The sequence below is a fragment of the Cupriavidus sp. LA-1 genome (assembly GCF_055385985.1).
This window is the reverse complement of record NZ_AP031389.1, coordinates 113496-170772: the sequence shown is the minus strand read 5'-3', so window position 1 is coordinate 170772 and position 57277 is coordinate 113496. Positions and strand designations below refer to the sequence as shown.

The 57277-nt window shown below is 59.6% G+C and carries 47 protein-coding genes and 5 pseudogenes (1 of these 52 running past the window's edge); 30 read left to right on the top strand and 22 right to left on the bottom strand.

Features of this window, described 5'->3' with window-relative positions:
- The first annotated feature begins 2 nt into the window (after window positions 1-2).
- Genes ACZ5MJ_RS33155 through ACZ5MJ_RS33145 form a run of 3 tightly spaced genes read left to right on the top strand, consistent with a single transcriptional unit; the run spans window position 3 to window position 2037 of the window.
- Window positions 3-380 carry a hypothetical protein gene (locus tag ACZ5MJ_RS33155; protein ID WP_464227026.1) on the top strand — a complete coding sequence of 126 codons (378 nt, stop codon included), beginning with the start codon at window positions 3-5 and terminating at the stop codon, window positions 378-380.
- Window positions 377-1495 carry an ImmA/IrrE family metallo-endopeptidase gene (locus tag ACZ5MJ_RS33150; RefSeq protein WP_464227025.1) on the top strand — a complete coding sequence of 373 codons (1119 nt, stop codon included), beginning with the start codon at window positions 377-379 and terminating at the stop codon, window positions 1493-1495. Before ACZ5MJ_RS33155 ends, ACZ5MJ_RS33150 begins: the two co-directional genes overlap by 4 nt.
- On the top strand, window positions 1492-2037 hold the full coding sequence (locus ACZ5MJ_RS33145; RefSeq protein ID WP_464227024.1) for a PIN domain-containing protein: 546 nt from the start codon (window positions 1492-1494) through the stop codon (window positions 2035-2037). Before ACZ5MJ_RS33150 ends, ACZ5MJ_RS33145 begins: the two co-directional genes overlap by 4 nt.
- Here ACZ5MJ_RS33145 and ACZ5MJ_RS33140 read toward each other — a convergent pair.
- Complete coding sequence (locus ACZ5MJ_RS33140) at window positions 1979-3073, bottom strand: hypothetical protein (RefSeq protein WP_464227023.1); 1095 nt, start codon at window positions 3071-3073, stop codon at window positions 1979-1981. The two genes, ACZ5MJ_RS33145 and ACZ5MJ_RS33140, sit on opposite strands and share 59 nt — an antisense overlap.
- A gap of 615 nt (window positions 3074-3688) precedes the next feature.
- Between ACZ5MJ_RS33140 and ACZ5MJ_RS33135 the strand changes: the two genes are divergently transcribed.
- The 13 genes from ACZ5MJ_RS33135 (at window position 3689) to tnpC (ending at window position 14751) form a co-directional block, all read left to right on the top strand.
- The gene (locus tag ACZ5MJ_RS33135) at window positions 3689-4348 is read left to right on the top strand and encodes a tyrosine-type recombinase/integrase (protein WP_464227022.1); all 660 of its coding nucleotides are present in this window, start codon (window positions 3689-3691) and stop codon (window positions 4346-4348) included.
- Window positions 4348-4926 (top strand): hypothetical protein, encoded by a 579-nt coding sequence (locus tag ACZ5MJ_RS33130; protein WP_464227021.1) that lies wholly within the window; start codon window positions 4348-4350, stop codon window positions 4924-4926. Before ACZ5MJ_RS33135 ends, ACZ5MJ_RS33130 begins: the two co-directional genes overlap by 1 nt.
- Before the next feature lie 14 nt (window positions 4927-4940).
- Window positions 4941-5297 carry a hypothetical protein gene (locus tag ACZ5MJ_RS33125; protein ID WP_464227020.1) on the top strand — a complete coding sequence of 119 codons (357 nt, stop codon included), beginning with the start codon at window positions 4941-4943 and terminating at the stop codon, window positions 5295-5297.
- Between the two features lie 141 nt (window positions 5298-5438).
- Window positions 5439-6455, top strand: coding sequence for a protein kinase domain-containing protein (locus tag ACZ5MJ_RS33120; RefSeq protein ID WP_464227019.1), 1017 nt, complete (start codon window positions 5439-5441; stop codon window positions 6453-6455).
- Between the two features lie 550 nt (window positions 6456-7005).
- Window positions 7006-7449 (top strand): hypothetical protein, encoded by a 444-nt coding sequence (locus tag ACZ5MJ_RS33115; RefSeq protein WP_464227018.1) that lies wholly within the window; start codon window positions 7006-7008, stop codon window positions 7447-7449.
- Between the two features lie 622 nt (window positions 7450-8071).
- Entirely contained in the window at window positions 8072-8377 is a 306-nt protein-coding gene (locus ACZ5MJ_RS33110; protein WP_464227016.1) for a hypothetical protein, read from the top strand.
- Window positions 8378-8439: 62 nt separating this feature from the next.
- Window positions 8440-8727 (top strand): hypothetical protein, encoded by a 288-nt coding sequence (locus ACZ5MJ_RS33105; protein WP_464227015.1) that lies wholly within the window; start codon window positions 8440-8442, stop codon window positions 8725-8727.
- 29 nt (window positions 8728-8756) lie between these two features.
- Window positions 8757-9068: a hypothetical protein gene (locus tag ACZ5MJ_RS33100; protein WP_464227014.1), complete on the top strand. Its 312-nt coding sequence runs from the start codon at window positions 8757-8759 to the stop codon at window positions 9066-9068.
- Between the two features lie 116 nt (window positions 9069-9184).
- Window positions 9185-9883, top strand: a complete 699-nt coding sequence (locus ACZ5MJ_RS33095) for an HNH endonuclease (RefSeq protein ID WP_464227013.1) — start codon at window positions 9185-9187, stop codon at window positions 9881-9883.
- A gap of 416 nt (window positions 9884-10299) precedes the next feature.
- Window positions 10300-10476, top strand: coding sequence for a hypothetical protein (locus ACZ5MJ_RS33090; protein WP_464227012.1), 177 nt, complete (start codon window positions 10300-10302; stop codon window positions 10474-10476).
- 12 nt (window positions 10477-10488) lie between these two features.
- Entirely contained in the window at window positions 10489-11061 is a 573-nt protein-coding gene (locus ACZ5MJ_RS33085; RefSeq protein ID WP_115214423.1) for a DUF4337 domain-containing protein, read from the top strand.
- Window positions 11062-11420: 359 nt separating this feature from the next.
- The gene (locus tag ACZ5MJ_RS33080) at window positions 11421-14420 is read left to right on the top strand and encodes a Tn3 family transposase (RefSeq protein WP_464227011.1); all 3000 of its coding nucleotides are present in this window, start codon (window positions 11421-11423) and stop codon (window positions 14418-14420) included.
- Entirely contained in the window at window positions 14413-14751 is a 339-nt protein-coding gene (gene tnpC / locus ACZ5MJ_RS33075; protein WP_432263192.1) for a Tn3 family transposase post-transcriptional regulator TnpC, read from the top strand. Before ACZ5MJ_RS33080 ends, tnpC begins: the two co-directional genes overlap by 8 nt.
- Window positions 14752-14888: 137 nt before the next feature.
- On the opposite strand, the pseudogene ACZ5MJ_RS33070 reads toward tnpC, so the two are convergent.
- From ACZ5MJ_RS33070 to ACZ5MJ_RS33025, 10 genes and pseudogenes are all read right to left on the bottom strand, one after another.
- A pseudogene (locus ACZ5MJ_RS33070) lies at window positions 14889-15257 on the bottom strand (DUF6496 domain-containing protein); the annotation flags it as partial.
- A gap of 366 nt (window positions 15258-15623) precedes the next feature.
- A complete protein-coding gene (locus ACZ5MJ_RS33065) occupies window positions 15624-16187 on the bottom strand; it encodes an Hsp20/alpha crystallin family protein (protein ID WP_432260193.1) in 564 nt (187 codons plus the stop codon).
- Between the two features lie 413 nt (window positions 16188-16600).
- On the bottom strand, window positions 16601-18538 hold the full coding sequence (dnaK, locus tag ACZ5MJ_RS33060) for a molecular chaperone DnaK (RefSeq protein ID WP_464227009.1): 1938 nt from the start codon (window positions 18536-18538) through the stop codon (window positions 16601-16603).
- Between the two features lie 87 nt (window positions 18539-18625).
- Complete coding sequence (gene groL, locus ACZ5MJ_RS33055) at window positions 18626-20248, bottom strand: chaperonin GroEL (protein WP_464227007.1); 1623 nt, start codon at window positions 20246-20248, stop codon at window positions 18626-18628.
- Between the two features lie 41 nt (window positions 20249-20289).
- Window positions 20290-20577: a co-chaperone GroES gene (locus tag ACZ5MJ_RS33050; RefSeq protein WP_464227006.1), complete on the bottom strand. Its 288-nt coding sequence runs from the start codon at window positions 20575-20577 to the stop codon at window positions 20290-20292.
- Between the two features lie 148 nt (window positions 20578-20725).
- Window positions 20726-21106, bottom strand: a complete 381-nt coding sequence (locus tag ACZ5MJ_RS33045) for a hypothetical protein (RefSeq protein ID WP_116322964.1) — start codon at window positions 21104-21106, stop codon at window positions 20726-20728.
- A gap of 238 nt (window positions 21107-21344) precedes the next feature.
- Entirely contained in the window at window positions 21345-21911 is a 567-nt protein-coding gene (locus ACZ5MJ_RS33040; protein ID WP_464227004.1) for an Hsp20/alpha crystallin family protein, read from the bottom strand.
- Between the two features lie 88 nt (window positions 21912-21999).
- Complete coding sequence (locus tag ACZ5MJ_RS33035; protein ID WP_022540321.1) at window positions 22000-22407, bottom strand: Hsp20/alpha crystallin family protein; 408 nt, start codon at window positions 22405-22407, stop codon at window positions 22000-22002.
- A 15-nt stretch (window positions 22408-22422) separates the two neighbouring features.
- Window positions 22423-22863 (bottom strand): Hsp20/alpha crystallin family protein, encoded by a 441-nt coding sequence (locus ACZ5MJ_RS33030; protein ID WP_224082962.1) that lies wholly within the window; start codon window positions 22861-22863, stop codon window positions 22423-22425.
- Between the two features lie 761 nt (window positions 22864-23624).
- Window positions 23625-24026 (bottom strand): annotated as a pseudogene (locus tag ACZ5MJ_RS33025) (transposase); the annotation flags it as partial.
- 198 nt (window positions 24027-24224) lie between these two features.
- On the opposite strand from ACZ5MJ_RS33025, the gene ACZ5MJ_RS33020 reads away from it, so the two are divergent.
- The 5 genes from ACZ5MJ_RS33020 (at window position 24225) to ACZ5MJ_RS33000 (ending at window position 33143) form a co-directional block, all read left to right on the top strand.
- Window positions 24225-26348, top strand: a complete 2124-nt coding sequence (locus ACZ5MJ_RS33020) for a bifunctional DedA family/phosphatase PAP2 family protein (RefSeq protein ID WP_464227002.1) — start codon at window positions 24225-24227, stop codon at window positions 26346-26348.
- 134 nt (window positions 26349-26482) lie between these two features.
- Window positions 26483-28183: a phage integrase family protein gene (locus ACZ5MJ_RS33015; RefSeq protein ID WP_464227001.1), complete on the top strand. Its 1701-nt coding sequence runs from the start codon at window positions 26483-26485 to the stop codon at window positions 28181-28183.
- Window positions 28184-28547: 364 nt separating this feature from the next.
- Entirely contained in the window at window positions 28548-30515 is a 1968-nt protein-coding gene (locus ACZ5MJ_RS33010; RefSeq protein WP_464227000.1) for a transposase, read from the top strand.
- Window positions 30516-30529: 14 nt separating this feature from the next.
- Complete coding sequence (locus ACZ5MJ_RS33005) at window positions 30530-31519, top strand: TniB family NTP-binding protein (RefSeq protein WP_464226999.1); 990 nt, start codon at window positions 30530-30532, stop codon at window positions 31517-31519.
- A 1291-nt stretch (window positions 31520-32810) separates the two neighbouring features.
- Window positions 32811-33143 (top strand): hypothetical protein, encoded by a 333-nt coding sequence (locus ACZ5MJ_RS33000; RefSeq protein WP_464226998.1) that lies wholly within the window; start codon window positions 32811-32813, stop codon window positions 33141-33143.
- A gap of 449 nt (window positions 33144-33592) precedes the next feature.
- Here the strand turns inward: ACZ5MJ_RS33000 and ACZ5MJ_RS32995 are convergent.
- Both ACZ5MJ_RS32995 and ACZ5MJ_RS32990 read right to left on the bottom strand, forming a co-directional pair.
- Window positions 33593-33805 (bottom strand): annotated as a pseudogene (locus ACZ5MJ_RS32995) (pyridoxamine 5'-phosphate oxidase family protein); the annotation flags it as partial.
- Between the two features lie 85 nt (window positions 33806-33890).
- Window positions 33891-34199 (bottom strand): annotated as a pseudogene (locus tag ACZ5MJ_RS32990) (acylphosphatase).
- Between the two features lie 141 nt (window positions 34200-34340).
- Here ACZ5MJ_RS32990 and ACZ5MJ_RS32985 point away from each other — a divergent pair.
- Window positions 34341-34664, top strand: a complete 324-nt coding sequence (locus ACZ5MJ_RS32985; RefSeq protein WP_464226997.1) for an H-NS histone family protein — start codon at window positions 34341-34343, stop codon at window positions 34662-34664.
- Window positions 34665-35846: 1182 nt separating this feature from the next.
- Here ACZ5MJ_RS32985 and ACZ5MJ_RS32980 read toward each other — a convergent pair.
- Together ACZ5MJ_RS32980 and ACZ5MJ_RS32975 are read right to left on the bottom strand one after the other, a co-directional pair.
- Window positions 35847-36182, bottom strand: a complete 336-nt coding sequence (locus tag ACZ5MJ_RS32980; RefSeq protein WP_464226996.1) for a GNAT family N-acetyltransferase — start codon at window positions 36180-36182, stop codon at window positions 35847-35849.
- Between the two features lie 177 nt (window positions 36183-36359).
- Complete coding sequence (locus tag ACZ5MJ_RS32975; protein ID WP_464226995.1) at window positions 36360-36677, bottom strand: hypothetical protein; 318 nt, start codon at window positions 36675-36677, stop codon at window positions 36360-36362.
- Window positions 36678-37043: 366 nt separating this feature from the next.
- Between ACZ5MJ_RS32975 and ACZ5MJ_RS32970 the strand changes: the two genes are divergently transcribed.
- Together ACZ5MJ_RS32970 and ACZ5MJ_RS32965 are read left to right on the top strand one after the other, a co-directional pair.
- Entirely contained in the window at window positions 37044-37427 is a 384-nt protein-coding gene (locus tag ACZ5MJ_RS32970; protein ID WP_464226994.1) for a hypothetical protein, read from the top strand.
- Between the two features lie 145 nt (window positions 37428-37572).
- Window positions 37573-37728 (top strand): hypothetical protein, encoded by a 156-nt coding sequence (locus ACZ5MJ_RS32965; RefSeq protein WP_464226993.1) that lies wholly within the window; start codon window positions 37573-37575, stop codon window positions 37726-37728.
- Window positions 37729-38864: 1136 nt separating this feature from the next.
- Here ACZ5MJ_RS32965 and ACZ5MJ_RS32960 read toward each other — a convergent pair.
- From ACZ5MJ_RS32960 to ACZ5MJ_RS32945, 4 genes are all read right to left on the bottom strand, one after another.
- A complete protein-coding gene (locus ACZ5MJ_RS32960; RefSeq protein WP_464226992.1) occupies window positions 38865-39203 on the bottom strand; it encodes a hypothetical protein in 339 nt (112 codons plus the stop codon).
- 179 nt (window positions 39204-39382) lie between these two features.
- The gene (locus ACZ5MJ_RS32955; protein WP_464226991.1) at window positions 39383-42490 is read right to left on the bottom strand and encodes an efflux RND transporter permease subunit; all 3108 of its coding nucleotides are present in this window, start codon (window positions 42488-42490) and stop codon (window positions 39383-39385) included.
- Between the two features lie 23 nt (window positions 42491-42513).
- Complete coding sequence (locus ACZ5MJ_RS32950) at window positions 42514-43581, bottom strand: efflux RND transporter periplasmic adaptor subunit (RefSeq protein WP_464226989.1); 1068 nt, start codon at window positions 43579-43581, stop codon at window positions 42514-42516.
- A 2-nt stretch (window positions 43582-43583) separates the two neighbouring features.
- Window positions 43584-45044 (bottom strand): TolC family protein, encoded by a 1461-nt coding sequence (locus tag ACZ5MJ_RS32945; RefSeq protein WP_464226988.1) that lies wholly within the window; start codon window positions 45042-45044, stop codon window positions 43584-43586.
- Between the two features lie 238 nt (window positions 45045-45282).
- On the opposite strand from ACZ5MJ_RS32945, the gene ACZ5MJ_RS32940 reads away from it, so the two are divergent.
- From ACZ5MJ_RS32940 to ACZ5MJ_RS32930, 3 genes are all read left to right on the top strand, one after another.
- Window positions 45283-45945 carry a response regulator gene (locus ACZ5MJ_RS32940; RefSeq protein WP_464226987.1) on the top strand — a complete coding sequence of 221 codons (663 nt, stop codon included), beginning with the start codon at window positions 45283-45285 and terminating at the stop codon, window positions 45943-45945.
- Window positions 45921-47273, top strand: a complete 1353-nt coding sequence (locus ACZ5MJ_RS32935; RefSeq protein WP_464226986.1) for an ATP-binding protein — start codon at window positions 45921-45923, stop codon at window positions 47271-47273. Before ACZ5MJ_RS32940 ends, ACZ5MJ_RS32935 begins: the two co-directional genes overlap by 25 nt.
- Window positions 47274-47379: 106 nt before the next feature.
- Window positions 47380-48585, top strand: coding sequence for an MFS transporter (locus ACZ5MJ_RS32930; RefSeq protein ID WP_464226985.1), 1206 nt, complete (start codon window positions 47380-47382; stop codon window positions 48583-48585).
- 207 nt (window positions 48586-48792) lie between these two features.
- Here ACZ5MJ_RS32930 and ACZ5MJ_RS32925 read toward each other — a convergent pair.
- Window positions 48793-48900: pseudogene (locus ACZ5MJ_RS32925) on the bottom strand (DoxX protein); the annotation flags it as partial.
- An 86-nt stretch (window positions 48901-48986) separates the two neighbouring features.
- Here ACZ5MJ_RS32925 and ACZ5MJ_RS32920 point away from each other — a divergent pair.
- Window positions 48987-49538 (top strand): NrsF family protein, encoded by a 552-nt coding sequence (locus ACZ5MJ_RS32920; protein WP_464226984.1) that lies wholly within the window; start codon window positions 48987-48989, stop codon window positions 49536-49538.
- 2 nt (window positions 49539-49540) lie between these two features.
- Here the strand turns inward: ACZ5MJ_RS32920 and ACZ5MJ_RS32915 are convergent, their stop codons facing one another.
- Complete coding sequence (locus ACZ5MJ_RS32915; RefSeq protein ID WP_464226983.1) at window positions 49541-51187, bottom strand: NRAMP family divalent metal transporter; 1647 nt, start codon at window positions 51185-51187, stop codon at window positions 49541-49543.
- Between the two features lie 555 nt (window positions 51188-51742).
- Entirely contained in the window at window positions 51743-53158 is a 1416-nt protein-coding gene (locus ACZ5MJ_RS32910; RefSeq protein WP_464226982.1) for a carbohydrate porin, read from the bottom strand.
- Window positions 53159-53942: 784 nt separating this feature from the next.
- Between ACZ5MJ_RS32910 and ACZ5MJ_RS32905 the strand changes: the two genes are divergently transcribed.
- Together ACZ5MJ_RS32905 and ACZ5MJ_RS32900 are read left to right on the top strand one after the other, a co-directional pair.
- A complete protein-coding gene (locus tag ACZ5MJ_RS32905) occupies window positions 53943-55634 on the top strand; it encodes a site-specific integrase (RefSeq protein ID WP_206363466.1) in 1692 nt (563 codons plus the stop codon).
- A gap of 492 nt (window positions 55635-56126) precedes the next feature.
- Window positions 56127-57277: the start of an acetoacetate--CoA ligase gene (locus tag ACZ5MJ_RS32900; protein ID WP_464226981.1), read on the top strand. 1939 nt of this gene lie beyond the right edge of the window; 1151 of the gene's 3090 nt are visible here — the first part of the coding sequence; its start codon is at window positions 56127-56129; its stop codon lies off the right edge, out of view.

The window sequence follows — 57277 nt, the reverse complement described above, 5'->3', positions numbered from 1 at the left end:
GCATGGAAATTGACCAGAAGCTCAAGGATCAACTTGAGGCGTTGCGGGTACATCCAGAGAATGCGCTTCGGTTCGAAAGCGGGCAAAAGCACGGAAATATCATTGTGACGGCTGATGGCACTCAGCATCCAGGCGATAGCCATTCGAAGTTTGAGAGCCGAATCAAGAATTACGTACTCGGAAAAAATCCTGTAGTTCTGGAAAGCGAGCGGGAGGTGCAACTCGGGCGCGAACGGACCGTAGAGATCCTCTCCGAGTTGTTCGGCCGGAATGGGTCGCGCGTACATCATATTTTGGGTCGTGCCCGACGGATGTCGGACGCGCAAGTAGAGCGGCTGAGGCATGCGCTCGAGGAAATCAAGCGCGAGGCGAAGGCGTGACCAACATTGCCTCCTATCTAGCGAGCCGCAATCTCACGATGGAAAAGGCCGCGGCTAAGGCTGGCCTCTCCGTTGATAGGTTCGAGGAGGTAGTAAAGGGAGCCAAGGCGACGCTAGGGGAACTCAGGAAAGTCGCTCATGCCCTTGGGGTACCTGTATCGAGCCTAGTGGATAGCGCCCCGGCGGAGCCGATACGAGTCCTGTTTCGCCAGACCCTCGATCAGCGTGAAGTCGAGGTTGCCCCCCAACTTGATGTGCTCGCTGCGCAAGTTCGCGATGCGCTTGTGATTGCTCGGGGACTGCCCCCTGACCTCGCTTGGCTCGAGCGGTTTCGTGGACTGGAGCCGCAGGTCGAAATGGCGGAAGTGTTCGCAGAGCGATTTCGCAGTTCCTTCGGGGAGCTTAATGACCTCGAGCCGTTTCCGGATCTGCCGGCAATCGTTAGCAGGTTAGGCGTTTTTCTCCTGTTTTCGCGGGATCCAAGCATTGAAGGTGTTTCCGCCATTGTCGAGGGCTATGCACTGATGATCCTGGGGGCGCGCACCTTTAAGCCTCGGATGCTATTCACCATTGCACACGAACTGGGGCATCTGGTGGCACATCATGATTCCCAAGCCGATGGCTATGCGCACCTTGACAAAGAGGTCGGCGGATTGCATGAACCGCAGCGTCAAGAAGAGCGATTCGCCGACGCCTTTGCGGCGGCGCTACTGTTGCCTCGGCACGGAATTTTGAGGGCGTTGCAAGTTGTCCGTGAGCGACTGGGTATATCGAACAAGCCGCTGGGTGCGATCGAGGTCGCCTGGATTGCGCACCTGTTTCACGTAAGCTTCGAAGTAGCTGCCCGACGGTTCGAAGTTCTGGACCTACTTCCTCGCCACGGAGCTCGGGCGTTCTACCAAAAGTTAGTTGATGACCACAAGAATCCAGAACGGTTTGCAGCGACGATCGATATACCGCCGCGCCCGGAGCTGCATATTGCCGCGTCGCCATTGTTGATTGATGTCGCAGTCGAGAAAGTCCGATCCGGACAAATGTCCATCGGCAAGGCGGCTGAATTGCTGAATGTGCCGGTGTCCACATTAGTGGTTGCTAACGCGGGCATAAGCGTGTGACTATCATCCTTGACGCATCCACGCTCATCAATCTGGCAAACGGCGAAGTGTTCGCCGCGATCGTTTCCTTGCCGGGGCACCGGTTCATGGTGAGCGAAGTCGTGCGCCAGGAATCCAAGACAGTTGCACGTGCCATCGAAGCTGCGGTTCAGCGCGGTGATATCGAATGGGTCGATGCCAATCTGATTGACTTCAAAGAATACCAAGCTGCATTGGATGCCTGGGGCTTGGGTGAAGGCGAAACTGAATGTATCTTGGCCGCCCGAGCCATGGGTTGTCAGGTGGCATGCGACGACGGTACGGCCCGCAAAATCATCAACCGGACAACTCCCGCGTTTCCGTTTACTGGCTCAATCGGGCTGCTGAAGGATGCCGTGGCAGAGCGTGTGCTCACGCCGGAGCAGGCGTACGATGCATTTAAACTGATGAAGTCCCGCGGCGGGTATCTTCCAGAATTGGGCCCGGAAACCTTTATCCTTTCAGCTATATCGTCTCCGGCCGAAGTCCGAGACTCTCCTGGCGCAATGGGTTCGGAGCCGTAGCGGCCAACGCGGGCCGGATCGCAACGAATGGGTTGCCGATCGTCTTCTTCACACGCGTCCGCGATTGAAACGTGTGCTGGCACACGTGACATTTGTGCTCGATGTGAGGCGTGTACGCCCACTCCCCTTGATCAAAGTGTGGGGCATGGCAAGCTGGGCACTTCAGCGCAACGATACGGCTCTCGAGGTGTGGCATGGCTGATTGCGCCATATATGTGCGCACCTGAACCGGGTCCAGTTTCCGTCCGTCGATCAAGACCTTCGCAAAGGTGTCGTCAATTGCTGGCATCTCATCGTCGTGAAGTTGGAAAGCGTGTACATGGATGCCACTCTCTTCAGGCTCGTCGGAAGTCCAGATTAGCGCAGGATTCGATCCCCAGATCTGGATGCCCCCAGGGTAGTCGACTTGTCGAAGCGAGAGATTTCTGGGAGCTTTGATTTCTTTGGCCGGTTTGGTGTTGAAGTGCTTCCTGATGGTAGCAAGGGGATTCCCGATTCCCACCACCATATCCGAAAACTGCCGCCCGCATCCGTGGCATTGATGCCTGCGATGCGGATGCACTGCAAACCAATCCCGGTCCAGATGCGGAAAGCCACAGTAGGTACAGTTGATGGCAACTGTCGCGAAACCAAACACGGTTGACACCATGTAGTTAATGGCATCAATCTCATCGACTTCCGCCCATCCATCAGAGAAAAGATCTTCGGAAAACGGAATACGCAACTTCCGATACGTCCGATCAATCTCCTTCCCTCCCCAAACGGTGCTCCGGGCATGCACATGGATGCCGCGATCCACGGCCTGGAGGGTGGTGTCATAGACCGCAGGGACGGAGCCCCACAATGCGACGCCCCCAAGGTAGTCGGAAAAGGCCAGGTCCAGCGTCTCCTCCGGACTGATAGGCAGATCGCGCGCAGCGACACAGTGGCGCGCAGCTACCCCATACTTGGCGGTTGCATTGGCGTGATGGGCCAGACACCAGTAGCGCGTTCCGCCATCCCTGCGCTGGCCAACCGGCAAAATCTTGCATTTCATCGTGAGATGCTCAGATAGGGGTTGTAGTCGGATCGAGCGTCCTGAGATTCTCGACCAAAAAGACACATCCAGACCGATACTGATACTGCTCACAACAGACTGCGTGGCGACAATATACCTCGCAAACGGGAAAACGTCCGAACTGAGAGTTTCTGCAGAACTGGCGACCGTGAAAAAGGGCGCGGCCGCGTGACTCGCTGCTACAGCCAATGCTTGCACATACCTTACCCTTGTAGGGTCAAGATCCCGCGTAGTCAGCCCGCCATTGTTAGCGTGCACGAACTCTTGATAACCGCTTTTATCGCGAGTTTCTGCGGCTAGGCTTTGGTTCGATTCGCCTGGCCAACGACTGACCATTCCCGGATGCCAAGGTGCACAACTGCCGGGCGGCCGGGCAGAGCGCCCGGCGCCTGCAGCTCCGGCCGCCAGCTTCAGGCCGCCCGCCGCCGTCTCTTCGAGCGATGCTCGGCCAGCTTGAGGCCATCAGCCGGAATTTCTGCTGACCGCCTTTGGATTTTTCCGAGGAAGCGGCCAGCCCGTTGGCCGCGCATTGCATTTCCGGCTCGTTGTTCGCATACTGACTCGTAATACAACCAATTTTGCGTGCATTACGGGATGACGAAACCCCCTGTCATTGAGGAACACCAGCTACGCCACGCGCTCAAGGTCGCAGCGGTCACTGGGCAGAACAGCATGCGTGACGTGGCCTTGCTGATGGTCCCTTACGGCACCGGCCTCATGCCAAATGAGACGGCGAAACTGCTCGTCTCCGATTATCTGAAGGCCAATGGCGACGTGTTGATCGAGTCCCTAGTGAGGGCTGAGATCGCCTTCAACGGCAAGGCGCGCCCGCTGATGTGGTCCAGCCAAAAGCTCCGTGCAGCCATCGACAAGTACCTGGAGCACCGGCTTGCATTTCGGCATGGCGTAACAACTAGTCCGGCGGCGTACCGCGGTCTAGACGCGAATAGGTGCCTGTTCCTGACGGGCGAGGGTGAGCCATTTGCCTTCACGCGTCGTGTCACGCCTACTGGGGCAATCAGCTACTCGTGCGAGACGCTGACCGAGATCTACCGGCGGCTCCACCAGCAGGCGGGCATCCAGAACGGCAACGCCAGCGCAGCGCGCCGGACGTTTGCTGTCACTCTGCATCGGCAGGGGCGCAATCCCAAACTCATACAGGAGTTGATTGGCGTGTCCAGCCTTTCTGCGGTTAAGAAATTGGTCGAGAGCGATCCTGTGCGCCTGGCGACCATAGTTAGTGGAGTGATTTGATGCGAACCGAAGAGAATGACGTGCCGCAATACCCGAAGGGCGATCTGCGCCGCATGCTTTCCGTGTTGGCGGCGATCGACACCATTTCAGATGCGACGCTTATGAAGGTGGTGGCGCGGACTGGGATCGACAAGAAGACCGTAACGATGCTGGTCCAGCAGGCAACCGAGCAAGCGGGCGTGTCTATCGAGAAAGATGGCTCGGTCTACCGACTCCTCGACTGGGGACCGGTGATCAAGAAAGCTGGGGCAAAAATGGCGTTGACTGGTGCGTTTAACGCACCTAGTATTGGCGCATACGAGGCTCACATCGGATCGAGCAACATGGAAGAAATCAAGATCACTGAGGAGGCCCCCGACGTGGTGCGCATTCCGGCTCAGCAGTTGAAGGTAGGGCACGCCCTTGTGCTCAAAAATCCCAACGGTACGTGGTCGCAGGAACGCGTGCGCGAGATCTACAAGGTCACCAAAGGCCCTCCCGCAACCGTAACCGTCGGCCTTGGTCCGATCGGGCATGCGAGCCGGACACTCTTTTTGGACGAAAAAGTGGATGTCGCACGCGCATCCGTGATTCGCTGATATCGGGAAACACCATGCAACACAGGATGATTTCTTTGGACTTCACCTCAATTGTTTCGGACCGCTGGGACAGCCTACCGGATATCGAGAAGTTGAAGAAACAGATCGCCTTGGCGGCAGTGGCGCACAGCGAACTTCATGAGGTTGAACTGGGCTTATACGCTCCGCCTAGTGAAATCCGGGACGTCGAGATTACGGCGGCCGCGGCTGACCAGATTCGGTGCATGTGGCACGGCCACCGAAGCCGCGATCAAATTTCTCCCCCAACCATTCCGCTCAAAATCTTCGTCGTTGAGGCCGGTCAAGCCCCCTCTTCTACGTGGGCAAGCATTGAAGTCCATCCCGGCATGGACGACTGGGAAGCGCTCTGAACCGGTGAAACTGCGGAAAAGCAAAATTTCACTTGACCGGTCAAAGTCACGGTCATTTCAATGGGGGCGACAATGTTCGCAAACGGGGCAGTGATAGACCAGAAATACTTCGTGCGCGGCTTGTGCAGCAACGCAGGTGGCATGGGTACCGTACTCTTCGTTCACCATGTCCAGCGTGCCGATGCGTTGCTGGTTCTCAAGTACTGCAAGCACGGCGACGAAGAAATGTTGCGTCGGTTCCAGCGTGAAGTGCGTGTCATGCAGAGTTTTTCCGGCAATGACGCCGTGGCGCAGATTCTCGATGCCAACCTTTCGCATAGGCCGCCGTACTTCGTTATGCCCTTCTTTGAGAATGGTGACGTGTCGCAGCACGCCGAATTCATTCGCGCTAGGGCAGATATGACGGAGTTGTACTTCATGCGGATGATCGACTGCATCGAGCAACTCCACATGCGCAACATCTTTCACCGAGATATTAAGCCGCAGAATTTCCTTCTCGGCGGCGGCAATCTGGTTGTATCCGATCTCGGGCTATGCACGCAGCTTGATTCCAGCACAATGTTCACACGCCAATCGGTCTGGGCAGGTACGCCGGGCTATATACCTCCCGAGTTCCTCGAAATTGGTGGCTTCCGGAACGCCGATGCCCGCAGTGACGTTTTTATGCTCGGCGCGACATTTCGCAACATCCTCGCGGCTGGCGGCGCGAAACTACCCGAGAAGGAGGTGTGTTTCTATGATGCCGCTGGCGTCACGCGGGAATCCACCGCAGACATAAGGGTATGGACGAAGTGCCTTCGCCAGAAGGAACTGGATAGCATCGATGCCAAGAGCGAAGTGGGCAAGACAATCACCCGGAACGCCGCTCGAAAGCTGGCGCACGGCTACGTGCCACCGATTACGGCGGTCGAGAATCTAAATGCGGACCAAGGTATTGACATCACGCTATACGAACTGAAATCAGATATCGGCGATCTTCAGCCGCAGGCCAGCATATTCTACGAGTTGAACTGCTCGGCACGCATGATGCGTGAACTGAGCATGTCCTTCATTTCGCGTGGGACGCGCAGCTTCACAGACAAGCCGACTGACTGGAAGTACGTCCCCCCGGAAGGGAACGTCGCGCGCCTGCTGAAAATGCTGTGCCCGGGACAATAGTTATCACACCTGAGAAGCAAGAGGGCGTAGGCATGAAGGGGAAGAGATGATGGCTGTTCCTGACTGGGTAAGTTACGCTGGTTTGGCTGGGGGCATAATCGGCACGACCACGGGCTGCATGGCGTATTGGCGAACAGGTCAGTTGAAGGCGCTTGACCTGCGCCTTGAGCTTGGTAGGGCCGACGCGGAATTGCGCCAACTCATACTCGGCCTGTCGGAGCTAACGGGACGCGCCCGCCGTTCGCGCGAAGCGGTCGCCGCCGCTACTGGAAAAAGTGTGTCCGGTTGGCTCCAGGCTTGGATGGTGCCATTTCAGGTGGACGATAAAGAAGTTTTTGCCCTCCTAGGTGCTCTGCCACCCGAGAATGCGAACAATCGCAAGGCTATGCATCCTGAATTGGAATCAGCACTTACGGCTAGACACTCCATTCGGACTCGCGCCGAGCAGTTGCGGGCCAGATACGTCGAATCCTTGCAAGAGGATGATCAAATGCGCAGCGAAGTTCGGGCTGCCCACCTCCCGCGAGCGAACAAATAGGAAAAGGCGAACATGCAGACGACGATGGTCATTCTTCGAGGAATTCTTGCTGCTTGTGTCTTAGCGACTACATCAAGTCTGCACGCTCAATCTTATGGGCCGGACTATCGATGCACGGTCGAACGGATGGAAGAGTCAAACGCAGGGACTAAGAATTCCCGTGCGGATTTCTACAAGGGGAAGACATTTGTGGTCCACCGGCGGTCTGGTTTGATGACCGGAGGTGTTGGCGAACTCAAGAACTCCTATTTTGACGACCAGAAACCACAGATCATTGACTATGGACAGCAGGGCGTGAATGCCTTCAAGGCGGTCACGACTCAAACGTTCGAAGGCAGCGGCGGCTCTAACGTCTATGTCTTGGTAATCAACGAATATATTGATGAAAGCATCAAACCTTTCACCTTTCTGGCTAACGATAGAGTTTGGTTCGGCCGGTGTGAGCACAGCAGGTGATCGTACGTCGGAAAAGGAACGAATCGTGAATCGCTTCTTTGAGTGTTTCAAATGCCGGAAAGTCTTTCCGTTGCTCGACGACGCCGGGAAAGCAGAGTGCCCCAGCTGCGGATCTACTGACGGCGTTGTTCGGGACGGTGATACGGTGAAGGAATTACTTGTTCACGGTACCTACTACAACATCGATCCCAGAACGGGGAAACGCCCGAAGAAGAAGCGATGATCGGAAAAGCCAACCATGACAACTAGGACCACACATGCAGTCCATTGCCCTTGCGGCCATGAGGGCGCAATTCGCATGAGTGAGGGCGATTCGCCCTATTCCGGGTCCTGGGAGAGTTACGCGCCTCAAGGGCTATCTGGCAGGACGTTCAATACCGAACGTCCTGCCAGCTGGGAAGTTGTCTTCGCGCGGATGGGGTTGGCTTGCCCCACATGCAGTCGGGCGCTATCGCCAGAGCACCTAGCGGACTAGGAAAAGACATGGGTGTCCCTTCGCTGGGCTTCGAAGACGATAGCGTAACGGGATCGCACAGCGCGTGACCATGCAGCACCAGTGTCCAAAGGACGAACTGCGCGCGCGCCTGGCTTGGGCAAAGCGATAGGAAAAGGGACCCAAACGATGAGCGGTGTTTCTCCTCTCGAATGGTTATATATCGCGGCTGCATCTTGTGCGTTCGTGTGGATGATATGGAAGGATGCAGGCAGGACGTGGGCCCGTATCCGCGCGGGCAACGTCAACGTGAGCGTCGCAGACATCGGGCGCGTATTGCTTGTTTCGACCTGCGCGGTTGGGGTGCCGTGGTTCCTGCTATGGATGTTGACTGACGGACTTGTACCGCACGGCCTTTATGGGTTAGGGCTTTGTGCGTTCGGTGCGCTCGCCGCCGTGGTGTGCGATTCGATCAAGCGAAAGCGCGAGCGATGAGTAGGAAGAGTACCTGGCGCGGTCTGCGCCCCGAGCACTGGCCGGCAGCCAGTATCCACCATATGAAGAAGAACGTTTTCGCGCTTACTGTGGGCTTCGCAATCGCAGCCTCGACTTCCGTCAACTCAGCTCATGCGCATACCGTCGCTTGGTACGCCGATCACATTGATAACGCCAAGAAGCGGGACAAGGAGTTCCAGACAAAGCTGAAGGCTGACATCACACCGAATCCCGAAGAGAAGATTGATTGTGACAACGCTGTAGTCGCTCTAATGACACAACGGTCCAAGCAGCCTATCCCGCAGGCTACGTCTGCGCCGGCTCCAAAGTGGAAGAACTTCGGTCACTGATCGCCGGTACATCGGAAAAGGAAAAGATCATGAGCAAGAAGACAATCGGTCGCTTTGATTTCTCCATCACCAAGATGATTGCCAACCAGAAGATTCCATTCGATCCAGTAGTCGAGATCTGTCTGCAACAGTGGTCGGAAGCATCGGAGCGGGGCGGGCCTGTCATCTCGCCACATCTCATGTCCGAAGATGAAATCGATGAGCACATCAGCAACCTGAAGGCGGATCTGGATGCCGTTGGCGCCAAGGCCAAGCGAGCGCCACGGACGGCACAGGATGAAACCCTGCGGATCGTGTCAAGCAGAATTGCAGAGCGCGGAAGCAACCCCGACAAGTCGTGACGGAAAAGGAGGTGTGAACGAACAACAGTATTTGACACAAGACAATAGAGTTTGACACAGGCGCGGCGACATCGGCATAGCGGTTGCTTGGATGGTCCAAGGCTTTGGAATCAGCAATGAAAGACAGAACGCTACTAGCTCCATCCGCGTCGCATGATCGCGAGTCCATCTTGTCTGCTTTGGGCTATCGCGATTACGCGCACTATCGGTCGGGACGCCTGTGGAAGAAGATTAAACAGCGGGTACTAGAGCGCGACGACCAAACCTGTCTGCGATGCAATGGGCAAGCTGATCATGTCCACCATCGAACTTATTCGGAGACCGCGCTGAATGGGACAGATGACGAGCAACTGGCCTCGCTTTGTGAGGGATGCCATCATGTCGTGGAGTTTGACGACAATGGATCTTGGAGAAGTCAGAGGGAGGAGGAAGCCATTCTGGCGGCAAAGTGTGCTCGAAGCGACTACCCCGAGATCAAGATTGATCTTCGGCTAAAGAGCATGCCTCTGCCCGCAATGTGGGACCGAATGAACTGGTGGCAGCGCACGGGGTATCGCACGGCATATATGGTGGCTCACCACGCGCGGAAGCCGACCGGCACGGGGGGCGTGATGATTGACTATTGGGCGGCCTTGTTAGAAGGGATCCGTCACAGGACAGCGGAGTCGCACTGGCGGCGCGATCTCCCGGACCTTGAGGCGTACCTGTCGGCACGAGGAATGCGCTTGTCTCGCCCCGGCGAAACGCCAAGCCGCCGTCGCGGCGACGGTACGGGCGCCGCAAAATTTACGCTAAAAGGAGGAAAAGCATCGTGAAGAAGGTGCCGAAGTGCCCTCTCTGTGATTCCGAGAGGACCACGGACAAAGGGCTAGTGCGGGCGCAGGCTGGGATACTTCAAGAGCGATGCTGTACTGCCTGCGGCAAGGTGTTCTATGTAGACGATGATGGGAACGAAGTTCATCTGCACACGCCGACCGATCCATTGCACAAATAGGAAAAGAAGTGATCCTCAATCAGAAGTTGCTACGCCAAGCTCGGCAGCCGGGGGGCATGGAGATACAGCTTCGGGATCTTCTCGGTAGTGAGGACGAGGTAATCTTGGCATTGATAACGTGGGGGTTCGAGAACCCGCCAGATTGGTTGATGGATGACCTGGCGTGCGACGGACTGGTTTTATATCGAAGCCGTAGTGGAGCGTGGATACTCGCTTCGCTGGATGACTAGGAAAAGCATGAAATTTATTGCGCATAGCCATTCGTCTATCGTGGACCAGGTAGCCGGCGCCGTGGTACGCAGCGCGACCAACCACACGGTCGGCGCTCTGATGCGTGGTCACGGTTTGGTAGGAGTCGTTGTCATCGCCATCGTGCTCATCTTGGGCGTTTGGGCCGTTAAGCGGCTCTTTTGAAGCGGAATAGCAATGTCAGAGGGATTTCACGTACACGGTGCCCACGACCACGCGCTTGAGCACGCGGCGGAAGTTGGTCATACCGACAGTTTTTCGGGTCGCATTGCAGTGATGACAGCGATCTTGTCGACCGCTGGGGCTGTCTTCGGGTATCAGGGCGGAGCGACACAGAACGAAGCTCTGCTACTGAAGAACGAAGCCGCCATTCACAAGACCGAAGCGGCCAACCAATGGGCCTACTACCAGGCGAAGGGACAGAAACAGGCGATTGCTGAACTGACGGCACAGCTGCCCGGAGTGGACCAAGCCACCGCCAGACGGGAAGCGCTGCGCTACGGGACAGAGAAAGAGCAGATCCGGCAGAAGGCAGAGGCGCAGGAGCGGGCGGCGAAGGACGCGGACGAGGCCAGTGAGATGGCCGTGCATCATCATCACCGCTGGGCACAGGCCGTGGTTGCAGTTCAGGTTTCAATTGCCTTGGCGGCGATCACGCTGCTCACTCGGCGCCGGTGGCTCCAGATGGCTTCGTATGGGGTCGGCGCGCTTGGAGGCATGCTAGCCGTGCTTTCAATGCTCCACATCTAGGAAAAGGGCAATGCCTTCCTTGCACCATGCGCCAAGTTACCCAAGTTGAGTTTATTTCCCGCGCGTGTGAGGTGCACGGTGATCGCTACGACTACAGTCGTGCGATTTACCGTGGTGCCAATTCGAAGCTCACCATCGTCTGCCGTACCCATGGGCCTTTTGAACAGACACCCAGCAATCACTACAAGGGAAAGGGCTGTCGAGCTTGGGGTCATGCCAAGATACGGACAATCCGCTATCACAAGCCTTTTGGTTATATAGATTGCGACCTTTATTCCTGTGCTGCATAAGCGGTGGCTAGATTTCCGTAGCTGCCATCGTTAGACTGGCTGGCCCTTCAGCGATTGCCGAGATCCTGTATGGCCACCGTCGAGCGTACCGCCTACCCGCGTTTCCCGAAGGTTTTCTCCACCAAGGAGTTGCAGGCGTGGTACACGCCGGACGCGGAGGAGCTGGACTGGGCCGCCCGCTCCGCACGTGGCCAGGGTTCAAGGCTTGGCCTGCTGGTCCTGCTGAAAGTCTTTCAGCAACTGCACTATTTTCCCAACCTGGACAGCATTCCCGCCGCCGTGATCGACCATGTGCGCGCCAGCGCTGGGCTCGATCCCGATACCCCCTTTGGCTACGACCGCAGGCTTTCCCCCACGCTGTTCCGGCACTACACGGCGGTGCGTGAATTCCTCGGCGTGCAGCCCTACATCGGCACGGATGCCAACGAGGTGACGATCCGCGCCGCGCGCGAAGCTGCAGAAACCATGGACCAGCCGGTGGATATCATCAACGCCACCATTGATGCACTGGTCCTGCACCAAGTCGAACTGCCTGCGTTCTCCACCCTGGATAGCATTGCGGAGCAGATTCACACGCGCACGCAAACCGCGTTGTTCCGGCGCGTCGCAAGGCGCTTGTCGGAAGAGGAACAGCGGCGACTGGACAAGCTTCTCGTCCGAGACTTCGCCAATCGCCAGACCCTCTACAACAACATCAAACGTCACGCACGCCGGCCTTCACGCAAGCATCTCAACCTCTTGATCGAACACCTGCGCTGGCTCGATGGTTTTGGCGATTTTTCGCGGGCCGTAGCCGGGGTGCCAGCCTCGAAGCTGCGCTCGCTGGCCAGCCAGGCCATGAGCCTGGACGCCGCCAATCTCCGGGAAACCCTTCCCGAGAAGCGCTACACGCTGATCGTGGCGCTGCTCAACCACATGCGCGTGCGCTCGCGGGACGATCTCGCGGAAATGTTCATCCGCCGCATGGGCGCGATCCACAAGCGGGCGCGCGATGAGATGGAGCGCATCCAGTCCCGCCAACGTGCGCAGATGGAGAAGCTCGTCACTGTGCTCGACGGCGTGGTCGATATCGTCGCCGATGGCAAGGATGACGCCCAGATTGGCCAGCAGGTGCGCCGCTTTCTCGCGCCGTCTGGTGATCTGGAGCCGTTGCGCGAGAGCTGTGCCGAGGTGCGGGCCCTGAGCGGCAACAACTACCTGCCGCTGCTCTGGCGGCATTTCCGGGCGCACCGCTCGGTCATGCTGCGCCTGGCGCAGGTGCTGGAATGGGAGTCGACCAGCCAGTCGCGCACGCTGCTGGCGGCGCTGGAGGTGGTGTTGGAGAACGAATCTCTGCATCGCGAGTGGCTCGCCGCCGAGGTCGATGTCAGCTTCGCCTCGGAACGCTGGCGTAAGCTGGTCCGCCGCCCGCACGACCAAGGGCCGCCAACCAACCGGCGCTATCTGGAACTTTGTGTGCTGTCACATATGGTCAACGAGCTGCGCTCGGGCGACCTGTGCGTCGTGGGGTCGGACGCCTTTGCCGATTACCGGTCGCACTTGCTGCCCTGGCGCGAATGCGAGCGGCGCTTGCCGGAATACTGTGACAAGCTCGACATGCCGGCCAACGCGCAGGACTTCGTGGCGCATTTACGCCAGTGGCTCGCCGACGCAGCGCGCAAGCTGGATACCAGCTTTCCCGACAAGCGCCAGCACGTCACCATTGGCCAGGATGGCGAGCCGGTGCTCAAGCGTACCGTCGCCCGGGAGATTCCAGCCAGCGCCATTGCCTTGCAGCAGGCACTGATCCGGCGTATGCCCACGCGCAATCTGCTGGACGTGCTAGCCAACATCGAGCACTGGACGCACTTCACGCGGCACTTTGGCCCGCTCTCAGGCAGCGACCCGAAGATTCGCAATGCGGCAGAGCGCTATCTGCTGACCATTTTCGCCATGGGCTGCAACCTTGGGCCTACCCAGGCCGCGCGGCATATGGGGGATCGGGTCACGCCGCACATGATGTCGTTCGTCAACCGCCGACACCTGAGCCTCGAGCGGCTCGAAACCGCGCAACGGGAGCTGATCGAATTGTACCTGCGGCTCGACCTGCCCAAGCACTGGGGCGATGGCAAGACCGTCGCTGCCGACGGCACCCAGTACGACTTCTACGACAACAACCTGCTGGCCGGCTATCACTTTCGCTATCGCAAGATGGGTGCGGTGGCCTATCGCCACGTGGCGGACAACTATATCGCCGTGTTCAGGCATTTCATCCCTCCCGGCGTGTGGGAAGCCATCTATGTCATCGAGGGGCTTCTCAAGGCTGGCTTGAGCGTCGAGGCCGACACCGTGCACGCCGACACCCAGGGCCAATCGGCCGCCGTGTTCGCCTTCACGCATCTGCTGGGCATCAAGCTGATGCCGCGCATCCGCAACTGGCAGGATCTGAAGCTCTATCGCGCCGATGCCAACTCCAAGTACAAGCACGTCGACCGGCTGTTCTCGGACACGGTCGACTGGGACCTGATCGCGTTCCACTGGCAGGACCTGATGCAGGTCGCGCTGTCGATCCAGGCCGGCACGATCTCCTCGCCGCTCCTGCTGCGTCGGTTCGGCTCGGAAAGCCGCCGCAACCGCCTGTTCCTGGCCGCGCAGGAACTCGGCAAGGTTGTGCGCACGGTGTTCCTGCTCGAATGGATTGGCAGCCGCGAGCTACGTCAGGAGATTACCGCCACCACCAACAAGATCGAGTCCTACAATGGCTTTGCCAAATGGTTCTCGTTCGGTGGCGATGTGCTCGCCGAGAACGATCCCGACGAGCAGCAGAAGCGCCTGCGCTACAACGACCTGATCGCCTCAGCCGTGATCCTGCAGAACACCGCGGACATGATGCAGGCCCTGCGTGCCATGGTAAAGGAAGGGACCAAGGTCGACGTGGCCGATATCGGCTTCCTGAGTCCCTACCTCACCAGCAATATCAAGCGCTTCGGCGACTACAAATTAAACCTGGAGCGGGTGCCCGAAGCCTGGATTCGCGATAGCCTCTTTGCCGGGCCAGCTCACTCTGTCCGAAAGCCCCGCCATGCCTGACATTGACACCCCCTATGGCAAAGTCGACGCCGACGCCCTCCAAGCGCTTCAGGACACGTTCGACACGACCGCCATCTTGCGTTTAGTCGACCAGATGGACGCTATCCGCGCGCGCTGCTGTGATCCGGCTGGACTACGTGACGACTTGCTGCGCTTGCACGGCATGGCGCACACCGTCATCAACGGCGCCGCGTTGTCATGCTCGACCACTGGTCCCACCCTGGTCGATCAGGCCGAGTCGATCCTTGAGGAGCTGGATGACTGGATTCTGCTGCTCCGGCGCGCCGTGCAATTGCTTCAGCCTCTGCAGCGCTTGCACTCGGAAGCATGATGAGCACTGCCAAATGACTGCCACCATCGTCGGGATCTTTCTGATTGTCTACCTCGGGATGATTCTCGGTGGGCTGCGATTCTTTCTTCAGCCAGCGCACTTCTTCGGGAAAGTTCTTGTTCCGGGCTTTCGTGAGGCTAGCGGGACGCCTGGCCGGCCTGCTTTTTCGCTGAGCGCGTGCGCGCGGCCTTGCGAGCTGCTTCGGACCGGCCGGCCGCACCCTTGGTCCTGGCCGCCTTCTCGGCGGCGGCGGATCGGTCTGCCGCAGTCCGTGTGCTGGCTGCGCGCTTGGCTTGGGCGGACAGCGCCTGATGCGAGGCCCCGGCCGTACTCTCCAGCTTGAGCGCCTTGGTAGCAGCACTGCTGCGCTTGGCCGTGCTTTCTGAACTCGGCCGTCTCGGCGCCGCCTTGTAGCCGCCGCCACTAGCCGCAGGCTTGGCAGCCGCTGCCTTGGCGCCTTTCTTCGGCGGCACTTCAATGCCGGCGCGGCGCGCCTCCGACAAGCCTGACGGCGCTGACCATGGTAGCAGGCAATCCTCGCGTTTCGTCAGGTCACACGCTGCGCCGGGGCCGAGGCGAAGGAGCTTGCGTGATGTGGGCAATGGTGGTGGGGTCGTTTGCGCGGGCGATTGCGACAATCTTCGTGGCCGGCCACTATCGTCTCGAACATCGTCGTGAGCAGTGGCTCAGGAATCTCGACCACGCCGACCGGCGCCACTGGACCGGCCCCGGCGCTAGTGGCCTTGTCCGGTAGGTCGTACTGGAGTCGAACCAGCGACCAACGGATCAACAGTCCACTGCTCTACCAGTTGAGCTAATGGCCGGCCCACACGATATCCGCCCGCCACCAAGACATTTCTTGCCTGCTTGCCCTAGCCAATATCGATCGTGCGACTCGCGGATCGCGCCGGCTCCGATTTCGGCACGGTCAACGTGAGCACACCATTGTCAAACTTTGCCAGGGTGTGATCGGGGTCGGCGTTTTCCGGCATGGGAATCGTGCGCACGAAGTTTCCATAGGCGCGCTCTAGCCGGTAACAGCCATCTTCGTCGCTGCGCACGTCCTGCTTTTTCTCGCCGCGCAGCACGATCGCCCCGTCCTCGACGCTCACGTTCAGGTCTTCGCGCTCTATCCCTGGCAATTCGGCGGTCACGCGCAGCACCTGCCCTTCGTCGACCACGTCGATGCGCGGCTGGAAGCGCGATGAACTGAAGTCGCCAAACCATCGCTCGAGTGCACCACGGCCGGCAAACGGGTCATGAAAGAACTCCTCCACTGCGCGCCACGGTTCGCGTGAGAACAGTCGCGGAATGTCAGGCAAGGAGGCGCGCCATTGTTCGCTCGCCGGCGGGCTTTCCGGGCTGTCCCCATCGGACTTGCGGGCTGCCCCGCGAAGGAACTTGAAGAGATTCCACTTTTTCGGGTCGGTGTTCATCGTATCCTCCTCTAAGAGGTCTGGCAGGAGAACCGGATTCCAGTTGGTGTCAGCCGCATCGTCGATGATCTATTGACCGTAGGAACCCCCTGATGTGCGGTTTCCCGACGGTATATGAATAGCGCACGGGGAAAACTCCCTGAAGACATCTCGCAGATGGCAGTTGCAGAAAGCAGGACCGGTATATTTTCGGTACGTTATGACAGCCGTAGGGGTTGGTCTTCGGTTCTCTGCGAAGGCGTCAGTCGTTGCTAGCCGGTTTGACAAGCCCCTGGCTGTCGCGGCCACATAAGCGTGTTCTTGGCCGTATATGCCGGCCGCGAAATCATTACAAGAAACACCGACAGAGGCCGCTAACGTACAAAAAAACCGTTTCTTGAACGCACCCAAAAGTTTGACGGACGTCGGCTAATTTACTGCTTGGCGCCCGCTTCTTTGAACTCAACATCCTCCACGTCCTCGCCTTTCTTCTCGGCGCTCGCCTCTTTCGCGTCCGCGGCGCGACCGGAGCCATTGTCCGGCTGAGCCTGAACGTCCGCATAGACCCTTTCGCCGAGTTTCAGCGAGGCCGTGGCCAGGGCCTGCGCCTTGGCGTCGATCTCGGCCTTGTCGGAGGTCTTCAGTGCCGCCTCAAGGTCCCTGATTGCGGATTCGATCTTCTCCTTCTCGTCCGCGTCCAGCTTCTCGCCGTATTCGGTCAGAGCCTTGCGCGAACTGTGTGCCAGCGCGTCGCCGTGGTTGCGCGCATCGACCAACTCCCGCTGTCGACGGTCTTCGTCAGCATGAGCCTCGGCGTCCTTCACCATGTGCTGGATCTCGCCTTCAGACAGGCCGGAGTTGGCTTTGATGGTGATCCGGTTCTCCTTGCCCGTAGCCTTGTCCTTCGCCGACACGTGCAGGATGCCGTTGGCGTCGATATCGAACGTCACCTCGATCTGCGGCATGCCGCGCGGCGCCGGTGCAATGCCCTCCAGGTTGAACTCGGCCAGCATCTTGTTGCCCGTAACGATCTCGCGTTCGCCTTGGTACACCTTGATGGTTACCGCCGCCTGGTTGTCGTCGGCCGTAGAGAAGACCTGAGAAAACTTGGTCGGGATGGTGGTATTCTTGGTGATCATCTTGCTCATCACGCCGCCCAGGGTCTCTATCCCGAGCGACAGGGGGGTCACGTCGAGCAACAACACATCCTTGCGCTCACCGGTTAGTACCGCACCCTGGATCGCCGCACCCACTGCCACCGCCTCGTCGGGGTTGACGTCCTTGCGCGGCTCGCGGCCGAAGAACGCTCTGACCTTCTCCTGCACTCTGGGCATGCGGGTCATGCCGCCCACCAGAATCACGTCGTCGATCTTTTCGACCGCGATACCGGCATCCTTGATTGCGATGCGGCACGGCTCCATCGTGCGCTCGATCAGGTCTTCGACCAGAGCTTCGAGTTTGGCACGTGTGAGCTTCAGGTTCAAATGCCGCGGCCCGCTGGCGTCGGCCGTGATGTACGGCAGGCTGATTTCCGTCTGCTGGCTCGACGAGAGCTCGATCTTGGCCTTCTCCGCGGCTTCCTTCAGGCGTTGCAACGCCAGCACGTCCTTCGACAAGTCGACCCCTTGGTCTTTCTTGAACTCGCCGATGAGGTAGTCGATGATGCGCTGGTCGAAGTCTTCGCCCCCCAGGAAGGTATCACCGTTCGTCGACAGCACTTCGAACTGCTTCTCGCCTTGCACGTCAGCGATCTCGATGATGGAAATGTCGAAGGTGCCGCCGCCGAGGTCAAACACGGCGATCTTGCGGTCGCGGCTTTCCCTCTTGTCCAGGCCGAACGCGAGCGCCGCCGCGGTCGGTTCATTAATGATCCGCTTGACGTCCAGCCCGGCGATGCGCCCGGCATCCTTGGTCGCCTGGCGCTGGCTGTCGTTGAAGTAGGCGGGCACCGTGATGACGGCTTCGGTGACGGGCTCGCCGAGATAGTCTTCGGCGGTTTTCTTCATCTTGCGCAGTACCTCAGCCGAGACCTGCGGCGGGGCGAGCTTCTGGCCTTGCGCTTCGACCCATGCGTCGCCGTTGTCGGCCTTCAAGATCGTGAAGGGCATCAGGCCAATGTCCTTCTGCACTTCCTTTTCCTCGTAGCGGCGGCCGATCAACCGCTTGACGGCAAACAGCGTGTTCTTTGGATTCGTGACGGCCTGCCGCTTGGCGGGTGCGCCGACGAGGATTTCGCTGTCGTTCACATAGGCGACGATCGAAGGGGTCGTGCGCGAGCCTTCGGAGTTCTCAATCACTTTGACCTGGTTGCCTTCCATCAGCGCCACACACGAATTCGTGGTGCCGAGGTCAATCCCGATGATCTTGCTCATGATGTCCAAGCGCCTGGCGCTTCCTGGTAGGAGACTCCCTGTAAATCCACAGCCGTATGGGACTCGCCGCACGCCTTGCGTGTCTCGTCAATACTCCAGCTCCGATGACACCGCAGCGGCTTTGCCGTGGTCTTTTGGCATCTCTGCCACGGTCGCGTCCGTGGTCAGAATCAGTCCGGCGACTGATGCCGCGTTCTGTAGTGCGGTACGGGTCACCTTGGTTGGGTCAATCACGCCCATCTCGAACAGGTCGCCGTATTCACCGGTGGCCGCATTCCAGCCGAAGTTGCCGTCATGTCCGAGTACCCGGCTAAGCACCACCGACGCTTCCTCGCCGGCATTGGCGGCGATCTGCCGCAGCGGCTCCTCCAGGGCACGCAGCACGATTCGGATGCCGGCTTCCTGATCGGCGTTGGCGCCCTGGAGCGGCGCAAGCTGGGCGCGGGCGCGCAGCAGCGCGACGCCGCCGCCCGCAACGATACCTTCCTCGATCGCGGCCCGCGTGGCGTGCAGAGCGTCTTCGACGCGCGCCTTCTTCTCCTTCATTTCCACCTCAGTGGCCGCGCCAACCCGGATCACCGCTACGCCACCGGCCAACTTGGCGACCCGCTCCTGCAACTTCTCCTTGTCATAGTCGCTGGTGGCCTCGTCGATCTGCCGCCGTATGGCCTTGATGCGGGCCTCGATTGCTGCGGGTTCGCCCGCGCCGCCGACGAGGGTCGTGTTCTCCTTCTCAATTTCGACGCGTTTGGCATGCCCCAGATCCTCCAGCACGACATTCTTGAGCTGCTTGCCCGTCTGTTCCTCGATCAGCGTGCCACCGGTCAGGATGGCAATGTCTTCCAGCATGGCCTTGCGCCGGTCGCCGAAGCCCGGTGCCTTCACCGCGGCGGCCTTGAAGGTGCCGCGCAGCGAGTTGACGACCAGGGTCGCAAGTGCCTCGCCTTCCACGTCTTCGGCCACGACGAGCAACGGCTTGCCGGTCTTGGCCACGGCCTCGAGCACCGGCAGCAGATCGCGAATCGCCGATATCTTCTTGTCATGCAGCAGGATATACGGCTCTTCGAGCAAGACGGATTGCTTCTCGGGCTGGTTGATAAAGTAAGAGGCCAGATAACCGCGATCGAACTGCATGCCTTCGACCACCTCCAGCTCGCTCTCCAGCGACTTGCCGTCTTCAATCGTGATGGCCCCGTCCTTGCCGACCTTGGCCATCGCGTCAGCGATGATCTTGCCGATCGCCTCATCAGCGTTGGCGGAGATCGCGCCGATCTGGCCGATCTCCTTTCTCGTAGTGCAGGGCCGGCTCAGCTTGCGCAGCGCCTCGACGACCGCGCTCACGGCCAGGTCCATGCCGCGCTTCAGATCGATCGGATTCAGACCCGCCACCACGTCCTTCATGCCCTCCTGAACCATCGCCTGGGCCAGCACGGTGGCGGTCGTGGTGCCGTCACCGGCCACGTCGGATGTCTTGGCCGCAACCTGCTTGACCAACTGGGCCCCCATGTTCTCGAACGTGTCGCGCAGCTCGATCTCCTTGGCGACCGATACCCCATCCTTGGTGATCAGCGGCGGCCCGAACGATCGCTCGAGGACCACATTGCGCCCCTTGGGGCCGAGCGTGACCTTGACCGCGTTGGCCAGCAGGTTGACTCCCGCCACGATGCGGCGGCGCGCGGACTCCTGAAATTGGATCTCCTTGGCTGCCATGATGAGACTCCTCGCGAGACGCTAGTTTTCGGTTCCTTCCTCTATTCAACGACGCACAGTATGTCCTCGTCACGCATCACCAGCACCTCCTCGCCTTCAAGCTTGACGGTGGTGCCCGCATACTTGCCAAATAGCACGCGCTCGCCAATCTTCACGCTCGGCGCGCTGACATGGCCATCGCCCAGGCGCTTGCCGGGGCCGACAGCCAGGACTTCGCCCTGGGCCGGCTTTTCGGCGGCGGTATCGGGGATGACAATACCGCTGGCCGTCTTGTGTTCTGCGTCCAAGCGTTTGACGATGACGCGATCGTGTAGTGGACGGATGTTCATAGCCTTGCTCCTCGTCCGATCACTGTGATCATGAGCTTGTCCGGCCGATCGGGTCGTGTCCGGGCCGCCGTTCAGGGCATTCACGTGTCAACGCCGGCGTCTGGATTCAAGCCGCTAGCATTATTGGCCAGGAACCGATCCTGGCGCTTCACTGAATGGCCGGCACGGTGCCGAGCTTCTCTGCCAGCATCCGCTCATATACGCCAAAATGCACATCCACCTCTGCCTGACTGACGACGACAACGTCAATCGTGACCTGCTCGGGCGACAAGCCGAACATCGTGGCCAGCGCCACCTCCAGGTGGGGGGCCGCCACTCTGTCCTTGTCGAACGTCGTGCCGATGCTGATCACGTAAGCATCGCCTTGCGCTGTGACGTCGACCAAACGGGCCCGCGCGCTGAGGTTGTTATCGATCGCGACTGTGACCAACTCCGCTACGCGCCGCGTCCGCTCGGTAGGAAAGCCGCGCGTGCACTTGAGCCGCACCCGATGCCTGCCTAGCGTCACCCACTCAGAATCGAATTCCATCGAAGTCTCCATCTCGGGAAGTGTTTGCCGTGAAAATAGAGGCCAGTCCGGCGATTTCAAGACCTTAGCGTGGCACGTGGATTCGCTGCAGTTGCAAGCCAGCACCGCGCGTTCCGAGCGCCGCCGATGCCAGAAAGGGCCTCGGAGGCGCTACCTTGCACGGCCAGCTGGAATCTCCCAGCTGAGCGCAGCAGACTCACGCGAGTGTATTCCCTTGACGCAGCTCGCCATCTTTCGCTCACTTCACCTCGATCTTCTTCACCGCAGATTGCGACGAGCCGGTCTTGGGTAGACGCAGCGTCAATACGCCTCTGTCGAACTTCGCATCGATGTGATCGAGGTCGATGCCATCGGGCAGCGGGATACTGCGCATGAAGGCGCCGTATGCCCGCTCCAGGCGGTAGCAGCCGTTTTCCTCGCTCCGAATGTCCTGCTTCTTCTCACCTCGCAATACCAGGGCGCCATCTTCGATGGTAGTCTGCAGGTCCTCGCGATCCATGCCGGGCAGCTCCGCCGTGATCCTCAGCGCCGTGCCATCATCGACTACATCGATGCGAGGTTGGAAGCGCGACGAACTGAAGTCACCGAACCATCGATCCAAGCCGCCAAAGCCCGCGAAGGGTTCATGCAGAAACTCGCCCATCGCACGCAGGGGATCGCTTGAAAACAGCCGTGAAACGTCGGGCCAGTCCGGTGTCCAGTGCCTTGGCGCGGGAACATTCGGCGACTCGCCCGTCGGCTGCCTATCCTCTGTCGATTTGCGTAGGAACTTGAATGGGTTCCATTTGCCCAGGTCTGTTTTCATCTTGTCCTCACCGACGTATGTCCAGCCCATTTCCGCGGGTACTGCGGTGGCGCCCTTGCAGACGCCACCGGTACCCGGCGGCGGCAACTCACGCCACGTTGACTGCAATGCGGCGTGGACGCGCTTCGTCGCGACGCGGGATTGTCAGTTTGAGCACGCCGTCCTGCAAGTTCGCCTCGATCTTCGACGCGTCAAGGTCGGCACTCAGTGAAAAAGCGCGTGCGAAGTGCGGCTGGCGAATCTCCGCGTGCTGGACCCGCAATCCGGAGGGGGTTGGCACGACCGCTTCCGCCTCGATATGGAGGTTGCCGTCGTGGACATTCACCTCGAGCTTGTCCTTCGTCACGCCCGGAAGGTCGGCCCAGAGGGTGACGCCATTGGCGTCCTCCATAATGTCAACCGCGGGGAGCAGCGTCATCGTCGGCGACGACCTGTCCTCCTGGCTCTTTGCCACCGCGTTCTGGTTGCGCTCAACCATTTGGGTAGTGTCGTTCATGGCTTTCTCCTGGCGTTACTGGACCGTGATCGCCCGGGGCTTTGAGGCTTCGCGCTTGCCAACACTGATAGACAAGCAGCCGTTGGCATAGCGCGCCTGGACTTTGTCGGGGTCGGCGCTCTGCGGCAATTCGACCACACGCCGGAACGTGCCGGTGAATCGCTCTTGCGCATACAACCGGACCTCGGGATCTTCCGCAGCTTGCGCCGCTTCGCGCTGGCCGCTGATGGTCAGCAAGCCCTTGTCGATCGACACCTCGAACTGGTCTGGCTTGAGCCCGGGGGCGAACGCGACAATCTCGATGGAATCGTCCGTGGCACCGATATTGACCGGGGGAAATGCCCCGAAGCGGCCGGAGCGGAGGCTGGATGGGAAGCCGCCGAACAAACTCGCCATCTGCCTATGCATGCGGTCGAGTTCGCTGAAGAGGTCGGTTCCAAAGAAAAGATCGCTCATGGTCGTATCCTCCTTCGATGCAGCAAGGAGGCGAAGGGGCATACGCGCTCCCATCCACCTGCCAAGCTGCTGGCAAACAAACAGAAACACACAGCGCGCAATGGTCGCGACTGCCTGAGCGAAAATAAAATAGTAATTGCGCAGCCAAATTTCAAGGGGTCCAGCTTGCGCCGTTCCGCGAAAGGACATCGGCCGATTCGTGCTGCCCCCGGTCACGGTTGGGCAGATACGCTTACATTGCATCACCGGGGTTGCTTCCGTTACACGGCGCCACATCTATGTGCCGCATGGAGTGTATTTGTCGCCGCCTGCCCAGCAGAGACGCACAGTTCGACTGGGGCCCTGCCTTGTGGCGTGGCTCGCCGGATAACAGTGGCCGGCTCGGCACGTCTCACGCAGGTCGCGGTCCGCGGACACAGATCAACTAGCTGGCAGCGCAATGTGCTCCTAGCGCCACTTTTTAGTTTATGCTCTACACGGCGGCGCCGGCTTGCCTCTCGTTGAGCAGAATTGGCTGAGTCGTAGAATGTGGCCGCGGACCGTCCGGGGTCTCCGCCGGGACACTATCTCCAAATTCTATGGGTCAGGTTCGTCGCCCGGTAGTTGGCGCCCGGCGGGGGGCTAGCGATCGCTTAGAGTGCAAAATTTTCCGTTTTCTGAAGCGACCCCGACACGCAGTGGCGGGCCTGCCTTCGCCCGCCGGTTGCAACTCGACGCGGGCAGCATGGCAAGGGCGGGCCCGCTGTTGGCTCGTACTCCTTTTAGTGCGTCTGCGCGTCTGGCGGTGACTTCTGTATTACATTGTCGTATGTCAACGGGTCGGTCACGACGGCCTGCTGGAGTAAGCGATAGAAGAGCACGCCGCGCGAGCGTGAGGTGCGGCGATTGAAGCGGAACGCGAACTCGTCCACGAGGTGCTCTGGTTGAACCGAACCGTGTTGGGTGCCCAGAATCCAGCGCTTGAGCAGTGAGGCGACGCGATGCACGCCAGCCATCGAGACGCGTGCTGGCACCTCGGAGCCGAGCATGACATGGCGCTGATGGTCATAGCTGAAGCGGTAGGCGGCCGAGCCATCGGTGCGCACTTGCGCACCGGCCTCGACACAGGCCTGAACGAACGGCGGCTTTGATCGTGCGTCATTCCACGCCTGGCGCAAGGTAAGTGGCCGTAGATGTGAAAAGGCATCCTTTGATCTGTCTGCAGATGCCGGCTACCGCGAGGCAAGGCCCGATTCATGTCGAAGAGATGCGGCATCCACATGCCCACATGCTCTCGCCCGCGGCGCGGAATTGATCAGCATGCGCGACAACCGGTCTTGCAACCGATTGATGGCTAAGTCCGTGAGAAAATTTGAGACTTTGTGCCGCGCAATTTCCAGCAGCACAGTTTGGAGCGGATCGACCCGCCGATCAGCCCAGCTGGTAGCAACCGTCATGCCATGAAGATGGAGGACTCCTTGACCGCCTCGATCTCTGATTTCGTATTCTTGCACCCGCACTGGGCCTATGTAACCGTTTTTCTGTTGGCGCTGTCAGAAGCCGTCCCCGTGATTGGCACACTCGTTCCCGGCTCGTCACTCATTGTCGGAATCAGCGCCTTGGTGCCCTCGGGCGGCGTTCGCTTGTGGCCTCTTCTCGTGGCAGCGGTGGTAGGCGCGATTATCGGAGACGGCCTCTCCTATTGGCTCGGTCACCGCCATCAACGTGCCATCCTGAACCGCCGGCCCCTCAATCGATATCCTGACCTGATTGCCAAGAGCGAAGCCTTTCTTCATCACCATGGCAGAAAGAGCGTTTTCATCGGGCGTTTTACACCGGCTGTGCGCTCCTTCATTCCGCTTTTTGCGGGCATCCTGGGCATGCCAGTATGGCGATTCTATGTCGCTAATATCAGTTCCGCTCTTCTTTGGGCTCCAGTCCATATTTTGCCAGGCATCGTGCTCGGCGCATCCGTCAAATCCGCTGGGGCAGGTGCGGGCCGGCTGGCGATTTTGCTCATGGTCCTGGTTGTCCTGCTATGGGGCCTCACGCGGTTAGTACGTCTTGTGCTGCAGCGCGGCGGCCCGGTGCTGCTCGCAATTCGCAGACGATTGCAACGATGGGCGAACCGCCATGAGTCACGGTTAGCTCAGACGGCCGTCTCGATACTTGAGCTGAGCCGACGAGACACCAGCCTGGCAGTATGGGCCGGCCTTAGCCTCGCCGCCATTTGGCTGTTTCTTGGCATCCTCGAGGATGTTGTTAGCGGCGATCCTTTGGTGCGTGCGGACGTCGCAATCTATCATTTCCTCCAGACCTTACGAACGCCAGGGGGGGACGCGGCAATGATTGCAGTGTCGGCGGTTGGTGACACTGAGGTCGTTATCCCTGTAAGCCTTGCCGTCATGGTGTACCTGGTATGGCGCCGCTATTGGCGCACCGCTATCTACTGGACGCTCGCAATCGGCTTTGCATCGATCATCAACACCAGCATCACGCTGGCCCTTCATCGATCTCGACCAGTGGAAGCGCTCTATCTTGGCTCGAGCGCGTTCTCATTTCCCAGCGGCCACGTCACTGTGAACGCCGTCCTATATGGCTTCCTTTCGATCTTGGTTGCGCGGCAACTGCCTCAGGCGTGGCGAGTACCAGTGTGCGCGGCAGGGGTGTCCGCGATAGCTCTCATCGCCTTCTCCAAGTTGTATCTTGGCGCCCATTGGTTCTCTGATGTCGCCGCCAGCATGGCCTTCGCCACCGCCTGGTTGCTCGTCGCCGCGGTCACATACTTCCGCCGGGAAGCACCACGACTGAACGTGAGGGTCTTGGGAGTTACAGCGTGCCTGGCCTTGGCGATTGCGGGTGGCACTAACATCTACCGTCACCATGCTTCCGATATGCAGCGCTACGCCGTTCATCCAGCTCGATCTTCGATTGGGTTCGAAGCATGGTGGAACAAGGACTGGCAGCAGCTGCCTGCGCGACGTATCGATTTAACCGGGGAGTTCGAAGAGCCTCTGACATTTCAGTGGGCTGGAGGGCTGTGGGGACTTGAACGGCAGTTGGCTACACAGGGCTGGCAAATGGCAGAGCGCTGGTCATGGCACGGCACACTGGAGTGGTTCGCTGCAGATATTGATCCTCTACGGCTGCCAGTTTTCCTTCGCCTGGAGCGAGGCAGTGCGCCAAGTCTTACCTTGATATACCCACTACAGGATGGAGGGCGGCCTCATTCGCGGCTGGTGCTTCGATTATGGTCATCAGAGTTTCAACTGCGCGATCGTGAGCCCGATTCGCTGTGGGTCGGTTCTGTCGTCGAAGAGCATTTGTACCGGCCCCTTTCACTGCTGACTGTGAGTTCCACCCAGCCCGAAGCGAACGCGCCACGACAGGCGCTGGCGGCAGCACTCGTCAACGGTCGTCTCGCGGCCCGTCCCGAGGAGCAATCCCAACGTGAGTGGGATGGGCAGGTGTTGCTGGGACAGGATGTTGCCACTCCCGTGCCTTGAGTCGCTAGCACGCGAGTGGTCGCGACTGTCGCCCGTTGGCCATGCTGCTCACCCTCACGATGCGTCTTGGAGGTGCGCTATTACGATAACTCTTCTTATCGCAATAGCACCATGGTCACGCTAAACTGGTCCCTATGAAAACTCGCCTGACGCCGCAAGCTGTCCGATCTGCCGACGAGCCAAGATTCCCAGATGCCACATCGCTCGCAGCGTTGAGGGCATGGCATGCAGGACTTAGCACCAGGGAAGCCATTGCACGGTATCTAATCGACGTGAAGTCAGAAGGGCAGTCGTCGCGAAGCATGCTCAGCCGCATACGCCGAAAGCTTGCAGCATATGCCCGTAGTCGCAAGCGTGAAGACCTGGCGCAGCTGTTCGAGATTGCGGCAGCCGAACGAGCCGAAAAAGGCCGCGTAGCGGACCGAGCAATCGAGCAGTTACGCGCATTGCCACCGCCGGCACCGGCCATCAGCGATGACATCGGCCTGTGGCTGGCGCCGCGGACGGTTGCCGCGCTCCGGGCGCACGGCATCGACACCTTGGCGGCGCTCACCGTACGTGTGCCACGTCGGCGTCGTTGGTGGGAAGCCATCCGGGGTCTGGGCGCCGCTGGCGCGCGCCAGGTGGAAGTCTTCTTTGCCAAGCATCCGGAACTGACCGAGCGGGCGCGCGCCTTAATTGCGCAGTTACCGCGTAGCGTGGTCGTGCCGTGGGAGCAGTTGCGCTTGCCGCAGCATGTCGATGGCTCGCGAGGGCGGTTCCGTGCGCCGCCGGAGACATGCACGCTAAACGCCAGCAACGACTATGCCGCCGTCCAGGCTTGGCTGACCCTGCATGAGGCACCGGCCACGCAGCGGACGTACCGCAAGGAAGCGGAGCGCCTAATTCTGTGGGCCATCGTCGAGCGCGATCGACCGCTGTCCTCGTTGACCACGGAGGATGCGACGGCCTATCGCAGTTTCTTGCGGCGCCCGACGCCACACGAACACTGGGTCGGACCCCCGCGGCAGCGCGCCGCGCCGGACTGGCGGCCGTTCAGCGGTGGCCTGTCGGCGCGGTCGGTCGCGCATGCCATGTCGATCCTCAGCGCGATGTTCCGCTGGCTGGTCCAGCAACGCTATGTGCTAGCCAATCCATTCGCCGGCATCAAGGTGCGCGGAAGTGGGCGGACGACTGCGCTGGAGAGTTCGCGCGCGTTCACCGAAGGCGAATGGGTGCTCGTTCGGACTATTGCCGACGGCTTAGAATGGTCTTATGGCTGGGATGTCGCCGCGGCCCAACGCTTACGCTTTGTACTTGACTTTGGCTACGCAACAGGCTTGCGGGCTAGCGAACTGGTCGGTGCAACCCTTGGTGACATCGAATCCGACAGTCAGGGCGATCACTGGCTCAGGGTGTTGGGAAAAGGTAGTCGCAGCGGCCTAGTAGCGATGCCACCGCTGGCACGGAGCGCATTGGATCGATACTTGGTTGAACGTGGCCTACCAGTAACACGGAGCCGCTGGCATGCGGGAACTTCGATCCTTGCCGGGCTTGGCAGGCATGCAGATACGGGTATCACAAGCACTCGCTTGGGGCATATGCTAAAGCGCTTTTTTTCGAAGGCGGCCGAGCTGATACAAAAAGATCATCCTGCGGTGGCCTTGAAGCTACGTTGCGCCAGTCCTCACTGGATGCGGCACACTCACGCCACTCATGCACTGGCGCGAGGTGTAGAACTGCTTGCGCTCCGGGACAACATGCGACATGCGTCGATCTCGACAACGTCCTGCTATCTTCACGGAGATGACTCCAAGCGCGCGCGACAACTTGGAGCGGTCTTCGGAATCCGATGAAATTCGGTGCGATTAAGCTAAACGTCGGGACATCACCCTGCGAGATGTTCCGTGCATTCGCGAGATGACGCCGTCACATCTCCTAGCCGCAACCCGTTGCATGCACTGCGCAGAGAACCATTCGCGTCCCTTGGCTAGTCTCGCAAAAGGTCTTTTTTGAGCCCACCGAAATAATCCGCTACCGAACTGTCCGCATTCGTGGTGAGCCAAATGACGTGGGAGTGAGGCTAGCTCGTCCGCGTATTACGAATCTGTCTGAGTTTGCTCTCCACGGGCGGGTGACACGCGTGCCTCCAAGGTCTAGCGTCCTGATACCAGGAGTCGTGCGGAAGCATTCGAGCTCAGCGACCAAAGGAGGCAGATCATGCTCGGCTTTACATTTCGTAAGGGGGCGGTGCTTGAGCGCAACCAAGCTCAGGTTAGGATTCTTCGAATCGTCGATGATGGCAGCGTTGTTCTGGAGGATCTGCAGACAGGCTATGTTTCCACCTGCCGTAAAGACGATCTGCTGGATGAATACCTTGTAGGAACACTCTCTGCATATAGATCATCTGCAGCCATGTTGCCTAACCTTTCAGTATTTGGTCGTCCACTGGAAGAGCTGCCTGACCATGTGAAGTCAGAAGCGTATAGACGAAAGCGCTATTTGGATTTTTTGGCTGACTCTGGAAGAGTTCCTTGGACGAAAGCTGAGATGGAAAGCTTCATTCAAGCGGCCGCTACAAGCTTCGGCGATGAGAAGCCGCCAACGGTTAGCTCACTGTATCGTTGGCATCGCCGACTCCAGCTAACCCAAGACGTGCGGTCGCTAGTTCCCCAGTATCACCGACGGGGGCCGGCTAAGCCGAATACGAATCCTGAAGTTATTGCTTTGCTTGTCCTGGCTATTAAGCAGATCGCAAAGACGATGCAGCGTTGGACCATGGTAGATGTAGAGTCGACGCTGCGAGTCCTGGTGGATAAGGAGAACTTTGCGCGTCCAAAGAAATTGCAACTCAAAGTGCCAACCCGTAGGACGCTTTACCGGCTGGTTCCCCGTCTTGCAGAGTATGGGTTGGAAAGCATTGAGCTAGGGCGTGGGGGAGGAGGAAATCAGAAGATCAAGCTTACAAGCCAGACAGTGAGGACCCAAGCAATACTGCAGAGAGCCGAGATCGACCATACGCCGATGGACGTTTTCGTTGTCGATGACAAGTCCTTACTGCCTCTGGGTAGGCCGCTGCTGACAATGGTGATTGATCACTATAGCCGCATGCCTATCGGCTACCACTTGCGCTTCGGTGGTCCTTCTATAGCTGCTGTGCTAGGCGCATTACGTCACGCAATTCTTCCGAAGTGCCCAGCGGAGAGCGTCATTCCTGGGCTAAAGGTGGAACATCGCTGGCATTGCTATGGTGTGATGGATCGACTAGTTATGGACAACGGAAAGGAGTTTCATAGCGAGGCACTAGAGCGAGGGTGCTTTGATCTGGGTATTCAATTGGTATTCTGCCCTGTTCATCAGCCACGATTCAAAGGCACTATTGAGCGCTTCCTGAAAACATTGAACTATGGCTTTGCTCACTGCTTGCCTGGCACCAGCCTCGCGAATTTATTTGAGCGTGGCGACTACGATCCCATAAAGCATGCCATTCTGACACTAGGTGAGCTCAAGCATGCTTTGGAGAAATGGCTACTTGACATCTACTCGCAAACACCACATAGAAGTCTGAGTGACACGCCGTACCACGTTTGGGAGGCTTCTGCGGCATTGGTGCCGCCGCGCTTGCCGCAACGTGCTGTTGATCTTGTTCCGGCGTTAGGCATCCCGACCACGCGCCGAATTCGGCACGACGCCATTGGGTTGTTCGGGTTGCGGTATAGCGCAGAAGCGCTGAGACAGCTCATATGGCGCTATAGGGAAGGCATTTCCGTTCGACTGGTGTACGACCCCGAGGATCTAGGCAAAGTCTTGGTTTGGCCACCAGAGGCCGATAGTCCGTTGGTCGTGCCAGCTGTTCTTTCGGAGTACGCTAACGGGCTGACGTTGGCGCAGCATCGACTAATTCAAGCGTTGACCGAGAAAAGGGGGATGAACAAAGAGGACGAATCCTCGCTCTTGTACGCCAAAGCAGACCTCGCCGATAGCATTCAAGATTTGTTACGCAGCAGGAAGCTACAGACCCGCAAAAAAGCAGCGCGGGTCCAGGGGGCGACAAGTGAAAATCCTACCAGAAAACTCGTCCAAAAAGCGACCAGGTCAAAGACTAGTAGTCGTCGTCAAGTGATGATTTTAAACGCTTCACTTGCCTTGTCTTCGGTTAAATCCTTTCCAAGCCGGAAGCTGCCGTAGTATGGGTGCATATCATGTCACAAAAGATGCCGTCAGATGTCTTCAGGGCGATAGCTGCTTTGAAGCGAAATGTGTTCATGTTTCCCCGCTTTCGCAATGCGTTCGAGCAGTTAATTCAGGCGATAGAGCTATATCGGGCGACCGGGGTTGCGGTAAATCATCTGATCCTGGGGTCGTCTGGTTGTGGGAAATCCACTTTGTGCAAGCTACTACTCTCGGAGTATCCAAAACGGAAGGAACCTGAACGAAATGTTGTTCCCATTCTCTACATAGAAATCCCTGCCCTGGCGACGATCAAATCATTGGTGGAGGGCCTGCTTTCACAAATTGGCGATCCAGCGCCAGGGGCGGGCACGATTTCCGAAAAGACAGATAGGTTGTGCCGATTGATTGTTGGTTGTGGCGTTCTTTTTGCTATTTTGGACGAAATGCAACATGTACGCGATCGGGGGCAGGACTTGACGGTTTCAAGGGCTGCAGACTGGATAAAGGCATTTTCAAACTCTGCTGGATGTCCTCTTGCGCTAGTTGGGTTGCCACGAACGCAATATCTATTGGATGCGAACGAGCAGCTGCGACGACGGTTTAGTGCGACTATATTTCTTGAGCGATTCAATATGGACGATTCAGATAGCGTAAACGAATTCGCTGGTGTCGTCGTCTCTTTTCTGGAAAGCATGCCGTTGCGTTGCTCACTTCGGCCTGATTCTTCGGTTGATGATTTGATGCAATTTTACTTCGCTACTGACGGCCGGATCGGATATCTTTCCAGTCTATTAAGTCGAGCGTTATTAATTGCTCATGCTAGCGGGACGTGGATCATTGATCAAAATTTACTCGAGCGCGCGTTTTCAGCCGAAATTTGGTATCAAGGGGTCGGTGAACTGAATCCATTCTCGGCAGATTTCTGCGGTCGCTGCTTAAGTGAATACGGCGAACCGTTTTATATTGCGGATCTTCCAAAGAAAGAGTCGAGATCGCTCGCGATTGCTGATGGCCTGTAATGGGGTGTGTTTTGAAAACCAGAACGAGGTTCGAATTGGCAGAGTTCCCTTTGCGACCCACGGCGAAGGCTGACGAAAGCGTTCGCATGTACATTCATCGGGTTTACGAGGAAAATGGGCATCGGGTAGGTATTCCTTTCCTGGAGCGCCATCGTATCCGCCCCTGGTTTCGGGTCATGGGGCGGTTGTGTGGGGCCGCCGTTCATGAGATCCCGTTCGCGCAGACTGACAGCATGAAGCAGGCGCCTGGGCGTAGACTCGAGAATAGGGGGGTTAAATATTGCTGTGGCTGCGCTGCGGAATTTGGATATCAGCTGTGGACCACTGATTACTACGATTGTCAATATTGCCCAGTGCATTTGCAGCCATTGCTATATTCTTGTCACGGGTGTGGGAGGCTAGCCAGCCCACGTATCGTCCTTGCTAATCGTTGTAGCTGTGGATTTGACATTAGGGGCACACCCGTTATCGGAGTTCGAGCTGATTTCGCGACATGGGAGTTGGTGATCGGAGAATATCTGAGTGGTGTTTTCGCGAAAGGCCGTATCAACGAAAATAGACTTTTGTTGCCATTGTGGGTGAGAAAACTGGGTCTTACTGAGTTCACAAGATTGCTTATAGAGCTTCACTGGTTATTCGAGGGGCCGACTATTTTGAGCATCGACAATGTCACTAGGGATTCTCTTGTGGATTGGCCAAAGAATTTCCGTGATAATCTTTTGGTGTGTGCGTCAGATTTTTGGTTGTGGGAGATATTTGGGTTGGCCAGTGCATTGCGCCGGAGCGTGGGTAATGAAAGCCACCGATGGGATCGACTAGAGATAGACGGTGTTACAGCAGAAATGGTCAGGCAAATAAATCTCCTCATCTTGGATGCGGAAGTTGTACGATCGAAAAGTCGGAGGGCTGAAAGAAAGCTTTTGCAAGATGCAGTTGGGTCGAAAAATCATCTCTCTCGTCGGGTACACTCGCACGATCTACAGGGCGCATGGAGGGGTTCAATGCTGAACCAACCGCCACGCACCCGGATAGGTCCATAGCCTGGCCGCGCGGTACGTGAGCATCCAGATGGCAGGCGCGAGCTGATGCCACTAGAGATGGCAAGCGCCAGTTCGCGGTAGGGCGAGCCATCTGATATTACCCTGACAGTCTCCTTCTTCTAATGAAAGGGCAGTGCCGTGCACAGGTAGTCGTCCGGCAAGAAGTTGAGGACCAGTGTCCGCGGTCCGACGAATGTCTAGCCCGGGCTGCCAGCAGATTTCAGGGGGATGAAGTAGCATGGAGAGCACTGATGAGTTTCGTGGGAAAGCAGACCGTGCCTCAATCGAATATAAGGCGCCCATCCGGGAAGCGCTCACCATTTGCCGAAGCTTGCGCGCAGGCCAACTTCCTGTTGGACATTGCCTTTTCTCAGGAACCAACCAATCTCGAGGCAGTTCGCATCGGCCGTCGCACGATGCGTGTGGACGAAGTAAGGGCCGAACTGAACGCCGCTCGCGCCCGCGTTGATGCGCAGTTTGCTCAACCGATCATGGGAACAGACGCTACCCGCCGGCGCGTTAGCCTGGCCTTGCAGCAGGATGCGGAATTGCCGTTCAGCGTGATGGCAGGGAAGCGTCGGTAAAGTGTAAGTTCCAGCAATGTATTCGGCAGTCCATCAAAGGGGTTGGCGTATAGATTGCCGCCCCCACTGTCCACGTACGAAGTCCACTCATCTTTGTGCGCGATCAGTTACTTGACTTGTGCAAGCGGCCCGTCAGCAAGCCGCAATCCTCGATAGCTGCGTAGGCGCACGGATCGTGCTCGTGGAGCTTGGCTGATTGCCCCAGGCGCATCACGACCGCGGCGCTCTGGCCGGCCAGCTTCGCGGCCTGCGAACAACCAGGAGCGCGCCTTAATAGGCCCATGGACGGATCGGGTTCTCCAGACTATTGTCGTCAACGCTCATCTCCCAGTGTTTCAGCGCCGGCAGCATTGCGCTACCTAAAAGTCATTGCGGCGTTTGTCTCTGGCGAGCAAGCCACGCGTGTAGCAGACATTGTCCGCAGAGTCTCGTCTGATGCACAAGAGCGAGGGTTGCAGCACGGAAAAGCTCACCCTCGAATCTGCGAGCAAATTCTTAGTGTGCTCGGCCAAAGCGCTGATACAGACTACCGGGCGATGGGCTTCGTCTGGGGCATATGGCACCACAGTCGCGTACGGGTAACCAGCCAGGATGGCTGAGTGGGTGGCAAGCGTCCCGTAAGCGGCTTCGTGCAGGAGATTGATAGCGTGCTCGACAAACATTCTTCACTCGGTTTGCTGGTCAACCAATCCAGCGTAGCTCATTCGTGTCCTGCGTGCTTCGCAGGCGGCACCGAACTGCCATCCCTCACAACGTAGGCAAGCGCTCGAAGCTGTGGAAGCGTGCAAACGATAGTTGTACATCGGTGATTTCAATTCGCTCCACTAGGGCTGCCGGCATGCCGTCGCTTAGCCAAACACACATTTCGGCAAGTTGCGCCGGCGAGCCTTGGAGCATCGCTTCTACCGAATCATCCATGCGATTGCGCACCTAGCCGGTGGCGCCTGATTCCTGGGCGCGGCGCACGCAGGCTTCCCGGTAGCCGATGCCCCGCACGCGACCGCGTACTCGCGCCAATCGGGTCTCAAGAGTCCCATCGCTTCCGTCAGATTGCATACGCGCCCATATCCAATTCTGCTCAGTCGTCCCTTGACTGCTCAAATTGCCACGCACTTCAAATACGAGACTGCGGCCCAATTCAACTTATATTAGGAATGTTCATGTACGATGCCATGGTTATTCCAAAATGGAGGAAGCATGGCCACGTACAAGCAATTGATGGCAGAAAAAGATGCACTCGAAGCGCAACTCGCCCAGGTTCGCGCCACCGAGATTGCGAGCGTCATCGAGAAGATTCACGCGCTGATGGCCGAGTATGAGCTGACCGTCGACGATATTGCGCCCAAGCGTCGCCGTGGCCGCCCGGCAGCTTCTGGCAAGGTGGGCAAGCCCGCTGCCAAGGAAAAGTCAGCGCTGCCGCCAAAATATATGGACCCCAAGACTGGTGCGACCTGGTCCGGCCGCGGACGCAAGCCGGCATGGCTCGGTAAGCGTCCCGAGAAGTTTCTGATTATAGAATAGCGATGGAAAGAGCCCTTGGCTGCTGTCGTGCCCGGATGTGCGAAAGTAACCGAGGGCGATTCGTGGTCTTCCGTCGCAAAACGGCAGGCGCCAGCATAGAGTCGACGCCGACGCCCGACGCGCTTGGCCGGGACGGTGCTCAAAACGCCGGAGCGTCCATTGCAGTTGTCATGCTGCAATTCTTCTAGCTTTCGGACGGCTTAGTACTTAGTCCTCGTGTCCATGCCGGCCATGGTCCCCGTGGTCCCCGTGCTCCCGATGGTCACGCCTGCGCCAGTGCCGCTCGCCTTGGTCGTCATCGTCATTATCGCGTCCCCGCCAGTAGGGAGCATAGACGGGTGCAGGTGCTACGACCACGGGCCGAGGAACGTAGACAGGTTGCGGCGCGACATATACGGGCGGAGGAGCATAGACCGGAGCGGGTTCGGCATAGACGATGCCCGGCACTCCGATGCCAATGTCGACGTTCACATGCGCTTGGGCTGGCAAGCTGATAGCCAGCATCGCACCACCAAACGCACCAAGGATTGCAAGTCGCTTCATCTTTTTCTCAAGGCTGGTCGGGCGTAACTGTACCGGCTGCCGGTGCGAGGTTTGGTACTTCCAACTGTAAAAATCTGTAACGCAAATGCTGGATGATTGCGCAGTCGGGAGTCCTCCCGCTCGAGAACGTCTCGAGCATGGTCGCCGTTGTCTCCGGGGACTAAAAAAGCTGGATGTCGGGGGATGGCTTGGCCAAGGCAGATTGGCGGCGTAGCTCACTGTCGGCACGTTGTCTTAAGCCGGCTGAAGACGCCGCGCAACGCTGGCGGCGATTCGACGGACTCGCCTTCTTGCTAGTCCGACATCAGCGGCCCTGACCGTCCGTGAGGTAGGGCGCCGGCCGCATTCATTCCCTTTGACTCGCTTTTCGGTAGGCGAGAGCGGAGGTCAGCGAAATTTGGAAGCCACCTTCTCTCTTCTGAGCGAACCTGACACGTGCAGGGCATCCGAAGAGGTTGTCGAGATGGCTACGCGAAATATAGAGAATGACGCGAGTTTTGCGCATTGGTAGTTCCTCACCCTGGCCATTTGCTTCTGATTCTACGTTAACGTTGTCTGCCGTCAGTTCAGCACACTGACTGCCCTTGGCACAGGGCGCCTCGATAGTGCTGCAGCGGGATAGCTCGGCGTTCTGCGAAGTTAGAGCGTAGCCTTCAATAGAGCCGTTTCGCTGATGCTGGCGTTAGCGAATTCGTGGGATGTCAGCAATTCCGGAGGGATGGCAGCAGGGTCAGTGGGCGTGAAGCCGAGGCGGGAGAAATAGCCGGCTGCCGCTCTAGTTCCGATGACCAGGGTATCGCTGCCACGCAGGCGGACATCAGCGACCAGCGCGGACACCAGCAAGGCGGCCAGCCCTGCCCGTCGCGCGCGCGCGGCGGCAGCGACTCCTCGCAACAGGCCGACGCTGTCACCGAACACCTCGATACCGGCGCAGCCGAGGAGGCCAGTCTTGTCCCGGCTGACATGAAATTGCACCGCTTCGCTATGTATTCCCCCAACGGGTAGTGAACACGACTGGAGCAACGCTTCCACATCACGAAGGTCTGCCTCGGTCGCATGACGCGGCCTCATACTGTTACCTGCAAGTCCAATGAGCGATGACGAGCCCCTCGGCGTTTCGACTGTTACCCACAAGCCTGGCGCTCGCGCATGCTAGTTATCGTAGTCGTCATGCCAGCGCCGCCATTCCCGCCGGCGCTCCCGCCATTCGCGCTCCCTCCATCGCTGTTCGCGCCATTGGCGCTCTCTCCAGGCGCGGCCCTGCCAGTCGTCGTAATAGTAGGCCGGAGCCGCTACCACGGGCTGCGCCTGAACGACCACGGGAGCCGGCTCGTAGTAGACGGGCGGCGGGGCGACAACCGCTGTCACAGGGATGCCAATACCAATGCCGACATCCACCCGCGCCTCAGCCATGTTGGAGCCAAGCGCGGTAACGCCGACTAGAAGCAAGAGCGATACGGCCTTTCGCATGATTTTCTCCTTTTCCTCTTGCAGAGACTCTAGGTCAGCATGGTTCCACGGTGTATTAGCGGATTCGCACAGCCGTGACTTTCTGTAACGGCGACGTTGATGCGCTAGATGTTCAGCCGGATTTTGGGGGGCTACAACACAACCGACGCATCTTCTGCGTGGACCGAGGTCGGAGTACTTCCGAATTGACGAAGACCCGTGCTGAGGGTGAAGGCGCATCCGTCCAGGCTCATGACCTCAGCTTGCCTGTTTCAGAACTTACGGATTGTCACGAGTTCTGAGTCAACTCGGTTCAGGACAGTACCGTTTTTGCAGGTAAGCACGGCGTATTGCCGAGCTGCCATAAATTCCTCAGGAGTTCACGTCATGAAGAAGCTGTTCGCTGCTCTCGCCTCCGCCGCTCTCGTCGGTACCGTTTTCGCGCAGACTGGCGTGCCAGCTTCCGCGACTCAGCCGCAAGCAGGGGCGACGAAAGACCAGGTGAAGGTCGTCAAGGAAAAGAGCGCCACACAGGCAAATGCCGACAAGGAGAACGCCGATGTAAAGGCTGGTGCCAGCAAGTCCGCCGCCAAGGGCACCCACCACAAGGCGAGCAAGACGAAGGCCGTCCATACAGAGGCTGGTATGGCGAAGTCTGAAGCAAAGAATGATTCCGACAAGATGAAGGCCAAGGCAGATATGGCGAAGCCCGAGGCGCAGCCCGAAGCCGCGAAGGCCGCAGCCAGCGTGGATAAGACGAAGAAGCAGTAAGCTGCTCCCATCGGGCGAACCGAGGGGGCGTTGCCAGGGCGAAGGCCGCTGCAACGTAGCCTGAGTGCAGGAGCTTTGCGGAGAGCGCGGGTTAGCTGGAAAGCCAGCCTGGCCTCTCCGCGTTTGTCACCTTTAGGGAATCGCAATGAAACCCATTCTCGCATTGCTGATTGCCGCCTCCACGCTGCTCGGCGGCTGTGTCGTGGTGCCGTACGATAGCGGATACGGCTATCGTCCGTATGGGTACTGGGGCTATGGATACCACGGACACCATCGACACCACGGAGATAACGACGACTGAGGCAGAGAGCGGCAACACAGACGCTGCGATATGCGCCAAATTGTTGCGGCATCCGTGTCGACAAATCAACCGATGTTGTGCCGACGCGTGCGTCGAGACTGAAGGAGCTTGTCGGATTGGGCTGCCACGTGGTCTCGCTTGTTGAGCATCTCCACTCGCGTGCAAGTCAGTCAACAGTTGCGCGGGAGCACTTAATGAGCGATTCCCAGTACTGCAACTTCTTGGCGATGAAATCTCGAGACTGGGGAGCCGAGCCATGAACATCGGCGGAGCCCTGGCATCATTGCCCAGTGACGCGCGCTGCCTTTTGTGTGATAGCGCACAGGAACCTTTTCGATATTTGGCCTAGACTTTCCAGCCATAAGTAGCACTTAACCCAGCGCCGCCGCTAGGGCTGTTTTGGCCATGGACATCTACCAACTGCATCTTGTTACCCCAGGTGTGGACCCACGATGGCTTGTTGATGGGCCCCGAGCACGCGGTCCTGTTGAAGGCAACCAAGTGAGCGTGGATGGGAGACAGCTTGAGGTATGCGGTTGCCGTACCGCAAGCGGAGCGGTTCGAAGGGCGGCGGTTGGACTTACGCCGGGAACCCTAGTCGAAGTCTGGCGCGATGCCAATGGATTGTTCCTGTGTGCACGCGCGGAGGAAGTTGACCTTGTGCGTGCCGCTAGGGTTGCAAGGGAAGCGGCAGATAAGGCCACTCTAAGGGAGCGCGAAGAGAAACTTCGCGTTCGAGCGCAGGCGTTTAACGCTAGCCTTGCAATTCCCTTCAGGTGGGTCCCCGCTGTAATCAGTGATGAATCTGGCTATCTGCAAGAGATAACGGGTGACGAGGCGCGGCGTTCGGCCAACGATATTCACGTTTTACTAGAGCAGGACTTTCGCGATGGGCGCCTGTTACGCAGCGCTGGCGATTTACTATGCATGCGCTCACAGCGAGGCGAGGGTCAGCATTTGCAGGTGCGAAAGGCGGAGGCGTACGTGGAGGTTTCCTGCAAGGAGTGCCTTGGCGTCGTGAAGCGGTGGCGAAGCAACTGACCGATGTCACTCGGTCCAAGCCGAGCGCACGGTGCTTCATTCCTGCTTCCTTGGCATCTCGTGGCTGCAATTCTACGGACGCGATTGCGCCTGGCTCAATCATCTTCATCATCATGCCAGCGACGCCACTCCCGGTGATGGATGCGCCATTCGCGCTCGCGCCAGCGCCTTTCTCGCCACTGCTGTTGTTGCCAAGCACGCGTTCGCCAATCGTCGTAATAGCCGGGCGCAACAACAATCGGCGGCGGTTGGACATAAACCGGCGCCGGCTCATAGTAGACGGGAGGCGGCGGGTAATAAACGGGAGGCGGTGGAACCACATACGCTGGCCCGGGAAGGCCAATCCCGATTCCCACATCCACGCGTGCCTCAGCGACGCCGGAGGTAAGGGCGGCACCTGCAGCCAGTAGGCATATGGCCAAGGCTTTTTGCATGATGAGGCTCCTTACGTTTCTACTGGCACTCTATACCGCCACTGGGCGCGAGGGTACTTGTGAACTAATACAGGGGTTACGACCTGTAACAACGTGGACGCCGGATGCAGAGGAGGGCGCCATTGCGTACGCTGCCGTCTCAAATAGTGGGCGGGACACCCGTGGCTCAGCGAAGGGAATCAATGGTCTGTTCTACTGTGCGTGCCACGGTCAAACTGGCCAAAGCGCAGCGCTAGGGTCGGCAGAATCAGCAGGTTGAGCACGGTCGAGGTGAAGAGGCCGCCCAGAATCACAATCGCCATCGGACCTTCCACCTCGTTGCCTGGCTCGCCGGACTGTAGCGCCAGTGGCAACAGACCCAGCCCGGTAACGAGCGCTGTCATCAGAATGGGCGCGAGCCGCTCCTTCGCGCCCAACGTTGCGGTGTCCAGACTCCACGAATGGCCCTCTACGTTCACCAGGTGCTGGTAATGCGAAATGAGCATGATGGAATTGCGCAGCGTGATGCCGAACAGCGTGACGAATCCCACCATGGAACCTAGTGAGAGCAAGCCGCCCGTCGCAAAAACAGTGAGCGCCCCGCCGACCAGCGCGAAAGGGAGATTGGTCAAGACGAGCAATAGGCCACGCCAACTGCGCAGCGCGAGGTAGACCAGCAGGCAGATGACAAGGGCAGCGATACCAAAGTACATCGCGAGGTCCCGTTGCGCGCGAGCCTGAGCCTGGGCCTCGCCCGAGAACACGATGTAGTACCCCTTTGGCAGCTTTACGTCGGTCGCGACGCGTCGTTGCGCCGCATCGACAAACTGGCCGACCGACGGACCATTGACCTGGGCGGTGACCGTCTGCAAACGTTGCCCCCCGTTATGCTGGATAAGGTAGCGGCCATCGGTCTGCGCAATGTCTGCAAGGCGACCCAGGGGAACGATGAGGCCATCCGCATTGCGCAGCGGCAATTCGCCAAGCTGAGCAGGGCCTCGCCGGGCCTCCCCGGCAAGTATCACCGCCACATTGGAGACCGCATTGGCTTCATAGACCTGCGCCACTTCGGCACCCTGGTACGCTGTCTGAATGGCTTCCATCACTTCCAGCGGCGAAAGGCCCCAGCGGGTGAGCTGGTCCTGCCGCAGCCGAATGGACAACTGGGGAAGCGTTGGTGGGGCCTGCAGCGTAACCCCGGACGCGCCAGGAGTCCCATTTAGCGTTCCTGACACTTGGCGCGCCAGGCTGTCGAGCACATCCAGGTCCGGTCCGAACACGTTGACGATGACGGGGGCGGTGTACCCGGAGATGGTTTCCTGGACACGCTCGGTCAGGAAGGTCTGAGTCGTGAATGTCAGTCCCGGAAATCCGCTCAGCAGTGAGCGCAGTTGAGCAAGGGTCTGCTCCTGTGCCTCGGCACTCAGTCCGGGCTTCAGGTCAATCTCCAGTTCGCTGTATTGCGGGCCGAAGACGTCTACACCACGGGCGGTTCGTCCAACGCGTTGCGCTACGGTGCGGACATTGGGAACGGCAAGCAGGGCCCGGCAGATGCGCTCGCCGATGCGCATGGACTCCTGCAGTGAGGTGCCGGGCGCCGCCTGCATATGCGTGATGAAATGGCCTTCCCTTAGTTCTGGCAGGAACTCCACACGATAAAACGGAATTGTCGCAAGCGCCATGAGCACAAGGCTCACGAAGGCCCCGACCACCATGACCCAATGGCGTTCCACATGGATGAGCATCGCAGCGTAGTGGGTCTTCAACCATTGGTAGACCTTCGGTTCCTCGGCATCTTCGGTCACTTGGGGCAACAGCGCGTAGCATAGCGCCGGCGTCACGGTCAGTGCCACCGCCAGTGACGACATGATGGCCAGGATATAGGCGGTGCCCAGTGGGGCGAACAGCTTGCCGGCCACGCCGGACAGCGTCAGCACCGGAAGGAAGATGACGGCCACGGTGAAGGTGGCATATATCACGGCACTGCGCACCTCGGTGGAAGCGTGAATGACTACCTGAAGAGCCGATTGAGGACTGCCCAGTCGTATGTTTTCGCGCAGGCGTCGGTGAATGTTCTCGACGTCGATGATGGCATCGTCCACCACCTCACCTAGCGCGATGGCAAGCCCACCCAACGTCATGGTGTTCAGCGGCACCCCGAAGTGATGCAGCACGATGATGGCCGTCAGCAAGGACAGCGGAATAGCTGTTGCCGATATGAAGGCCGTCCTGACGTTGAACAGAAAGAGGAACAGGACGACGATGACAAGGGCGGCGCCGACCATCAGCGCCGTTCGCAGGTGGTCGGTGGACGCTAGAATGAAATTGGCCGGGCGGAACAGGTCCGGGTGGAGCTGGATGTCGTTGGCCGCGAACACTGGCCGAAGCGCGGCCAGCGCCTCTTCGACGTTCCGCGTAACCGACACGGTGTCGGCGCGGTACTGGTTGCTGACCATCAACACTACGCCGGGCTTACCCTGAACATTGGCGCCGCTGACGGGAACCTCTTGCCCGACCACGACTTTGCCAATATCCGCGAGTCGTACCACCGCCCCGTTCTTCTGCAGCAGCACAACCTGTCCCAGTTGCTCGGCCGTTGTGGATTGGCCGACGGTATTGAGCACGATACGTTGATTCCCGGTATCCATCACGCCAGCGCCACGTATGCCGGTCGCGCGCTGCGTCGCGCCGACCACGTCATGGAGAGAAAGGCCTAGACGAGTGAGCTTCTGCGGGTCCACCTGGACCTGATACTGCTTGACCTCGCCACCATAGATGCCGACGTCAGAGACCCCCGCGCGGCTGAACAGTCGTGGCTTGAGCGTCCACTCGGCGAAGCTGCGCAAGTCCATCAATGAGCGCGTGCTGGAGGTGAGGCCAATGCCCAGCACCCCATTGGTCGATGAGCTCAGCGGTGTCATCTTTGGCGTTCGAACCCCGGCCGGTAAATCGCCCGCGAGCGTTGCCAGCTGTTCCGCCACAAGCTGCCGGGCGCGCAGAATATCAGTCTGTTCGCTGAATGTCAGGGTGATGACCGAGACCCCCTGAATGGACTGGGAGCGCATGAATTCCAGGCCAATGGAACCGCCCAGAACGTTCTCGACCCGTTGGGTCACCAGTTGCTCCACTTGCTCCGACGAAAGCCCTGGGGCTTCCGTCTGGACCGTCACCAGCGGCGGGGCAAATTCGGGCAAGACATCGAGCTTGGTCTGATACAACGCGTAGATGCCGTAGCCGAGCAAAAGGCAGGCAAGGGCGAAGACTATGCCGCGCAGGCGAACGGAGAAATCAATGATGGACGTCAGCATCGCTTGTCGGGGCAGGCGCCCCGTTATTCGTTCTCTTGTTGGCTGCCAGACTGTGCGCGAGATTCTTCGGATAGCAGCAATTGCGCGCCGCGGACGACCGCAAGCTCTCCCGGGACGAATCCGTCGGTGACAAAGTAATCCCCGTCTTGGGGAAAGTGCGGGTCGATGGCGCGACGCTGGAATTCGCCTTTGCCGGTTCGGACATACGCCCAAGGCTGCCCGCCATACCAGACGATGGCGCTTGCGGGAATCAGGACCCCGGCCTTTGTAGTTGCCGTCGCCGCTACGGTTACTGGCGCCCTGGCGCTGATGCGCGCGCCTGTGGCGAGCGGTGCTGCCGCACAATAGAAATAGGCTTGGCCCTGGATGCCGGGGTCGACCTGCGGCGCGGCAGAGATTAGCCGGGCATCGAATGCGGCGACACCGTCGCCAAGTGCTTTGAGCACAGCGGGTGCCGCCCCGGCTTGACCGCCCGGAAATACAAGGCGCAGCAGGACCTCGCGGCGTTCGACCAAGTGTGTCAGCTCGGAGGATGACGGTGACAATGCCCAGCCAGCCACCGTCGCGCCGTATTGTTGGCGGGCTGAGGCCGCAATGGCGCCCAAACTGGCTTGCGCCGACTTGACCCTGGCTGTTGCTGCAGCATTTGCGGAGCGTGCCGCCTGAAGCGCCTTCAAGGAGGCGTTCTGGACGTCGGCGAACAAGGTCTGCGTCCGCTCCAACTCGGCTCGCGCTGCTTCCGATGTGGCTTTCGCCGAATCGAGGTCGGCTACTCCAGATGCATACCGGCTCGAAAGGTCTGTTAGCGGTTGAAGGTCAAGGACCGTGCCATAGACTGTCGCCCCAGCAGTGGGCTCAGCGGCATTCAAGGCTTGCAACTGGATGCCACTCCGAGTCTGGGCCGCCTCGTCGACCGTCAGCGTAGTCAGGCCGTTCTCGAGGACGATGCGAACGGGGCTGCTTACTGGTGTCTCTCGCTCCGCTTCACTCGCCTGTTCACTACGACTCAGTAGGAAGCCTCCCAGCACGAGGGCAGCCAGGAGAGCTGGCGAAAGCAGAAGGAAACCTTTGAGTAGGGCTTTTTTTGACATGGTCACTTGAATTCAGGATTCATGCGTTCGCCGGAGGCCGCCGATGTGGTGAGCGGGCGCTGCATGGCATCTTCCAGCCTGCCAATCGCCTGTTGCATCTGGAACGTGGCGTCCTTCAGCACAAGCTGGGCGGTCACTTCGGACTTCTCAGCCAGCGTCAGTGCCAGGCGGTCGGCCTGTCCGATTTCGAACGACCGCCGCGTCGCTGCCAGCTGACGAGACTGAACTGCGGCCTGCTCTTCGCTCTGTTTCAGAATGTTTTGTATGGCCTGATAGGCAGCAAGTGCGCCGTCGGTCTCGCTGAACGCCTGCGCCTCGAGCTGTTGCACGCGCGCCTGGGCCTCGAGACGACGGGAGCGCGCCTCCGCTATGGGGCCCTCGTTGCGATGAAAGACAGGCAGCACGAGGCCGGCAAAATCGAAGCCGAGCTTGCGGGCTCCCTGGTCGAAGGTATAGCCGGGACCGAGATGGATGTCTGGGTACTGCTTGGCGACCTCCAATTGGAGCGCAGCCTGGCTGGCCTCATACTGGGCCAGCCCGGCCAATACATCAGCCCGATTCAGCAAGGCTTGGAGCCGGATGGTTCGGGAGGGAGGTGCAGGGTACCCCTGAGCGAACGCCTTCAGGTCAAGGTTGACAGCATCAAGAGCGCTCGCGCGTAGCCCCAGTACAGTGGCAACCTGAACCCGTATCACCGCAGCCTGCCGTTGTGCCGCGAGCAGGTCGGTCTGCGATTGCATCACCGTCAGGCGCTGTTGATTCACCTCCCATGGGGAAGCATCGCCAACGGCCAGGCGCCGCTCCAGCATGGCGACGGTACGCTGGTCCAGTTCCAATTGTTGCTGGAGAAGCACTGTCCGCTCTTCGGCGAACCAAAGATTTAACAACTGGGTACGCAGCTGGTTGCGCACGCCCCAGGCGACATTTGCAACCTGGAACCGGGCAGCGCTGGACAGGTGGGTCGCCTCGTCGATTCGATGGCCGCGCTTGCCGGCAGTTTCTATTGGAATGTCCAGGGCGATGCCGAGCGTCCACGGAGAGTCCCCACCCTTGGGGTTGAGCGTACGCTGGAACGGCAACTGCACGGTGGGATTCGGCCGCTGCGCGGCCGTGGTCATTGCTGCCTCCGTGGTCGCGAGCCTAGTGCGCGCTGCTTCGAGCTCAGGATTGAAGTAGAGCGCGGCGAGCGTCAGGCTTTCCAGGTCCCACTGGTTGGGGGGCCAAACTTCAGCGGCTCGCGGATAATGCCGGCGAACGAACTCGCGCAGTTCGGGCGACTGCAATGACCGCGCCGAATAGGCATCGGCAACCGCGGCGGTGGAGAGGGGCCGCGGGTCGTAGCGGTCAAAGGCGCATGCCGTGAGGAGCAGGCCGGCGACGGGCAGGAGCAGGCGCCAAGAGCGAGGGAGAACACGCAGCGCCGCCAGCCGCCATTCGGTGCTCGCGTGAATAGCGGCCTTCATTGCCAGACTTCTCCTGTATTAAGCGGCCGAGGGGTCCCGCGAGGGTAGGCAGCAAGACTTAGAGAGGACTTAGCTTGTGTCGGTAATAAGGCACATTATGGAGATGATTCTCTGAATGTCTGCAATTTGGCGCAGAAGTGCTACACGGTTGTGGCGCTAAGCTTCCACTAAGTCTGGGTGGACATGCTGCGCACCGCAGGCGGACTGCTGAAGCGTCGAAACAGCCACTGAGGACAAGATGAGAATGCTCTTGGTCGAAGACGACCCGCTTATCGGCGAGGCGGTATGCCAGACGCTTCGCGATGCCCGTTATGCGGTCGACTGGGTCACCGACGGAAAACAGGCGTCGTTGGCGGCCTCGACCGAACAGTATTCCGCCGTTCTCCTGGACCTGGGCCTCCCAGGGCAGGACGGTCTGGCCGTGCTGCGCCAACTGCGGCAGGCCGGGAACACCGTGCCCGTGCTGGTTATCACGGCGCGCGGTGCCATTGATGAGCGGATTGCGGGCCTGGACCTCGGTGCAGACGACTATCTGGTAAAGCCGTTCCACGTCGGAGAACTGTTGGCACGCCTGCGTGCCCTGACCCGCCGGCGAGGCCACGAGGCTTCCTCCATCTTGCGCAATGGCGAGCTTTCGCTAGACCAGACAAACCACGAAGTCTGGTTTCATGGGGTGCAACGGCAACTGTCAGCACGGGAGTTCGCACTGCTACGCGAATTCCTGCGGCGACCTGGCGCCATTCTCTCCCGCGCTGAGCTCGAGACGCGAATCTACGGTTGGAACGAGGAAGTGGAAAGCAACGCTATCGAGTTTCTTATCCACGGCATCCGGAGGAAGCTGGACGCGGGGGTCATCAAGAATATCAGGGGAGTAGGATGGATGGTGCCAAAGGCCGAGTGAACCGGTCGCTCCTGTGGATGTTGTCGGTATCGATTTGCGGCACGATTCTGGTTATCGGCCTGGTGGCGGCAGCGACATCATTCTGGTTCGCCTTCGAGGAGGCGCGTGACCTTCAGGACGACGAACTGAGGGAGATAGCGTGGTTAGTCTCGCCAGGCAATGCCAAGTTTCTGTCCTCGCAGGGCGGGTATAAGCAGGCGGACGAGCCCGAGATGCGCATCTGGGTGCTCAAGATTTCCAAGTTGTCCACACACGTCGTGACGCCAGACCTTTCTCTGAGAGTGTCAGGCGACCTGTCGGACGGTTTTCATACCATCGAGTCGCACGGGCAATCCTGGCGCATCTATATCAGGACGATTAGCGAGGAATACGGCCTCGCGGTGGCGCAGCGAACATCAGCGAGGGATGAGATTGCGCGCGACAGTGCGCTCCGTACGCTGATTCCGCTGTTGGCCGTGATACCGATACTGGTCCTGCTGTCAGGTCTTCTGATTCGCATCCTCCTGCGAAAAGTTCATGAACTAGCAGCGGAAGTGGACAGGCGAGGTGACTCGGACTTGACACCAATCTCCGGAGCACAAGTGCCAACGGAAATCCAGCCATTCGTCAAAGCGACGAACAGGCTGCTGGACCGGCAACTGTCTGTCCTTGCTCAGCAGCGCCAGCTCGTTGCCGATGCGGCGCATGAGCTGCGCTCTCCGGTTACTGCCATGACGCTTCAACTTGAAAATGCGCTGGCTTCGGAGATTGTTCCCGATGCGGTCTTGACACGCCTCGCACCATTGGGGAAGAGCGTCGCGCGAATGCGTTCACTGGTGGAGCAGTTGTTGCTGCTTGCGCAGCAGGAGTCAGCCCAGCCGGTGGTCAGCCGTACCTTCGACGCCAAGGCCGTGGTCATCGATGCCCTTGGGGAGGTATTTCCGTTTGCGGAATCCAAGGGTGTTGACCTTGGCCTGGACGTGTGCGAGGCGCTGCAGCTTCGCGGTAGTGAACAGGATTTCCTGGCGCTAACTCGCAACGCCATCGACAACGCGACCTTGTACACACCAACCGGTGGCAAGGTGGATGTGCGTCTGTATCGCAACGGTAATGATGCTGTCTTTGAGGTCGAGGATACTGGCCCTGGCATTCCCGAGGGCGAGCTCACTCGCGTCTTCGACCCCTTCTATCGCGTGGTTGGGTCGGGGCAGCCAGGTAGCGGGCTCGGGCTGGCCATCGTTCGGCGCGCGGCCTCGCGGCTCGGCGGGCAGGTCAGCTTGCACACCATCTCTGCAGATGGCAGGACAGGGCTACGGTTCACGTACACGCAAGCTCTCCCTGACGTCTGATGGCTGACTCATATTTTCCAACCAACGTTCAGTTCGCGACGAGAAGGCATTCCATCACAATGGAAAGCGAGGTCAGGCCCGGCTTGACGTCGCCAGGAGAAAAAGAATGGCAATGACCGCTCCCACCAGCATCCTGCGCCGGATTCCGACTGGCATTTGGATGCTGGGCTTCGTCAGCCTCCTCATGGATGTGTCTTCTGAAATCATCCACAGCCTGCTGCCGGTGTTCATGGTAACCACGTTGGGCGCGAGTGCCCTGGCGGTCGGGCTGATAGAAGGCGTGGCAGAAGCGACGGCACTGATTGTGAAGGTCTTTTCCGGCGCGCTGAGCGACTATCTGGGGAAGCGCAAGGGACTTGCTGTGTTCGGCTATGCGCTCGGTGCGCTGTCGAAGCCGTTCTTTGCAATGGCCCCAGGCGTCGGCACGGTGCTGGGGGCACGTCTTACCGACCGCATTGGCAAGGGAATTCGTGGTGCCCCGCGTGATGCCCTGGTAGCGGATATTGCGCCACCGCAACTTCGCGGCGCTGCCTTTGGCCTGCGGCAGTCCCTTGACACGGTGGGCGCATTCCTTGGCCCCCTGATTGCCATTGGGCTGATGTATCTGTGGGCAAACGACTTCCGGGCTGTTTTCTGGGTAGCTGTCATCCCCGGCATATTGTCCGTTGCCCTGCTCATGTTCGGCGTGCAAGAGCCGGAGGCGCACCAAGGGGTGCGAAGGGTGAACCCCATCCAGCGGGCAAACCTTGCGCGCCTGAGTCCCGCCTATTGGGGTGTGGTTGCCGTGGGTGCGGTGTTTACGCTGGCACGCTTCAGTGAAGCCTTTCTGGTGCTGCGAGCTCAGCAGGTAGGTCTGCCGCTATTCTTGGCACCTCTGGTTCTTGTGGCGATGAATATCGTGTATTCCGTCTCGGCCTACCCATTTGGGAAGCTTGCGGACGGACACAGCCATACCAAGCTTCTGGTGTCGGGGCTGGTGGTACTGATTGCCGCGGACGTTGTGCTCGCGATGGGCTCACACTGGGCAATTACGCTGTGCGGCGTCGCACTCTGGGGCCTGCATATGGGTATGACGCAGGGGCTCCTAGCGACTATGGTCGCCGATACCGCGCCGGCAGACCTCCGGGGCACGGCTTTTGGGGTTTTCAATCTGGCGAGTGGTTTGGCACTGCTGTTTGCCAGCGTACTTGCAGGCTGGCTTTGGGACAGACTGGAGGCGGCGTTCACGTTCTACGGTGGAGCGGCCTTCTGCGGCGCCACTATCGTATTGATTTTGTCGATGCGTCCACGTGCAGGCCGGCAGAACGGATGAAATAGGAATGCCTACTTAGGCGGCTGAGGAGGCTTGGATGCTTGCAGCGCCCACAGTACTTTGTGATGTTCGTCCTCACCGTTACAAAGGAAGGCTGAAGTAATTGGGACGATTGCAGGTCACGTGGTCCGCGCCTTCGGCGCCGAAGAGCCGAAGGCGAAGGAGGACGTGAATGGGTATTCGGCGTTCCCAATCGGTCGTGCGAAGTCACCGACCACCGGACGTTCTGCCAAATCGGCCAAATAAGAAGTGGTCCAATGACAAGTTCCCGGCTCCACGGCAAAGCAGAACCAACAGCATAGCCGCCCACTGGATAGCGTTGAGGCGGCCAAAACATGCTTGTTCATCTTGCGTCCTCCTAAGGGTGCGGGGCAACCTCTATCCTCAGCGTGGCTGCAGCGATGGCCACCGGTGTTTTGGCCGCAGTGGGTGTGTTTTTCGCCAGCATTCCGGGCATGGCGCGCCGTTGGCTTCTGCTGCCGGTTCCGGCTGCTCTCTTATGGATTGCCACGGTTGGCTATGGATGTCTTACCAACTGGGTCGTCATCGGGCCGGACGGAATGTCTGCCGGAGAGACGGCTCGTTGCTTTGCGACATTGGCATTGGTTGCCATGCCACTATCCCTTGTGATGCTGATTATGCTGCGTCACGTTGCTCGACTGTCGCCGGTCCCTATCACGATGGTAGGCAGCCTCGCGGTTTCGGCAATGACGGCCGTGGCTCTGTCAATCCTGCACTCGCTCGAGGCCACGGCCATGATATTGCTGTGGAATTTCGGTGTGGCCGCGCTATTTCTGGCGTTAGGCGGCCGTACGGGAAGCAGTTGCTCCAATGGCTGGCTCCGCGCTGAGGGGCGGGGTGGTATGCGGAGTCGAGTAAGAAGGCCAACGCGACAATTCTCCGGAGCGGAGTATAGTCATGATGCACCTTCGCCGAAGTTCCCTCACCAGTAGCACTACGCTGTTACCAGGGTGACAATGCGCACGAGTACCAATCCAGCCGCGACCAGCAGATAGCACCGCAAGACCATCATCCATACGCGATTCAGCAGGGTGAGTTTCAGTGCTGGCAGTTCAGCGAGCGGGGGCATGGTCCAACCTGCCTTGTCGTCCACCGATGGCGGTGTGGATGGCAGCGGTGTGGGAAGGCGGCGCCTCTCATAGTGCTTTACGACGAGCGAGGCGACCAGCGCGAGGGCCGTGCCGCCGAGCAGGATGCCAAGAATCTCTCGCTCGCCAATCTGCGGGAATAGTACCGATGTTGTCAGGGTGATGGAGAGCATGACCAGGCCCGCCACCACCATTCCCGTGAACAAGTTCGTCCAGCGTCCATTTGCCCACGGTCCGAGCACAGCCTTGTCATTACAGAGCAAGAGCAGGAAGACCGTGGCGCTGGGCAGGAGAATGCCAGCCAATGACTGGACTGCGCTGGTTAGCAGCCCGAGCGGCATCCCCGGCGTCAGTACCAGGCCGGCCGCCAGCATGGTCAGCCCGAAGTAGACTGCGTAGAAGCCTTTTGCTTCAGTTGGCTTGCGGTGCAGGGAATGGCGCACGGCAAAGACATCCCCCAGGGCGTACGCCGTGGACAGAGAGACGGCGCAGGCGCCGATGATGCTCGCGTCCAGCAGTGCGATGGCGAAGAGAACACCGGTCAGCCGGCCCGAATGCTTCTCGAGCCCGACCGCGGTGCCAAGCGCATCGGTGTAGTTGCCAAACTCCCTCGTACCATGAAATGCCTCGGCGCTGAAAGCAATCATGGCCACTGCGCCAGCAATGACGAGGGCAATGCCCAGCCAAAGGTCGGCCTTCTCATAGCGAATGAAGCGTGTCGTAATCCGCTTGTCGATGACGTAGCTCTGCTGAAAGAATAGTTGCCATGGCGCCACAGTAGTGCCGACGATGGCGATGATTAGCAGCATGACCTCGCTCAGCGGCGCTTGCGCAGGCATTGCTGGGACGAAGAAATCCCGGGCGACCTGGCCCAGGGGCGGATGTACAAGCAGGAAGACAGGAATCAGTGTGAGGCTCCCCGCGACGAGTCCCATGGCGAACCGCTCAAAGCGCCGGAAGTCTCCGGTTGAAGCGGCCAGCATCACCAGCAGCGCCGAAGCGCACACGCCCCATTGGCGGGGGATGCCCAGATACTCCAGCGCAAGGCTGATACCGATGAACTCGGTTACCAGCGTCAGCGCGTTGACGAGAAACAGGTCAATGACGCTGAAGCTGCCCCATAGCTTGCCGAAGCGCTCAAAGATGAGCCGAGCGTGACCCACCCGCGCGACGGCGCCCAGTCGTACCACCATCTCCTGATTGACGTAGAGCACGGGTATCAACAACAGGAGCGTCCACAGCAGTGTCGTGCCGTAGTTTTGCCCCGCCTGTGTGTAGGTGCCGAAGGCCCCTGCGTCATTGTCCCCTACCATGACGATGAGCCCGGGGCCCAAAATGGCGAGGAGAGTACTGAATCTGTGGCGCCATCCCTTGCGGGGGCCGGTGTCGTGCTGGCCAATCGTCCCTAGCGCACCACGAATGTCCCCGGCATGCGCCTCATCGAGCACTCCCTGCTGCGGCGGGGCGGTCATCTCTGTTGTGAAATTGACCATTTTTATTCTCCTCAAGACTTATACAAGTGCCTATGGGTGATGCCGGCACCGGGCTCGCAAGGGCAGTTACCAGAGCGTCCGGCACGCCCGGATGGCGGCGTCAGCGAACTCCCGGTTGGCTGCGGCGCATGTGCGTCTGACTGGCGCGAATCCGGACCTTTAGTGGCCGCCATGCTGGAGGTGCTTGGCTCAATCTGGCGGAGGAATGGGGATACCATCCGTGCGGTGAGGGCGGTCATCCGGCCGAATGGGGTGAGAATTTTGCGCATGCTCGACTCCTCGCCGCCCTGTAGCGCGGTTCGCAGGGCAGCACTGCGCCAGACGGTTCTGGCGGGATACAACGAAGGAGCGGGGCTGGCCGAATGGCCTGATGACGCCGCTGCCTTACCTGTCAGGCAAGACAGCGGTCGGGGACCGACTGATGGCTTGCCTAGAAACGATGCAAAGGTCGACTAGAACAACTGTCCACTTGATTTCCTTTTTCGGCACCAATGCCAAGCCCGGGTCGCCTAAAGGAGCACGAGCCCGCACTTCACATTTGACGCCTATGGCCTCTCAAAATTCCCCATGGAAACGCATGCCGATGAATTTTGCTGGCCCCCGGTCACGGTTGTAGCCCGGGTTCTGAATGAGCTGGAAATCGGGGCTCAGCATCACGCCCTTGAACGGCTGGAAGCTATAGAACACCTCGAAAACCCGCTCATGACCATAGTTCAGCGCACCATCCCCCAGGAAAGCCCCGCTGCCGCCGGCGGCCAGGTAAGCCCGATGGTTGGGGCCGAGCATATTGAGCGCCATAGCAATGCCTAACTTGTCCTTCGGACGGCCCCAGGCTGTGCCGGCCAGCAGACCGCCTGCGGAAACGCTGTGACCAATTTCCGTAAAGGCGTAGGTCTCGGTCTTGTCATCGGACCAGTTCAGGCGGGCGAACAGGCCCAGGTCACGGCCGGCTTTCTGCTCGAAGCTCAAGCCAAGACCAACCTTGGCGTGTTCTTGGCGTACCAGGCCTACGTCCGGGGTGTCACCGCTCGTTTGCGCCAGGGCAATGGCATCGCTGAAGCGCCCCATCCTGGCCTTGTTGCGCCAGACCAGCAGCCGCACCTTGCCTTCCTGGCCGTACACCGTGTAGCTCTTTTCCAGCTCCACCATGTCTCCGTAATGCTCGAACATACGAGTATCGAGCGGCAGTCCATTGGATTCGATGGGCTGCAGGAAACGCCCAGCGCGGACCGCCCAGCGTTCCCCGATGTACTCGATGGCCAGCCCCCAGTTGTAGCCGCGTGCATCGGCTGGGTAGTCGAAGGAGCCGTGGGTCATGAACGACCAATTCATGAACTGGGTGCGGGGGTCGTGGGCGTATTCCACGGCATCGAACACGTCCAGCACCGGGAAATTGCCAGCCGTGACAACGATGCGGCGTTTGTCGACTACATCCGCGAACTGGTTGAAGTCGGCGTCGACCGTTTCCGTGTCGCCGCCCAGGCCGATTGTCTGGCGCAGGAACGCGCGTGCGCGGTAGACGGTCGGGTTGGTGCTGGAGACCTTGGCGAGTTCCCCGTTGGTCAGGCCGCCCAGACCATGTAGTCCCGACAACGGCACCCCTTGGGTGACTTCGGGGTTGAAATGGAACTCGGCGCCTTTCCACAGGCGCGCACCGAGGTCCAGCGTAGCCGTGAACGAATAGCTCTTCTCGCGCTCGGCGCGCAGGCTGTTGTCGCCGCTGTAAGCGGCGGAAAATGCGGGCTTGCGCTGCCAGACATAGGTGGTCTGGCCATGGAAGGCGAAACGGTCGGCCTGTCCATTGAACGGCAACGTCGCTTCGTCACCGTTTGCCTCTTGGGCGTGCGACTGGCCAAGGGGTGCCAGCGCCAGGGCGAGCAACAACGCCACGACCTGGCGGACCGTCTTGGATGGTAAGAGCCCCGGACGCAAGCCCCATGTGATGTGAGGCGCAATGCGAGTAAACAGCATGATTTCTCCCTCACAAGCTTCTATGGCTTGTGTAGGCATGGGCGGCCAAATGCCTGCCGGGCGCGCACGAACGCATCCAGCGGTGGCTACCTGGGTCAAACAACGCTAAGTGGGAATGGCTTGCGCGGAGAACCCGCACAAGAAGCCACTACCCGCCGGTATCGGCTAGGCAGTGGCGAGGAATCGCCTGGGCTTGCCTAGCCGTTCAGAGTTTGGCCAAGGGCCAACTAGAACAACTGTCCATGGAAATGAATCCGTAGTAACGACGGGGCGAAGCGTAGCAAACGCAATGCAAGTCATGCAACTGTTTTCTTCGGCGGCCGCGAGAGTTGTAAATTCGCCGCATTTGACCCTCAGGTTGGGTAATTTGCGGCGTCGCCAATGCCCGGCGTCTTAGGCGGGTATCTCATCAACGCTTTGAAGGACGTGGCGTGGTTCAGCGAACTTGACGCTGCTGGCTTCTTCAACAGCGAACACAGCCCTGGCGTGAAGGCCATCGACAGTGAACAAGGCACTATGTACCAAGCCGATGGTTGGCCAAGTTCGAGTGCCTTGGCCGTGATGCCCTTTCAGATCTCATCAGATCTCCGAAGGTCGCCTTGTGCCCAAGTACTGAGCGAGCTTGCGAAGCTTGAGGTGGTGTGGAGAAATTTCAATAATTTTGTCGTAAACCACGACCTTTCATGGTTTTCTGTCGCGCGATGGCCAGCATAGTGTCGAAGTTACTGAAAAAGGCCTTCCCGATCAGGAGGCCAGTATTCAATATCTATTTCGTTTGACAAGAATGCTGCCAACCAATCCCCAGACCAATCCCGCGCCGCCTGACTTCCCCGATGCGGCGTCGCTGGCCGCGCTACGCGCCTGGTACGAGGGGCTGTCGGCCCGCGACGCGGTGGTGCGCTACCTGGGCGAGCGCAAGGCCAGCGGCCAGTCCGCGCGCGGCATCCTCGGCCACATCCGGCGTCAGTTGGCCGAGTTCGCGCGCCGCCGGCAGCGCCAGGACGTCGCCGCTTTGTTCGTGCACGGCGCGGCCGAGCGAGTCGGGCGGGCTAAGGCCATCCACCAAGCGGTCGACTTGCTGCGCCGCTTGCCCCCGCCGCAGCCGCAGGTCGGCGACGACATCGGACAGTGGCTGCTGCCTCGTGCCGTGCAGGCGCTGCGCGCGCACGGCATCGAGACGCTGGCGGACCTGACGGTGCGCATCCCGCGCCGGCGTCGCTGGTGGACGGCGGTGCCCGGCCTAGGTCCGGCGAGCGCCCGACGGATCGAAGCCTTCTTCGCCGAGCATCCGCAACTGACTGAGCGCGCGCGAGCGCTGATCGCCGTGGCGGACCACGGGGGGATCGTGCCCTGGGAGCACCTATGCCTGCCCCACGAGGTCGACGGCTCGTCCGGCACCTTCCGCGCCCCACGGCAAACCTGCACCCTCGGTGCGTCGAACGACTACGAGGCCGTCCAGGCCTGGCTGGCGTTGCACGAGTCGCCGGCCACCCAGCGGGCCTATCGCAAGGAAGCGGAGCGGCTGATCCTGTGGGCGATCGTCGAGCGCGAGCGTCCCCTGTCGTCGCTGACCACCGAGGACGCGATTGCCTATCGCAGTTTCCTGCGTCGGCCGACGCCGCACAAGCGTTGGGTGGGGCCACCTCGACCACGCACCTCGAGCGAATGGCGCCCGTTTGCGCAGGGCCTGTCACCGCGTTCAACGGCCTATGCCTTGTCGGTGCTCGGGGCCATGTTCCGGTGGCTGATCCAACAACGCTATGTGCTGGCGAATCCGTTCGCGGGCATCAAGGTGCGCGGCAGCGCGCGTGCTGCGCCGCTGGATACGTCGCACGTGTTCACCGAGGGCGAATGGATGCTGGTGCGCACGCTCGCCAACGGACTCGAGTGGTCCTATGGGTGGGAGGCGCCGGCAGCCCAGCGCCTGCGCTTCGTGCTCGACTTCGCGTATGCGACCGGCCTGCGCGCCAGCGAACTCGTCAGCGCAACCCTTGGTGGCATTGACATTGATGCCCATGGCGACTACTGGCTCTGCCTGGTCGGCAAGGGGGCCAAGGCGGGCAAGGTGGCGCTGCCGCCGTTGGCGCGCGTGACGCTCGACCGGTATCTGGTTGAGCGCAGCCTGCCCGTCACGCGGGCACACTGGGATCCGCATACCCCGTTGATCGGCGGCCTGGGCCAGGACCCGGCCGGCGGCATCACGGGCACGCGACTGTGGGCCGTGTTGCGACGGTTCTTCGTACAAGCGGCGAAGTTGATCCAGGCCGACCACCCGGTTGCCGCCGAGAAGCTGCGGCAGGCCAGCCCGCACTGGCTGCGGCACACCCATGCGACCCACGCGCTGGCCCGCGGCGCGGAATTGACGACGGTGCGGGACAATCTGCGGCACGCGTCCATCTCGACCACCTCGATCTACCTGCACAGTGACGAGGTGAAACGGGCATGCCAAATCGGGGCAGCGTTCTCCGCGCCCTAGCGACTTGGACCAATTGGGGCGGTCAGCGAATCCTTGCTTATATCGAAATGAAGTAGTTCATTTCTTTCAATATAACCGTAAGGCTTATGATAGCGGATTGGCTGTTTAGGTCCGTGGTCCGGTCATTATAGGTAGCCCCTCGCGCGTCGCCGCCGACCGAAAGTTGCTGCCCGTGGCCTGTATCAGGATCTCGTGGATTCGCTCACACAATTCCGGGAAGAAGTTTCCGGACGTGTCGATTTGATAGTGACTCGCGTGTCGTGGTGATCGCGCCTTGCTGTTTCAGCGAAGCCGCCTGGGCTCACGAACTTGAAAATACCTGAAGCCCCCAGACATGTTTGGGCCAGCTGGCCAGTGGTTGCCAGCGGCCTTGTAATATCCTGTAATAATTCGTGCGATGACGCACAGAGCAAAAAATCGCGGGCCACTAGTCTGAATCATCAGAACAAGCCGCTGTTTCGAGCGTGCGTACCGGTCTCCGTGGAGGATCGGATGGATCGTTTTTGCCTGTTAGACGCGTCGTTCTGCCCAAACGGGATCATGGGACGCGTTCCCATTTACAACAGTACGCCAGAGCGCGCCGCAGCGTCGCAGCTGACTGCATTTACCGCGGCCCTGCAGGCATCCACCGGCCAATTTTTCCATAACAACGATGCGCTGCACAATTTCTCGGTACGGGAGTACCGGACGTTCTGGCAATGCTTCCTGCAGTGGTCGCCGGGGCTCGCATGGTCCGGCAGCGCTGAGCCGGTCTGCGTCGGCGACGAGTGCGAGCATGCATGCTTCTTCCCGCAGGTCCAGCTGAATTACGCGGACAACCTGCTCGGCCTGGCGATAGCCACGCCCGACACACCCGCGCTGACCGCCTGTTACGCAGATGGCCGGCGTATCCGCCTGACCCGCGGCGAACTGCGCAATCGGGTAGCTCGTCTCGCGCATGCGCTTTCGGCGTTGGGGCTGCGCGAAGGGGACCGCGTGGCTGGCGTGATGCGCAACGACGCGGAGGCGGTCGTTGCCGCGCTGGCCGTCACCGCGCTCGGTGCGACGCTCTCGACTGCCTCGGCCGAGATGAGCGTCGAGACGATCCTCGACCGCTTCGCGCCGCTGGAGCCGCGACTGCTGTTCGCCCACACCGCGGAGCGGGCGTTCGACAAGGGCATGGCGCTGGCGGACAATATCGCCGATCTGGCTGCTGCGTTGCCGTCGCTGCAGGGCATCGTCCGGCTCGACGACAGAATTCTGCCGGACACCGTCAGGCCGCCGGTCTATTCGCTTGGCGAACTGATCGAAAGCGGCGATGCCGGAAGTTTCGTGTGGCGGCACTTCCCGTTCAACCATCCGCTCTTCATCATGTTCTCGTCGGGCACAACCGGCAAGCCGAAGTGCATCGTGCACGGCGCCGGCGGCAGCCTGCTCGAGCATCTGAAGGAGCATCGGCTGCACTGCGACCTGCGCCCCGGCGATCGGTTGTACTTTCACACCACCTGCGCGTGGATGATGTGGAACTGGCAGTTGTCGGCGCTCGCGTCCGGGGTCGAGATCGTGACCTATGACGGCCCGATCTCAGCGGTCGATGCGTTGTGGCGCCTCGTCGCCGACGAGCGCGTCACCGTGTTCGGCACAAGTCCCGCTTACCTGAAGAT

What these genes read in the sequence shown, in the direction of transcription:
- ACZ5MJ_RS32905 (WP_206363466.1), top strand. Translation starts at nt 53,943, where the DNA reads ATGCTGCCAACCAATCCCCAGACCAATCCCGCGCCGCCTGACTTCCCC.
- ACZ5MJ_RS33080 (WP_464227011.1), top strand. Translation starts at nt 11,421, where the DNA reads ATGGCCACCGTCGAGCGTACCGCCTACCCGCGTTTCCCGAAGGTTTTC.
- ACZ5MJ_RS32935 (WP_464226986.1), top strand. Translation starts at nt 45,921, where the DNA reads ATGGATGGTGCCAAAGGCCGAGTGAACCGGTCGCTCCTGTGGATGTTG.
- ACZ5MJ_RS33035 (WP_022540321.1), bottom strand. Translation starts at nt 22,407, where the DNA reads ATGAACGACACTACCCAAATGGTTGAGCGCAACCAGAACGCGGTGGCA.
- ACZ5MJ_RS33050 (WP_464227006.1), bottom strand. Translation starts at nt 20,577, where the DNA reads ATGAACATCCGTCCACTACACGATCGCGTCATCGTCAAACGCTTGGAC.
- ACZ5MJ_RS33085 (WP_115214423.1), top strand. Translation starts at nt 10,489, where the DNA reads ATGTCAGAGGGATTTCACGTACACGGTGCCCACGACCACGCGCTTGAG.
- ACZ5MJ_RS33045 (WP_116322964.1), bottom strand. Translation starts at nt 21,106, where the DNA reads ATGGAATTCGATTCTGAGTGGGTGACGCTAGGCAGGCATCGGGTGCGG.
- ACZ5MJ_RS33040 (WP_464227004.1), bottom strand. Translation starts at nt 21,911, where the DNA reads ATGAAAACAGACCTGGGCAAATGGAACCCATTCAAGTTCCTACGCAAA.
- ACZ5MJ_RS33030 (WP_224082962.1), bottom strand. Translation starts at nt 22,863, where the DNA reads ATGAGCGATCTTTTCTTTGGAACCGACCTCTTCAGCGAACTCGACCGC.
- ACZ5MJ_RS33090 (WP_464227012.1), top strand. Translation starts at nt 10,300, where the DNA reads ATGAAATTTATTGCGCATAGCCATTCGTCTATCGTGGACCAGGTAGCC.
- ACZ5MJ_RS32975 (WP_464226995.1), bottom strand. Translation starts at nt 36,677, where the DNA reads ATGCGAAAGGCCGTATCGCTCTTGCTTCTAGTCGGCGTTACCGCGCTT.
- ACZ5MJ_RS33000 (WP_464226998.1), top strand. Translation starts at nt 32,811, where the DNA reads ATGAGTTTCGTGGGAAAGCAGACCGTGCCTCAATCGAATATAAGGCGC.
- ACZ5MJ_RS32955 (WP_464226991.1), bottom strand. Translation starts at nt 42,490, where the DNA reads ATGCTGACGTCCATCATTGATTTCTCCGTTCGCCTGCGCGGCATAGTC.
- ACZ5MJ_RS33010 (WP_464227000.1), top strand. Translation starts at nt 28,548, where the DNA reads ATGCTCGGCTTTACATTTCGTAAGGGGGCGGTGCTTGAGCGCAACCAA.
- ACZ5MJ_RS32930 (WP_464226985.1), top strand. Translation starts at nt 47,380, where the DNA reads ATGGCAATGACCGCTCCCACCAGCATCCTGCGCCGGATTCCGACTGGC.
- ACZ5MJ_RS33140 (WP_464227023.1), bottom strand. Translation starts at nt 3,073, where the DNA reads ATGAAATGCAAGATTTTGCCGGTTGGCCAGCGCAGGGATGGCGGAACG.
- ACZ5MJ_RS32915 (WP_464226983.1), bottom strand. Translation starts at nt 51,187, where the DNA reads ATGGTCAATTTCACAACAGAGATGACCGCCCCGCCGCAGCAGGGAGTG.
- ACZ5MJ_RS33100 (WP_464227014.1), top strand. Translation starts at nt 8,757, where the DNA reads ATGAGCAAGAAGACAATCGGTCGCTTTGATTTCTCCATCACCAAGATG.
- ACZ5MJ_RS33155 (WP_464227026.1), top strand. Translation starts at nt 3, where the DNA reads ATGGAAATTGACCAGAAGCTCAAGGATCAACTTGAGGCGTTGCGGGTA.
- ACZ5MJ_RS33120 (WP_464227019.1), top strand. Translation starts at nt 5,439, where the DNA reads ATGGGTACCGTACTCTTCGTTCACCATGTCCAGCGTGCCGATGCGTTG.
- ACZ5MJ_RS32985 (WP_464226997.1), top strand. Translation starts at nt 34,341, where the DNA reads ATGGCCACGTACAAGCAATTGATGGCAGAAAAAGATGCACTCGAAGCG.
- ACZ5MJ_RS32950 (WP_464226989.1), bottom strand. Translation starts at nt 43,581, where the DNA reads ATGTCAAAAAAAGCCCTACTCAAAGGTTTCCTTCTGCTTTCGCCAGCT.
- ACZ5MJ_RS33005 (WP_464226999.1), top strand. Translation starts at nt 30,530, where the DNA reads ATGTCACAAAAGATGCCGTCAGATGTCTTCAGGGCGATAGCTGCTTTG.
- ACZ5MJ_RS32940 (WP_464226987.1), top strand. Translation starts at nt 45,283, where the DNA reads ATGAGAATGCTCTTGGTCGAAGACGACCCGCTTATCGGCGAGGCGGTA.
- ACZ5MJ_RS33115 (WP_464227018.1), top strand. Translation starts at nt 7,006, where the DNA reads ATGCAGACGACGATGGTCATTCTTCGAGGAATTCTTGCTGCTTGTGTC.
- ACZ5MJ_RS33015 (WP_464227001.1), top strand. Translation starts at nt 26,483, where the DNA reads ATGAAAACTCGCCTGACGCCGCAAGCTGTCCGATCTGCCGACGAGCCA.
- dnaK (WP_464227009.1), bottom strand. Translation starts at nt 18,538, where the DNA reads ATGAGCAAGATCATCGGGATTGACCTCGGCACCACGAATTCGTGTGTG.
- ACZ5MJ_RS32965 (WP_464226993.1), top strand. Translation starts at nt 37,573, where the DNA reads ATGAAACCCATTCTCGCATTGCTGATTGCCGCCTCCACGCTGCTCGGC.
- groL (WP_464227007.1), bottom strand. Translation starts at nt 20,248, where the DNA reads ATGGCAGCCAAGGAGATCCAATTTCAGGAGTCCGCGCGCCGCCGCATC.
- ACZ5MJ_RS32960 (WP_464226992.1), bottom strand. Translation starts at nt 39,203, where the DNA reads ATGCAAAAAGCCTTGGCCATATGCCTACTGGCTGCAGGTGCCGCCCTT.
- ACZ5MJ_RS32920 (WP_464226984.1), top strand. Translation starts at nt 48,987, where the DNA reads ATGGCCACCGGTGTTTTGGCCGCAGTGGGTGTGTTTTTCGCCAGCATT.
- ACZ5MJ_RS33110 (WP_464227016.1), top strand. Translation starts at nt 8,072, where the DNA reads ATGAGCGGTGTTTCTCCTCTCGAATGGTTATATATCGCGGCTGCATCT.
- ACZ5MJ_RS32945 (WP_464226988.1), bottom strand. Translation starts at nt 45,044, where the DNA reads ATGAAGGCCGCTATTCACGCGAGCACCGAATGGCGGCTGGCGGCGCTG.
- ACZ5MJ_RS33130 (WP_464227021.1), top strand. Translation starts at nt 4,348, where the DNA reads ATGCGAACCGAAGAGAATGACGTGCCGCAATACCCGAAGGGCGATCTG.
- ACZ5MJ_RS33125 (WP_464227020.1), top strand. Translation starts at nt 4,941, where the DNA reads ATGCAACACAGGATGATTTCTTTGGACTTCACCTCAATTGTTTCGGAC.
- ACZ5MJ_RS33065 (WP_432260193.1), bottom strand. Translation starts at nt 16,187, where the DNA reads ATGAACACCGACCCGAAAAAGTGGAATCTCTTCAAGTTCCTTCGCGGG.
- ACZ5MJ_RS33135 (WP_464227022.1), top strand. Translation starts at nt 3,689, where the DNA reads ATGACGAAACCCCCTGTCATTGAGGAACACCAGCTACGCCACGCGCTC.
- ACZ5MJ_RS32910 (WP_464226982.1), bottom strand. Translation starts at nt 53,158, where the DNA reads ATGCTGTTTACTCGCATTGCGCCTCACATCACATGGGGCTTGCGTCCG.
- ACZ5MJ_RS33095 (WP_464227013.1), top strand. Translation starts at nt 9,185, where the DNA reads ATGAAAGACAGAACGCTACTAGCTCCATCCGCGTCGCATGATCGCGAG.
- tnpC (WP_432263192.1), top strand. Translation starts at nt 14,413, where the DNA reads ATGCCTGACATTGACACCCCCTATGGCAAAGTCGACGCCGACGCCCTC.
- ACZ5MJ_RS32970 (WP_464226994.1), top strand. Translation starts at nt 37,044, where the DNA reads ATGAAGAAGCTGTTCGCTGCTCTCGCCTCCGCCGCTCTCGTCGGTACC.
- ACZ5MJ_RS33105 (WP_464227015.1), top strand. Translation starts at nt 8,440, where the DNA reads ATGAAGAAGAACGTTTTCGCGCTTACTGTGGGCTTCGCAATCGCAGCC.